This window comes from Rhizobium sp. NZLR8 (assembly GCF_019685025.1).
Taxonomy (GTDB): Bacteria; Pseudomonadota; Alphaproteobacteria; order Rhizobiales; family Rhizobiaceae; genus Rhizobium.
Genome location: NZ_JABDVY010000016.1, coordinates 1 through 57671 on the forward strand (window position 1 = coordinate 1; position 57671 = coordinate 57671).

Annotated in this window: 50 protein-coding genes and 7 pseudogenes (1 of these 57 running past the window's edge); 26 read left to right on the forward strand and 31 right to left on the reverse strand. The window is 58.5% G+C overall.

Translation table 11 applies throughout. The features are described from left to right. From HJB89_RS33450 to HJB89_RS26965, 3 genes and pseudogenes are all read right to left on the reverse strand, one after another. A pseudogene (locus tag HJB89_RS33450) lies at positions 1-111 on the reverse strand (molybdenum-binding oxidoreductase); the annotation flags it as partial. A gap of 5 nt (positions 112-116) precedes the next feature. Continuing rightward, positions 117-1139, reverse strand: coding sequence for a carbon-nitrogen hydrolase family protein (locus HJB89_RS26960; protein WP_011654702.1), 1023 nt, complete (start codon positions 1137-1139; stop codon positions 117-119). A gap of 63 nt (positions 1140-1202) precedes the next feature. Continuing rightward, positions 1203-1586 carry a RidA family protein gene (locus tag HJB89_RS26965; RefSeq protein WP_011654701.1) on the reverse strand — a complete coding sequence of 128 codons (384 nt, stop codon included), beginning with the start codon at positions 1584-1586 and terminating at the stop codon, positions 1203-1205. A 179-nt stretch (positions 1587-1765) separates the two neighbouring features. Between HJB89_RS26965 and HJB89_RS26970 the strand changes: the two genes are divergently transcribed. From HJB89_RS26970 to HJB89_RS27015, 12 genes and pseudogenes are all read left to right on the forward strand, one after another. Then, a complete protein-coding gene (locus HJB89_RS26970; protein ID WP_011654700.1) occupies positions 1766-2686 on the forward strand; it encodes a LysR family transcriptional regulator in 921 nt (306 codons plus the stop codon). Positions 2687-2848: 162 nt separating this feature from the next. Beyond that, positions 2849-4054 carry an aminotransferase class V-fold PLP-dependent enzyme gene (locus HJB89_RS26975; RefSeq protein ID WP_011654699.1) on the forward strand — a complete coding sequence of 402 codons (1206 nt, stop codon included), beginning with the start codon at positions 2849-2851 and terminating at the stop codon, positions 4052-4054. 1179 nt (positions 4055-5233) lie between these two features. Further along, a complete protein-coding gene (locus HJB89_RS26980; RefSeq protein ID WP_011654697.1) occupies positions 5234-6295 on the forward strand; it encodes a homoserine dehydrogenase in 1062 nt (353 codons plus the stop codon). Continuing rightward, positions 6292-7710, forward strand: a complete 1419-nt coding sequence (locus HJB89_RS26985; RefSeq protein ID WP_032984729.1) for an aldehyde dehydrogenase family protein — start codon at positions 6292-6294, stop codon at positions 7708-7710. The genes HJB89_RS26980 and HJB89_RS26985 overlap by 4 nt, the downstream gene beginning before the upstream one ends. Before the next feature lie 45 nt (positions 7711-7755). Beyond that, positions 7756-7908: pseudogene (locus HJB89_RS33455) on the forward strand (dihydrodipicolinate synthase family protein); the annotation flags it as partial. 6 nt (positions 7909-7914) lie between these two features. Further along, positions 7915-8808 (forward strand): annotated as a pseudogene (locus HJB89_RS26990) (lyase family protein); the annotation flags it as partial. Then, positions 8792-9598: a homoserine kinase gene (locus HJB89_RS26995; protein WP_011654694.1), complete on the forward strand. Its 807-nt coding sequence runs from the start codon at positions 8792-8794 to the stop codon at positions 9596-9598. The pseudogene HJB89_RS26990 and the gene HJB89_RS26995, both read left to right, overlap by 17 nt. Further along, positions 9595-10086, forward strand: coding sequence for an Lrp/AsnC family transcriptional regulator (locus HJB89_RS27000; RefSeq protein WP_011654693.1), 492 nt, complete (start codon positions 9595-9597; stop codon positions 10084-10086). The genes HJB89_RS26995 and HJB89_RS27000 overlap by 4 nt, the downstream gene beginning before the upstream one ends. A 460-nt stretch (positions 10087-10546) precedes the next feature. Beyond that, positions 10547-10836: pseudogene (locus HJB89_RS33460) on the forward strand (IS110 family transposase); the annotation flags it as partial. Between the two features lie 361 nt (positions 10837-11197). Continuing rightward, the gene (locus tag HJB89_RS27005) at positions 11198-12139 is read left to right on the forward strand and encodes an amino acid ABC transporter permease (RefSeq protein ID WP_011654690.1); all 942 of its coding nucleotides are present in this window, start codon (positions 11198-11200) and stop codon (positions 12137-12139) included. Continuing rightward, a complete protein-coding gene (locus HJB89_RS27010) occupies positions 12136-12939 on the forward strand; it encodes an amino acid ABC transporter ATP-binding protein (protein ID WP_011654689.1) in 804 nt (267 codons plus the stop codon). Before HJB89_RS27005 ends, HJB89_RS27010 begins: the two co-directional genes overlap by 4 nt. Positions 12940-13016: 77 nt before the next feature. Continuing rightward, positions 13017-13484, forward strand: a complete 468-nt coding sequence (locus tag HJB89_RS27015) for a RidA family protein (protein WP_026264766.1) — start codon at positions 13017-13019, stop codon at positions 13482-13484. Between the two features lie 64 nt (positions 13485-13548). Here HJB89_RS27015 and HJB89_RS27020 read toward each other — a convergent pair whose 3' ends face one another. Then, positions 13549-14502: a LysR family transcriptional regulator gene (locus tag HJB89_RS27020; protein WP_011654687.1), complete on the reverse strand. Its 954-nt coding sequence runs from the start codon at positions 14500-14502 to the stop codon at positions 13549-13551. A gap of 165 nt (positions 14503-14667) precedes the next feature. Between HJB89_RS27020 and HJB89_RS27025 the strand changes: the two genes are divergently transcribed. Together HJB89_RS27025 and HJB89_RS27030 are read left to right on the forward strand one after the other, a co-directional pair. Next, the gene (locus HJB89_RS27025) at positions 14668-15507 is read left to right on the forward strand and encodes an ABC transporter substrate-binding protein (protein WP_011654686.1); all 840 of its coding nucleotides are present in this window, start codon (positions 14668-14670) and stop codon (positions 15505-15507) included. A 125-nt stretch (positions 15508-15632) separates the two neighbouring features. Further along, positions 15633-16820 carry an aminotransferase class V-fold PLP-dependent enzyme gene (locus HJB89_RS27030; protein WP_011654685.1) on the forward strand — a complete coding sequence of 396 codons (1188 nt, stop codon included), beginning with the start codon at positions 15633-15635 and terminating at the stop codon, positions 16818-16820. A 114-nt stretch (positions 16821-16934) separates the two neighbouring features. On the opposite strand, the pseudogene HJB89_RS27035 reads toward HJB89_RS27030, so the two are convergent. Both HJB89_RS27035 and HJB89_RS27040 read right to left on the reverse strand, forming a co-directional pair. Next, positions 16935-17657 (reverse strand): annotated as a pseudogene (locus tag HJB89_RS27035) (PHP domain-containing protein); the annotation flags it as partial. After that, positions 17654-19132, reverse strand: coding sequence for a DNA polymerase Y family protein (locus HJB89_RS27040; protein WP_049778445.1), 1479 nt, complete (start codon positions 19130-19132; stop codon positions 17654-17656). The gene HJB89_RS27040 and the pseudogene HJB89_RS27035, both read right to left, overlap by 4 nt. A 20-nt stretch (positions 19133-19152) precedes the next feature. Between HJB89_RS27040 and HJB89_RS27045 the strand changes: the two genes are divergently transcribed. Then, entirely contained in the window at positions 19153-19341 is a 189-nt protein-coding gene (locus HJB89_RS27045) for a helix-turn-helix domain-containing protein (protein ID WP_011654683.1), read from the forward strand. A 283-nt stretch (positions 19342-19624) separates the two neighbouring features. Here the strand turns inward: HJB89_RS27045 and HJB89_RS27050 are convergent. Continuing rightward, positions 19625-19990: pseudogene (locus tag HJB89_RS27050) on the reverse strand (integrase core domain-containing protein); the annotation flags it as partial. A gap of 78 nt (positions 19991-20068) precedes the next feature. Between HJB89_RS27050 and tnpA the strand changes: the two are divergent. From tnpA to HJB89_RS27070, 4 genes are all read left to right on the forward strand, one after another. Next, positions 20069-20323 carry an IS66-like element accessory protein TnpA gene (gene tnpA / locus HJB89_RS27055; protein ID WP_041936693.1) on the forward strand — a complete coding sequence of 85 codons (255 nt, stop codon included), beginning with the start codon at positions 20069-20071 and terminating at the stop codon, positions 20321-20323. A gap of 112 nt (positions 20324-20435) precedes the next feature. Further along, a complete protein-coding gene (locus HJB89_RS27060) occupies positions 20436-20936 on the forward strand; it encodes a lipocalin-like domain-containing protein (protein WP_244432394.1) in 501 nt (166 codons plus the stop codon). 248 nt (positions 20937-21184) lie between these two features. Further along, positions 21185-21706, forward strand: coding sequence for a hypothetical protein (locus tag HJB89_RS27065; RefSeq protein ID WP_011654680.1), 522 nt, complete (start codon positions 21185-21187; stop codon positions 21704-21706). 162 nt (positions 21707-21868) lie between these two features. Continuing rightward, positions 21869-22147 (forward strand): putative quinol monooxygenase, encoded by a 279-nt coding sequence (locus tag HJB89_RS27070; protein ID WP_041936714.1) that lies wholly within the window; start codon positions 21869-21871, stop codon positions 22145-22147. A gap of 513 nt (positions 22148-22660) precedes the next feature. On the opposite strand, the gene HJB89_RS27075 is transcribed toward HJB89_RS27070, so the two are convergent. The 5 genes and pseudogenes from HJB89_RS27075 to HJB89_RS27095 all read right to left on the reverse strand — a co-directional run bounded on the left by HJB89_RS27075 (position 22661) and on the right by HJB89_RS27095 (position 27896). Next, positions 22661-22981, reverse strand: coding sequence for a glutathione S-transferase family protein (locus HJB89_RS27075; RefSeq protein WP_129557812.1), 321 nt, complete (start codon positions 22979-22981; stop codon positions 22661-22663). Positions 22982-23147: 166 nt separating this feature from the next. Then, a pseudogene (locus tag HJB89_RS27080) lies at positions 23148-24163 on the reverse strand (alpha/beta hydrolase). A 954-nt stretch (positions 24164-25117) separates the two neighbouring features. Next, entirely contained in the window at positions 25118-25933 is an 816-nt protein-coding gene (locus HJB89_RS27085) for an aldo/keto reductase (RefSeq protein ID WP_130722726.1), read from the reverse strand. Positions 25934-25948: 15 nt separating this feature from the next. Beyond that, on the reverse strand, positions 25949-26680 hold the full coding sequence (locus HJB89_RS27090; protein WP_011654677.1) for a 3-oxoacyl-ACP reductase family protein: 732 nt from the start codon (positions 26678-26680) through the stop codon (positions 25949-25951). 1 nt (position 26681) lies between these two features. Further along, on the reverse strand, positions 26682-27896 hold the full coding sequence (locus HJB89_RS27095; protein ID WP_130699221.1) for an MFS transporter: 1215 nt from the start codon (positions 27894-27896) through the stop codon (positions 26682-26684). A 105-nt stretch (positions 27897-28001) separates the two neighbouring features. Between HJB89_RS27095 and HJB89_RS27100 the strand changes: the two genes are divergently transcribed. Next, positions 28002-28691, forward strand: a complete 690-nt coding sequence (locus HJB89_RS27100; protein ID WP_011654675.1) for a TetR/AcrR family transcriptional regulator — start codon at positions 28002-28004, stop codon at positions 28689-28691. Positions 28692-28763: 72 nt separating this feature from the next. Continuing rightward, positions 28764-29591, forward strand: a complete 828-nt coding sequence (locus HJB89_RS27105; protein ID WP_245483865.1) for a fumarylacetoacetate hydrolase family protein — start codon at positions 28764-28766, stop codon at positions 29589-29591. Between the two features lie 186 nt (positions 29592-29777). Here the strand turns inward: HJB89_RS27105 and acs are convergent, their stop codons facing one another. The 4 genes from acs to hisD form a co-directional block, all read right to left on the reverse strand. Then, positions 29778-31727, reverse strand: coding sequence for an acetate--CoA ligase (acs, locus tag HJB89_RS27110; RefSeq protein WP_130722725.1), 1950 nt, complete (start codon positions 31725-31727; stop codon positions 29778-29780). A 151-nt stretch (positions 31728-31878) separates the two neighbouring features. Further along, positions 31879-33318: an NAD(P)(+) transhydrogenase (Re/Si-specific) subunit beta gene (locus HJB89_RS27115; protein ID WP_011654672.1), complete on the reverse strand. Its 1440-nt coding sequence runs from the start codon at positions 33316-33318 to the stop codon at positions 31879-31881. A 21-nt stretch (positions 33319-33339) separates the two neighbouring features. Next, on the reverse strand, positions 33340-34914 hold the full coding sequence (locus HJB89_RS27120; RefSeq protein WP_011654671.1) for a Re/Si-specific NAD(P)(+) transhydrogenase subunit alpha: 1575 nt from the start codon (positions 34912-34914) through the stop codon (positions 33340-33342). A 163-nt stretch (positions 34915-35077) separates the two neighbouring features. After that, on the reverse strand, positions 35078-36388 hold the full coding sequence (gene hisD, locus HJB89_RS27125; RefSeq protein ID WP_011654670.1) for a histidinol dehydrogenase: 1311 nt from the start codon (positions 36386-36388) through the stop codon (positions 35078-35080). 90 nt (positions 36389-36478) lie between these two features. Between hisD and HJB89_RS27130 the strand changes: the two genes are divergently transcribed. Beyond that, positions 36479-37459: a substrate-binding domain-containing protein gene (locus HJB89_RS27130; protein ID WP_011654669.1), complete on the forward strand. Its 981-nt coding sequence runs from the start codon at positions 36479-36481 to the stop codon at positions 37457-37459. 570 nt (positions 37460-38029) lie between these two features. On the opposite strand, the gene HJB89_RS33865 is transcribed toward HJB89_RS27130, so the two are convergent. The 5 genes from HJB89_RS33865 to HJB89_RS27155 form a co-directional block, all read right to left on the reverse strand. Then, positions 38030-38209 carry a helix-turn-helix domain-containing protein gene (locus HJB89_RS33865; RefSeq protein ID WP_197727557.1) on the reverse strand — a complete coding sequence of 60 codons (180 nt, stop codon included), beginning with the start codon at positions 38207-38209 and terminating at the stop codon, positions 38030-38032. A gap of 99 nt (positions 38210-38308) precedes the next feature. Next, positions 38309-39001, reverse strand: a complete 693-nt coding sequence (locus tag HJB89_RS27140; protein ID WP_049778443.1) for a hypothetical protein — start codon at positions 38999-39001, stop codon at positions 38309-38311. Positions 39002-39422: 421 nt separating this feature from the next. Further along, positions 39423-40421 carry an XdhC family protein gene (locus HJB89_RS27145; protein WP_041936689.1) on the reverse strand — a complete coding sequence of 333 codons (999 nt, stop codon included), beginning with the start codon at positions 40419-40421 and terminating at the stop codon, positions 39423-39425. 270 nt (positions 40422-40691) lie between these two features. Then, positions 40692-41459 carry an SDR family NAD(P)-dependent oxidoreductase gene (locus HJB89_RS27150; protein WP_011654667.1) on the reverse strand — a complete coding sequence of 256 codons (768 nt, stop codon included), beginning with the start codon at positions 41457-41459 and terminating at the stop codon, positions 40692-40694. A 7-nt stretch (positions 41460-41466) separates the two neighbouring features. Then, positions 41467-42417 carry a cyclase family protein gene (locus HJB89_RS27155; RefSeq protein WP_011654666.1) on the reverse strand — a complete coding sequence of 317 codons (951 nt, stop codon included), beginning with the start codon at positions 42415-42417 and terminating at the stop codon, positions 41467-41469. Positions 42418-42535: 118 nt separating this feature from the next. Here HJB89_RS27155 and HJB89_RS27160 point away from each other — a divergent pair, with 118 nt between their 5' ends. The 4 genes from HJB89_RS27160 (at position 42536) to HJB89_RS27175 (ending at position 46986) form a co-directional block, all read left to right on the forward strand. After that, positions 42536-43207 (forward strand): TetR/AcrR family transcriptional regulator, encoded by a 672-nt coding sequence (locus HJB89_RS27160; protein ID WP_041936688.1) that lies wholly within the window; start codon positions 42536-42538, stop codon positions 43205-43207. Positions 43208-44067: 860 nt separating this feature from the next. Continuing rightward, on the forward strand, positions 44068-45099 hold the full coding sequence (gene moaA / locus HJB89_RS27165; protein ID WP_041936687.1) for a GTP 3',8-cyclase MoaA: 1032 nt from the start codon (positions 44068-44070) through the stop codon (positions 45097-45099). Between the two features lie 17 nt (positions 45100-45116). Beyond that, positions 45117-45788, forward strand: a complete 672-nt coding sequence (locus tag HJB89_RS27170) for an NTP transferase domain-containing protein (RefSeq protein ID WP_011654663.1) — start codon at positions 45117-45119, stop codon at positions 45786-45788. Positions 45789-46005: 217 nt separating this feature from the next. Further along, positions 46006-46986 (forward strand): LysR family transcriptional regulator, encoded by a 981-nt coding sequence (locus HJB89_RS27175; protein WP_011654662.1) that lies wholly within the window; start codon positions 46006-46008, stop codon positions 46984-46986. Between the two features lie 3 nt (positions 46987-46989). On the opposite strand, the gene HJB89_RS27180 is transcribed toward HJB89_RS27175, so the two are convergent. The 10 genes from HJB89_RS27180 to HJB89_RS27225 all read right to left on the reverse strand — a co-directional run. Continuing rightward, positions 46990-48813 (reverse strand): methyl-accepting chemotaxis protein, encoded by a 1824-nt coding sequence (locus tag HJB89_RS27180; protein WP_011654661.1) that lies wholly within the window; start codon positions 48811-48813, stop codon positions 46990-46992. 78 nt (positions 48814-48891) lie between these two features. Then, positions 48892-49623 carry an ABC transporter ATP-binding protein gene (locus HJB89_RS27185; RefSeq protein WP_032984735.1) on the reverse strand — a complete coding sequence of 244 codons (732 nt, stop codon included), beginning with the start codon at positions 49621-49623 and terminating at the stop codon, positions 48892-48894. Beyond that, a complete protein-coding gene (locus HJB89_RS27190; protein ID WP_011654659.1) occupies positions 49613-50344 on the reverse strand; it encodes an ABC transporter ATP-binding protein in 732 nt (243 codons plus the stop codon). The genes HJB89_RS27185 and HJB89_RS27190 overlap by 11 nt, the downstream gene beginning before the upstream one ends. Beyond that, the gene (locus tag HJB89_RS27195) at positions 50337-51401 is read right to left on the reverse strand and encodes a branched-chain amino acid ABC transporter permease (RefSeq protein WP_244432393.1); all 1065 of its coding nucleotides are present in this window, start codon (positions 51399-51401) and stop codon (positions 50337-50339) included. Before HJB89_RS27195 ends, HJB89_RS27190 begins: the two co-directional genes overlap by 8 nt. Next, the gene (locus HJB89_RS27200) at positions 51326-52198 is read right to left on the reverse strand and encodes a branched-chain amino acid ABC transporter permease (protein WP_018517376.1); all 873 of its coding nucleotides are present in this window, start codon (positions 52196-52198) and stop codon (positions 51326-51328) included. The genes HJB89_RS27195 and HJB89_RS27200 overlap by 76 nt, the downstream gene beginning before the upstream one ends. A 27-nt stretch (positions 52199-52225) precedes the next feature. After that, the gene (locus HJB89_RS27205; protein ID WP_011654656.1) at positions 52226-53485 is read right to left on the reverse strand and encodes an amino acid ABC transporter substrate-binding protein; all 1260 of its coding nucleotides are present in this window, start codon (positions 53483-53485) and stop codon (positions 52226-52228) included. Between the two features lie 18 nt (positions 53486-53503). Continuing rightward, positions 53504-55882 (reverse strand): xanthine dehydrogenase family protein molybdopterin-binding subunit, encoded by a 2379-nt coding sequence (locus HJB89_RS27210; protein WP_011654655.1) that lies wholly within the window; start codon positions 55880-55882, stop codon positions 53504-53506. Beyond that, positions 55875-56357 (reverse strand): (2Fe-2S)-binding protein, encoded by a 483-nt coding sequence (locus tag HJB89_RS27215; protein ID WP_011654654.1) that lies wholly within the window; start codon positions 56355-56357, stop codon positions 55875-55877. The genes HJB89_RS27210 and HJB89_RS27215 overlap by 8 nt, the downstream gene beginning before the upstream one ends. Before the next feature lie 23 nt (positions 56358-56380). Next, on the reverse strand, positions 56381-57247 hold the full coding sequence (locus tag HJB89_RS33650) for a xanthine dehydrogenase family protein subunit M (protein WP_011654653.1): 867 nt from the start codon (positions 57245-57247) through the stop codon (positions 56381-56383). A 15-nt stretch (positions 57248-57262) separates the two neighbouring features. Next, on the reverse strand, positions 57263-57671 hold the final stretch of the coding sequence (locus HJB89_RS27225) for an alpha/beta hydrolase (protein WP_011654652.1). The gene runs 524 nt beyond the window's last position; 409 of the gene's 933 nt are visible here — the last part of the coding sequence; the start codon falls outside the window, past its right edge — the gene reads right to left on this strand; it ends in the stop codon at positions 57263-57265.

The window sequence follows — 57671 nt, forward strand, 5'->3', positions numbered from 1 at the left end:
CAGAAAAAGATCATCTTCAGGGGTGATCCACGATTTAAGGGCATGAACGCCGTCGGCAGGGCCCTGGAAGGAGAAACCCTTCTTGGTCATGTGCATACCCGTCCGCGCCATCACCTTTACTCCGGCACGGCCACGGCCTCGGGGCTCGTTAGAGCGTCCTCAGCGCGGCCTTCCAAAAATCTGATTGGGTTTCGACGCACCCGGTTCACGGTGACGTCGAAAATATCGAAGCGGTTGTAACCAGCAACGACGTCGTGAAATCGTTTCGGCTCAACACAGTCGTCGAGATCGATTTGGGCATAGCCGATACCTTCATCGATCATTTCGTCACCAGTTGCGGCGCCAGTCGGCCCTAGGAAAAAGCTAGTGGCCCGCGGACTGGCATCTATGATCGCTTCGATCGCAGGATCATCCAAAGCAATGGATTTGCGTGCGACTTCGTCCAGGTGCCCCGCCACGATGATCCCGAAGCACTTGGCCTCGAAGCAGTGCGCTGAGGCACGGATGCGGTTGGCTGCCCGGTTGTCGTAGTTGTCGCTTTCTGTGGGAACGCGAGTGGGCCAGATCGGCGGATAGCTACTTATATGAACTTGCTCGCCCTGCGTCATCAGGCTGTAGCGCGCGAGCGGATTTGTATTTTCCCCGCAAATTAGGCCGCCAATGCGACCGATTCTCGTGTTTGCGACGACCAATCCTGCGCCATCGCCCGGATCCCAAACTAGTTTTTCAAAGAAGGTTGCGACCAGTTTTCGATGGTGGATCAGGATTTGGCCGGTATCGGAAATCAGAACATTGCTATTCCACAAACCTCCGACACTTGCCGGGTTGCGCTCGGAAAAACCGATTGAAACGAAAACACCGTTATCGGAGGCGGCCTTTCGCACACGCTCAATTTCCGGGCCGTCAATGTACACCGAAGCTGTCAAGAAGCGTTTGAAATGCTCGTGCGATTGAATGGGCGGGTAAAGTGCTGCCCAGACAGGGAAACCGGGAAGAAAGCTCTCCGAAAATACCACGAGCGATGCGCCATTTCGGGCCGCCTCTGCTATCACCGAGCAAGCTTTTTCCGCGCTCGCCCCAGGATCGAGATAGACGGGGGCAATATGAGCAGCCGCGGCCCAGAATTTCATGTTTCCCATCTATATTCCCCTACTGATCAAGGCTCGCCATCAGCCATTTCGACAAGCTCGCCAATGACCGGGTCATGATTGCCGTTTTGCCGTTAGACCGATTTCAATGCGTGCACCCAGCGGCAAGCTGGCGCAGCCGATTGTGGTGCGGGCAGGATAGGGCGATGAAAAACGTGTGGCGTAAATCTCATTCATCTGACCAAAGTCGTCCATGTCGGTGAGATAAACGTTGACGGATACGACATCATCCGACCCCAAGCCTGCTGCTTCAAGAACTTCAAACAGATTATCAAAACACTGGCGTGTCTGATCGGCGACGGTTCCGTCGACAAGTTTGCCGGTGCTGGAATCGAGCGGCGTCTGGCCCGAGCAAAATAACAGGTTGCCGGCCCATGTCGCGTGCGAATATGGTCCTACTGCCGCAGCGTTCGAAGCATTCACAGTTCGTCTAGACATGGTTTCTCCCAAGGCAGGTTAAGCAGCGCGACCTGCTGGCGACCAGCATATCCGCAAGTGGTTTGCGTCATGATATGCTGCATGTTCGCCTTTGCAGCCCGCTCGAAACTATCAAAACGAATTTGTGCGCCAACCCGAATTGGATGCACTACTCTGTGCAAAAATAGACGGAGGGTCGCATGGCGACTGCAATCGATCATCTTGACTGGGACGATCTCAAACTTTTCCTCATCGTCGTACGGTGCAAGAGCGTGACCGGAGCCGCCCGGGAACTGAAAGTCAGCCACTCCACTGTTTCCCGTCGGCTTGCTCGCCTGGAATACACGGTTGGCGGCGCACTCGTCGAAAGGACCAGGGATGGACTTCTGCTGACCCCAGCCGGGCTTGTTACGATGCGGCGAGCGGAGGAAATCGAGAATGGGGTGAATGCGCTTCGCAGCGACGTGAGCAATCGAGACGAGGTACGCGGTACGGTCAGATTAGCCACCATGGAGGGCATCGCAACGCTTTATCTCTCCGAGCGCCTCGTTGAACTCAGTAGTCGGTACCCTGATCTTGACATCGAGCTTGTGACATCGCCGCAAACCGTTCGGGTCGCTCGCCGGGAGGCAGATCTTTTCCTAAGCTTCTTCAAGCCACATGGAACTGCTCTCGACAGTCAGCTGATCGGACGCTTCAAGACTGGCCTATTCGCTTCGCAGGCCTATCTGGAACGCAATGGCGTTCCCTCTCAAGCGGCGGATCTTCGCGAGCACCGCTTTGTCGGCTATATCGAAGAGCTAGTTCTGCTCGAAAGCGTTCTATGGCTAGAGGAACTCGTACCCGCCCCAACGATGGCGTTCAGCTCAAACAGCATGATGTCGCAGATGTTCGCGGCGTCTGCGGGCGCAGGAATTGTAGCGCTTCCTGAATTCGCACGCAGTCTGAAACTCGGGCTCATTCCAGTGCTTGAAGAGTTGAGCGGCGAACGTGAGATCTGGATGTCGGCACATCAGGACCTAGCTTATCTGCCGAGAGTGAGAGCCGTAAAGCAGTTCGTGAAAGCGCTGGTTCGTCGGGACGAACAACGCCTTCTGGGAAACGTACCCTGGTCACGGTGAAAGGCGCACGTTGCTGCCCGCCGAGCAGGCTGGCCTGTTAACTGGCGCCGGGTCACGCCACGCCGTTCAAATCTGCACAGTAGGTTGCAAAAGTATCGGCTTCCGCCGCAGTTTTGATTGCGTCAACAAGATGGGTGGCTAGATTAAAGGAAGGAACTCCTCATGTCGCAAATCAACCGCGACGCCCGCAAGGCTTTGGACCTTCCTCGCCTGCGTGCTGATACTCCCGGCACAAGAAACAGAAACCACCTCAACAATGCTGGGGCGGCGCTGATGCCGAGTCCGGTGATTGACGCAGTGATTGGGTACCTGAGCCGGGAGGGCGAAATCGGTGGCTACGAGGCAGCAGCGGAGGCCAACTCGCTGTTGGAGGGAGCCTATGACAGCTTGGCCACTTTCGTAAACTGCGCTCGCGACGAGATAGCGATAGCTGAAAACGCGACGATCGCCTGGCAGCGCGCCTTCTATTCCCTTTCTTTTGGACCTGGAGACAGGATTCTGACGGCAAGTGCCGAATTTGCGGCCAACTACGTGGCCTTTCTGCAGGTTGCCAAGCGCACCGGCGTATCGATCGAAGTCATTCCGAATGACGCCTCTGGCGTCCTTGATCCGGACGCGCTGACGAAAATGATTGATGAGCGCGTTCGATTGATAGCGGTCACCTGGATCCCGACGAACGGCGGGCTTATCAATCCAGCAGCAGCGATCGGTCGAATAGCGCGAGACAACGGCATTCTCTATCTGCTCGACGCCTGCCAAGCTGCGGGTCAAACGCCGATCGATGTGAATGCTCTCGGCTGCGACATCCTCACCGCTACCGGCAGGAAGTTTCTCCGTGCGCCGCGGGGAACGGGTTTCATGTACATGCGAAAATCAGTTCTGGAGAAGATCGAGCCAGCGATGATCGATCTCTACGGCGCGCCCTGGACCGCACCCGATCGATACGAGTTGCGACCTGATGCCAGACGCTTTGAAACGTGGGAAAAGAACTGTTCGGTTCGTCTCGGCTTGCGGGCAGCAGTGGACTACGCGCTCGAAATAGGGCTCGAAAACATCGAAGCGCGCTGCAGTCACCTTTCTTCAAGGCTTCGGGAAGGTCTGAGGGGGATGCGTGCCGTATCCGTACATGACCTTGGGGCGCCGCTCGCGTCCATCATCTCATTCACCGTTAACGGCTGGGATTCGCCAGCCGTCATGGCCTATCTGGCTGGCAAGGGAATCAACGTCTCGGTTTCCCCGCCCTCTAGTACACCCGTGGACGCGTATACGCGACAACTCCCGCCGGTGGTGCGAGCTTCCCCACATTATTACAATTCGGAGGAGGAAATTGAGGCATTCCTAGAGGCAATTGCTGGTATTGCCGCGTAACTGATCGGCGCGACTGGATCAACTGGATACCAATAATGCCATTTTGTTCGGCTATTGGTGAGGCTTCTTCGCGGGAACACGGGCAACGTCCCATCTAGGCGGCGAGCAGACTTCATCGTCGTTTTGTTCATCCTGGCCTTAAAAGAGTGCCTCTGGCGCCACCCACACCGGCTTCGGGGGTACATGTCGGAGAAGTGGCAGTTCTCGACTTCAGGGTTGGTGGTGGCGTCGTAATGTATCGCGCGAGAAAGATAGCAGGCAAGCGAATATCATCACTTCCACCGGTGATATTTAAATTTACGAGTTCAGAAAGGGCCGCAGCGTCGCAGGGTCCACACTCGCCTGATCGCTAGTCAGAGCTCTGTCAACGGCGATTAAATCGCACTCGTCGCGCTCGTTCCGATCAATCTTTCTAGCCCTTGTCTCCGCCCCGCCCCTTGACCTGTAAAGGCGTTCAGGAAGTCTGCGTCGAAGCCGAATAAGACCCCGCCAATGTTGTAGCACGGGTGAGTTCTCGGCCGCGTCCGCCGAGGTTTACGCCTTTCTCGATATCGATCGCAGGAAAGTCCGGTTTCAGAAACGCCGCTGCAGGTGATGTAGGAGATCTACCCAGCGTCCACCAACGGCAGCAACAAATGTGCATCAGCGCTGGTCTCGCATAGCCGTGCCGCGGAATCCTGCTGCTTCCACTGGCTTACGCTAATGATGGTCGGAAAGTCAGGGCCAACCGCCTCATCGATGGCGGCGACGGCCACGCTTGGAAAGCGTGGCCGCTGGGTCGAGGAGATGGCCACGCGCACCGCGGCTTGCCCGGACTCATCAAGTCCGGATGGCTTTCTACCGGCAATTCAAGTTCCCAGTCCGTTTAGCGAACCGAACATACAACGCAAATTTGCGGCCCCATTTGGTCGCCTGCATCGTGTACGGCATTGCCGGCTCCAATTACAGCCGGCGAGATCGTGCCTGCTCGGAACGACGATCCTTGGAGAACAAGCATCACCTATGCGTCTGGCAGACGGCGCTTTGATCGTGTCCGGGATGCCCGTGATGAAACTCTCAAGGACCTGACCAGCGCGGCAGCAAATTGAGCAAAGTGCGCTGCCCTTTGGCTCGTTTGCCACGTTCCGGTGGATCGTTTCGCATCCTATGATTACGCCATAAACTTCACGGAGGATCGTTATGACAATTTACAATATCGCTCTGATCGGATTTGGCGGCGTCAATCGCGCCCTGACTGAACTCATCGCCGCCAAGAACCAGCTCTGGGAACGCGACCTTGGCTTCCGCCTGAATATTGTCGCTGTGAGCGACCTCTATTTGGGTTCGGTAATCTCGCCAAATGGTCTTGATGCAAAAACTCTGGTCGACGCGAAGTTCGAAAAGGGTGGCTTCGGACAACTTTCGGGTGGAAGTGCTGAAGCTGACAACGAGACCATCATCAAGACGGCGCCGGCAGACATCGTAGTCGAGGCAACGTACACCAATCCCAAGGATGGCGAACCCGCCGTCTCGCATTGCAGGTGGGCACTTGAGACCGGCAAACACGTGGTAACCACCAACAAAGGCCCTGTAGCCATCGCTGCCCCAGCGCTCAAGGCGTTCGCAAAAACCAACGGCGTGCGCTTCGAGTACGAAGGCGCCGTGATGAGCGGCACACCTGTTATTCGCATGGCGGAAAGAACCCTTGCCGGCGCCGAATTGAAGGGCTTCGAGGGGATCCTCAACGGCACATCCAACTTCGTCCTCGGTCGCATGGAAAGCGGTCTGGATTTCGCCTCCGCCGTCAAGGAAGCACAGAAACTCGGTTATGCCGAAGCCGACCCGACCGCAGATGTGGAAGGTTTCGACGTTCGTCTGAAGGTTGTCATCCTGGCAAACGAACTGCTTGGCGCGAATCTCAAGCCTGAGGATATAAGCTGCAAGGGCGTCTCCGGTCTTTCACTCTCCGACATCGAGGAAGCCGCCAAGGCAAACAGCCGCTGGAAGCTCATCGGGGCTGCGGTCCGCAATGACGACGGCAGTGTGACCGGCAGTGTTTCCCCCAAACGGCTTGGCCTCGATCATCCGCTGGCAGGCGTCAACGGCGCCACTAATGCAGTCTCACTCGACACCGAACTGCTGGGCGCCGTGACGATCACCGGACCTGGCGCTGGCCGCATCGAAACTGCATATGCTCTTCTTTCCGATATCGTCGCCATTCATTCCGCGGGCGCTTCTTCCACCGCTAAGGAAGCTGCATGATGCACAACCTTGCACTCACCCAAGCGACAGGCCTCGAAGAAATTGCCGTCACCAGCCCCTTCGACGGTACGCTGGTCGGAACAGTTGTGGAAACCTGTGCTGCAAGCGTGGATGCGCTCCTTGAGCGAGCCAGGCGCGGCGCGCAGATTGCCAGAACCCTGCCCCGTCACAAGCGGTCGGCGATCCTTGAAACGGCCGCAGCAGCAATCGAGGCCTCGCGGGAGGAGTTCGCGCTCCTGATCGCCAAAGAGGCGGGCAAGACGATTACGCAGGCCCGCAAAGAGACAATCCGGTGCGTCAATACGCTCAAGCTGTCCGCCGACGAGGCCAAACGCAACGCGGGCGAAGTCATCCCGTTCGATGCTTACGCGGGCTCGGAGTCTCGCCAGGGTTGGTATACGAGAGAACCGCTGGGGATTATTGCTGCCATCACGCCCTACAACGACCCACTCAACCTCGTTGCCCACAAACTCGGTCCCGCGATTGCCGGTGGCAACGCAGTGCTTTTGAAGCCGTCCGAGTTTACCCCACTCTCTGCCGTCAAGCTCGTCGAGGTCATGATCGAAAGCGGTCTACCTGAAGAGATTATAACGGTTGCGATCGGTGGCCCTGAGCTTGGAAAGGCTCTTGTTGCGGCGAGAGACGTTCGCATGATCTCGTTTACTGGCGGCTTTGCCACCGGTGAAGCGATTGCCAAGACCGCGGGCCTCAAAAAACTTGCCATGGATCTCGGCGGCAATGCGCCTGTCATCGTTATGGAAAATTGCAACTTCGATGCGGCCGTCGAGGCCTGCGTATCCGGAGCCTACTGGGCGGCCGGTCAGAACTGCATTGGCACGCAGCGAATTCTGATCCAGCGGCCGATCTATCAGCAATTCAAGGCGAAATTCGTCGCAGATACCAAGAAGCTCAAGACTGGCAATCCCTTGGATGCCGATACCGATGTCGGCCCGTTGATCTCCGAAAAGGCTGTCAGCAGAGCGATCGCAATGGTCGAACGGGCGCTCGCTGCCGGCGCGACATTGCTTTGCGGCCATAGGCCAGCCGGCAATCTCTACCCGCCGACCGTCCTGGAGGATGTTCCGATATCCTGCGACGTGTGGGGCGAAGAAGTATTCGCGCCGATCGTCATTCTTCAGCCCTTCGATGGATTGGCTGATGCAATCGGTCTTGCAAACGGCCCTGACTACAGCCTTCACGCCGCCATTTTTACCAATGACCTCGAAGCGGCGCTCGAAACTGCAAGCAAGATCGAGGCCGGTGGCGTCATGGTCAACGACTCCTCCGACTACCGGTTCGATGCAATGCCGTTTGGCGGCTTCAAATATGGCAGCATGGGCCGCGAGGGTGTGCGGTTTGCCTATGAGGACATGACCCAGCCGAAGGTCGTGTGCATCAACCGGTTGAAGCCTTAACAGCTCTTTCCACGCTCAATGCCATCAGCAATGTCGGGGTAAACAATGTTCAAGGGTTCTATCACTGCGCCTGTCACGCCATTTGCTGATGGCCATGTGGATGAGGGCGCGCTGCGCGATCTCATCGAATGGCAGATCGACGAAGGGTCCTTCGGCCTTGTTCCGTGCGGAACGACGGGGGAAAGTCCGACGCTCAGTCATGCCGCGAGTTCTGTGAAAGTCGGCCGGACACAGTTGCAAGACGCTGCGCCCGTGACCGCGGGGAAGGAATTCGAAGCGTTTGCTGAATTCATTGACGAGGATATCGTTCAAGTCCACTACGCCTCTAAGCTTCTTAAGGAGATAAACCTCTGCGGTTCGGCGAGCGGCACGGCAATCAACGTACCCTCAGGCTTCGCGCAGGCGGTATGCGATCACCTGTCCCAGAAATCCGGCTACCGGTTAATTCCGGCCCGCAACTTCATCGAAGCCACATCGGACACGGGCGGGTTCGTCTCCTTCGTGCTTGAAGGCATTGCCTTCAACCTGACGAAGATTTGCAACGACCTTCGGCTGTTGAGTAGCGGTCCCCGTGGCGGTCTAGGAGAGATCCGCTTGCCGCCGGTCCAAGCCGGCTCGTCGATCATGCCTGGCAAGGGCAATCCCTTCATCCCGGAGATGATGAACCAGATTAGCTTTCAGGTTATCGGCAATGATCTTACGGTGACGCTCGCCGCCAGTGCCGGTCAACTGCAGCTGAACGCGATGGAGCCGGTCATCGTTTTGAATATCCTGCAGTCGATGCGCATGCTAACCAGAGGCATGGTGATCTTAATGGAACGCTGCATCGATGGCATCGAAGTTGACGTCGATCGTTGCCAGGCGTTGCTCGACCAATCTATCGTTCTTGCTAAGCCGCTGGCGAAGTTGATCGGATACAGCAAAGCGGCAGATCTAACCAAAAAGGCGCTGGTCGAAAAGAGAAACTTACGAGATGTTGTCGAAGAAGAAAGAGGTCTGACGGAAAGCCAGGTTCATCAGATTTATGGAGATACCGCGGAGTTTGCGAATTTCTCAAGAAGTGGTTGGACGGAGGGGAAAGATGGCCGTTTTCACTGAAATATCCGACGAAGACCGAAACTCGATAGCCGCAGCCTACGGTATGACATCGTTGTCGTCGGTGATCGGTATTGCCGACGGTGACAGGGAAACGACCTATCTTTTCCGGACAGCGGGCGGTGAATTCATCGTCACGCTTTTCGAAAACGGCGCCGAGCCGCTGGATCTGGAACGCGCGTTCGCAACGATGGAGAAGCTGAACAACAGGGGTATTCCATGTCCTAAACCGACGCGGACGGTTGATGGCGACGCCACCTTCCAGGCTGCCGGTCGCCTTGTTGCCATCGTGAGCTTTGTAGCGGGATCATCGACAAACAATCCAACGCCAGAAAAGAGCGAAAATCTCGGCCGCCTCATGGCGCGGATCCACGTGATCCTGCAAGGGGGCCGAAAACATTCTCTGGATGAGCTGCCAACGGGTGCCCTGCATGGAGCCCTGGTACCTTCCAATGTCTTCTTCCTCGGAGAGAACGTCAGCGGTGTGATTAACTTCCGGCTCCGGCACGATGACGTGCTGATTTCTGAGATTGCGGACGTTCTCATTAGCTGGGCGAGCCAGCCGGCTGGAGAGCTGGACGAACAGAAAGCCCGGGCCATCTTGGCAGGCTATGAGAGTGTAAGACAGCTGACTGAGGCGGAAAAGAAAGCACTTCCCGCGTTCGTCCTCGCATCCGCCGCCAGACACTATGCTAGCAAAAAGGAAAAGATTTATATGCTTGAGGCGGCTGTACGCGCATTTGAATCTTCGGGATTTGGCCAAGTTGCCCGGCAACCGGCCTGTCGGGCATGAGATATCTTCTCGACCGCATCGACGAACAAATCCTAAGCGCGCTGCGGACCAACGCACGGGCCTCTCACGCTGAGCTATCGGGCAAGGTCAATCTGTCCCGTAATGCTGTTCGCGTTCGGATAGAACGGCTAGAACGCGAGGGCTTCATCAAGGGTTACACGATCGTCACTGGGGATGGCGGAAACGATAGCCCGATCACCACCGCATTGATGTTTGTCTACCGCCAGGACCGTATGAGGGGTGGCGAGATCATCCAAGCTCTGCGGACAATTCCCGAGGTCGTCGCTTGCGATGTGATGACGGGCGATTTCGATCTCGTCGTCAGAGTGGAATCTCCGCGAGCCGATCGAATTCGCCAGATCTGGCAGCTGATATCCGAGCTCCCGGGCGTACGGGACACCCTTACGGCATTCGCTCTTTCCTCCGTTGTGCGGAGGGATGAGGTTCGCCGCGGCCAAAATCCGGCAGCTTCCAATGAGCCTTTATGAGCCCTGTTAAGAAACTGCGAAACATGCGTGCACCGACCAATGCAGTCGAACTTCTACCGAACGGCCGAGGCGCATGTGAAAGCGCATTGTACCCGGCATCAGATCGTATGGATGCCGCGACCCCGCCGGTTTTCTGACCCGGCGTTTCCACTCAACGATGTGGGGAAACGCCTCCAGTGGCAATCGCGGAGGACCTTTTTTCCGGCTACGTCAATATGTGAGAGATGGGTTGAGGGCTGACGGGAGCAAGGGTGTTTGCCGCGGGCGGTGGTCTATACGACGCGGCCGCCTGCGAGATCGACGTGTGGAACCGGCAGGCCGCGCCAACAACCAGTCGCAGATCGGTCTACCATCACGACGGGACTCCGAGAAGTCGATAAGAGGAAGCACCAGAAGGCCGCAGCGGAAAATACAAGTCTCCTTCGACAGCGCCTCATGGACGTGAACGAGCCGCCTTGACGATAAGATTGATGGTGAGGCCTGCTCCGAGCACTGCTTGCGTTCAAGCGCGGCGAGCCACGTGTATGCGCAATGGTCAAAACGCCGGGCCCAGACGATGAAGATGGGAGTCGCATTTGCGGGGAAGTGTTGATTGCGGAACGGGTAAGGCATGTCAATCGCGCAAGGGTCTGCTCTTCGCCCCAGGGCGTCACTGGCTATCAGCCGCTTCGCAAGGATTGCGGGTTGCACAAAGTTCGGGACGGCGATTTCACCGAGTCGCGGACAAAAGTCGCGTCGGATTTAGATCGATTTTTCGTGAGCACCGATCTGGCAATTTGTCCTCGTATTTTGAGCGAGGACATGATGCCCAGACGGAATCCCTGAATCGTAACGAACCCGCAAGACGCGGCGTCGCAGCTTTTCGCCCATTTTAAGGGCGAGCCCCCTTGCCTTTGAGGATTGGCCTGCGGGTGGTCCCGCCACGTTTCTAGTCCTCATGCACCGCGTGCATTTTCACGATGCGAATTATTAATTTGATTGAATGCACCGTCGGGCCTCACAACGAAGGGAGGCGAGATCAAAATTTCCGAGACGTGGGTGACCGCGCCAATCGGGGGACAACCCAGATATCGGGAACGGAATGTGCCCATCTAGTCAAGCGGAGGCGAGTATGACTGGTAGTCAATCCACAAGGAGATCGGCCGACAAGATCGACCCGGAACAACTGACCATCGTTCCACTGCGACACCCTTGGAGGTGGGTGGCCGTCGCCTTGGTCTTAGTGTCGGTCGCCGGCATGATCAGGTCAGCAATTTCCAATCCCGAGTTTCAGTGGCCCATCGTCGCGCAATATCTGTTCAACCCACTCATACTCGATGGTCTTTGGCAAACCGTTCTAATCACAGCGGTCGTGATGGCCCTAGCCACTCTCGGGGGAACCATCGCCGCATTGATGATGCTGTCTCCGAGCAAGCTGCTTTCTGTGCCCGCTGCGGCCTTCGTCTGGTTCTTCCGAGGCACTCCAGCTCTCGTCCAGTTGATCATCTGGTACAATCTGTCGATCGTCGTCAAAGATATCACGCTTTGGCTGCCGGGGGTCGGCACAGTGTATTCGGTGTCTACAAATGACATCATGACCCCACTGGTCTCGGCCATCGTCGCACTCTCGCTTCATGAAGCGGGATATATGGCCGAAATCGTCAGGAGCGGATTGAAGTCGGTCAACAAGGGCCAGTACGAGGCGTCGGCATGTCTTGGGATGAATCCTAGCCTGGCGCTGAGGAGGATTGTCCTTCCCCAAGCGATGAGAATAATCATTCCGCCGACCGGAAACGAGACGATCAACCTTCTCAAGACGACCTCTCTGGTCAGTATCATCGCTGTGGGCGATCTGCTGTACTCGGCCCAGTCCATCTATGCCCGGACGTTCGAGACCATCCCTCTGCTCCTTGTTGTGTCTTTCTGGTACCTCGCCGTAGTCTCGATCATGTCTGGCGGTCAGTTCTACCTGGAAAAACATTTCAGCCGCGACGAGCATCGCATCAATCCCGGAATCACGAGGGCAATACTCGGGAACCTGGCCAAGATCGGTCGGAAGGAGGCGCTGGCATGACTGCACCCGGCACACATCACGAGCGCTTCGGGATCGCATCTACGACGATGGTACATGCCAAAGGCATCCGCAAATCCTACGGCCATCTCGAGGTGCTCAAAGGCGTGGACCTCACGGTGCCGTCCGGCTCGGTCGCTTGCATCATCGGCCCTTCAGGATCGGGAAAGAGCACATTCCTGCGCTGCATCAATCACCTCGAGGAAATCAATGGCGGGTTGATGCTCGTCGACGGAGACTTCGTTGGCTATCGCCTAGAAGGCAACAAACTCTACGAACTGCCGCCGAGCGCGATATGCCAGCGCAGGGCCGAGATCGGAATGGTTTTCCAGCAGTTCAACTTGTTTCCTCACATGACCGTGATCGAAAATCTTATGGAGGCTCCTTTACGCGTGAAGCGGGAGCCGGTTGCGCAGGCGACGGCAAAGGCGATTGAACTTCTCAAACGGGTGGGCCTTGCCGAAAAGAGGGACGCTTACCCGAGGCAGTTGTCGGGCGGCCAGCAACAGCGCGTGGCTATCGCACGGGCGCTCGCGATGAACCCAAAGGTCTTGCTTTTTGACGAGCCGACATCCGCACTCGATCCAGAGCTCGTGGGCGAGGTGCTCGAGGTGATGAAGAGTCTGGCGCGCGAGGGAATAACCATGGTAGTCGTGACGCATGAAATCGGGTTCGCCCGCGAGGTTGCCGATCAGCTTATTTTCATGGACGGCGGGCTTGTCGTCGAATCCGGCAACCCGCGAGAGATGATTGCCAACCCGCAGTCTCCCCGAACACGTGAGTTTTTGGCGCGCGTCCTCTGACGCGCGGAAAAACTCCCGGACCGCCCTCCGAAATTCATCTATCCACAGCCACAGAAGCTGAAGGACAGGACTTGCCAATGAACTCTTCTTTCGAGCAGCGCATCATAGAACTGGCCATCGATCTCCCGAAACCGCCCGGATCGGTCGCGAACTACGTCGCGACTCATCAAGTCGGGAACCTCCTGTTCATTTCAGGGCAGCTTTGCGTGTCTCCCGGCGGCACACTCGTGGCGTTGGGATCGCTCGGGGAAAACGTCTCTGTCGAAGACGGAATACGAGCTGCTCGGGCCGCTGCGATCAATGTCATAGCTCAAGCTAGAGCCAGCCTTGGAAGCCTGGACAAGATCAAGAGGGTCGTTCGACTGGGTGGGTTCATCGCTGCGACGTCTGCGTTTTCCGAGCACGCTCGCGTCATGAACGGTGCCTCGGACGTCATCGTTGAGATTTTCGGCGAGCAAGGGCGGCACGCGCGGAGCACCGTCGGGGTTTCTTCCCTGCCATTGCAGGCCGCAGTCGAGGTCGAAGCCCTGTTCGAGCTAGACTGACAAATGCCTGCATGCCCCCTTCGGCGGTTTGTCGCAAACGCGGCTTTTCAGGCCGCAGGCGCGTTCAAAGCTCCAGTCGTTCATAGACGCCTTGTTTGAGCGTCCTCTGCCTGTCAGACACGTCTTTGATCAGGTTCCGGAACCACACATGCCCGGGGTCTAGTTCATTCGATCTATCGAAGATTAACGAAATAGTGACATCGGGAAGTTCGAGCGGCGGAGGAACGATCGCTGTCTCGCTTTCTTCAGAGAGTGCCAGCAACACGCCGTCACCGAACGCCGAAATCAGCTCCGTGCCTTTAATGACCCATGGAGCAACGAGATAGTGCGGTATCGTTGCAACCACTTTTCGATGAAGGCCGAGCTTCTGCAAGGTTATGTCCGCGACGCCGGCTGCGATGCCGTCCGCGGATATCTGAAGGTGCGGCGACGCGAGGTAACGATCCAGCGACATGTCGGCCATCGCCGGATTTCCAGTCCATCCAGCACAAACCATCCGATCCCTCGAAAGCTCCACGACCTCGAAGTGCTCGGCATCGAGCTTGGGGTTGCCAAGCACCGCGCATTCCACTTCGCGGTTCTTCAACGATCCGAGTGCGTCGGGTTCCCTGGCGTGGACCACATTCAACGAAGCATTGGGCGCGAGCATCGAGAAATTCTCGATCAGTTCGGGCAAGTAGGTGACGGCCGTATAGTCCGAAAGGCCAATCCGAAAATTTCTAGAGGTGGTCGTCGGATCGAAATTGAGGTGTCGGTCCACCGCCACCCGAATTTCGTGCAGGGCCTGGGAAATGACCTCCGCCAATTCTTTCGCCCGTGCGGTCGGCTCCATGATCCCCGCTTCTCGGGTGAAGAGGTCGTCTTTAAACACGTCGCGAAGCCTGCCCAGTGAATGGCTTATGGCTGACTGGGTGCGCCCAAGTCTGTCTGCAGCCCTGGTCACACTCCGCTCCCGCATGAGGACGTCGAAGGTCCTTAGGAGGTTGAGATCGATTTGGTTCAAAGAGAACTCGGCCATATCGGGACCCTCGGGTGCTTTTGCTCGCCGTCAAAAGATATCGGCGGTCCGCAGAAGATCATGAACGCAGCTCATATTGTCAATGCATCTTTTCAATTCGATTCACTGTCCAGGATGTGCTTCCTTACCCGTGCTAAACGCCAACGTCCAAAAAAGGGGATCATCATGAAAGCCACGCATCTGGGTATTTTCGTCGCCCTCACGCTTGCGCAGAACGCCATCGGAGCGGAGGTTCCGGTCACGGAATCCGTCAAGTCGTCCGGTACGCTCACAATCGCAAATGGGCTCGATTACGCACCATTTGAGTTCGTCGATGCAAACGGCCAGCCGGCTGGCCTGGACGTGGATTTGGCGCACGAGGCGGCGAAGCTCATCACGGCTAAACTCGACCTTCAGCGCATACCTTTCGCTTCCCAAATTCCTTCGCTCTCGGCCGGAAGGGTCAAGGTAGCGTGGGCGACGTTCACGGTGAAGGAAGATCGCTTGAAGCAGGTCGACTTCGTCACGTTCCTCCAGTCAGGAACCGTGGCGATGGTTCTCCCTGACAAAAAAGACTCCATCTCGGATGCGAAGAGCCTGTGCGGCAAGCGGGTGGCTGTCCAGACCGGATCGGCGGCCGATTTCACCACGGACAAGCTGAGCGAGGACTGCGCGAAATCCAACCTGCCCAAGATCGACAAGGTCATCTATCCCGAGCAGAAAGACACGATCCAGGCGGTGCTGACAGGTCGGGCCGACGCTCGTTTCGACGACTCCACCGCAGCTGGATATTACGAGCAGACCAGCAATGGAAAGCTCGTCGTTGCTCCGGGAGTCTACGATGTCCTACCTTTAGGCGTCGCCGTCCAGAAAGGCGACAAGGCCTCAGCTGAAATGATGCAGGCAATTTTTCAGGAACTCATCGCCAACGGCAAGTACGAGACCGTCCTCGACAAGTATGGCATGTCGCTCGCGGCGGTCAAAAAATCCCGTATCATCACCTCTGTCGATCAGATTGCCGAATAAGCCCCTTACGAGCGGATGAGCGCCATCCGCTCGCTTTCACCCTCGCTTTGGCTTGTTTGCCGTGACCAAATTCACGAGCGACGGGAGCAGACGGAAACTGCGCCATTTTTTCACCGAGATCATGTATGAACGCACACGCTTCAACGAGGCACCAGACCTATCTGAACGCGGCCGAACTCGCAGTCATCCGCAGCCAATACCCGATCGTCAAAGAATGCATCTATTGGAACAACGCCGCTGTTTCCCCTATATCGATCGGCGTGCGGGATGCGATCGCCCGGCAGGCGACACTCCATGCCACGGACACGTCCGGGATCATGGTGGCAAGCGCGCCGACATGCGACAAAGGACGCAGCCTTGCCGCCAAACTTGTTGGCTCGACTGCGGAACGGATTGCCTACATCCAGAACACCTCGCATGGCCTGTCGCTCGTCGCCTTGGGAATCGACTGGAAGCCTGGTGACAACCTGGTGGTTCCTGAGCTCGAATTTCCCTCAAACTTTCTCATCTGGGAGACGCTTTCCCAGCAAGGTGTGGAAATCCGCACGATGAAGGCGCGCAACGGAGCGCTTGCTCCAGATGATCTTCGTTTCCTGGTCGACAGCAGGACGAAACTGGTCGCAGTGAGCCATGTTCAGTTCTACAGCGGTTTCCGGGTTGATCTCGCCGGATTCTCGCAAATCTGCGCCGATCACGACGCATTGTTGGTCGTCGACGGCACGCAGTCGGTCGGGGTGCTGAGCGTGGACATGGAGGGCGAAGGCGTAGATGTCCTCGTTGTGAGCGCGCATAAATGGATGCTCGGACCAGTCGGAATTGGCTTCGCCGCGTTCTCCGAAAGGGCTTTCGAACGCATCAAGCCGCGCATCGTCGGTTGGTTGAGTGTGAACGACGCCTTCTCCTTTCATCGCGTTCTCGATTTTCTTCCAGACGCCAAGCGGTTCGAACCAGGCACCGAGAACGGCGCAGGCATCTTCGGATTGGCCAAGAGGCTTGAAGAGATCGATTCCATCGGCATGGAGAAGATCGAGAGTTATGTTATGGAACTCGGAGCGCGAATTCGGACGCAGGCTAAATCCGCAGGGTACGAAATCATGAGTGATTGGCCGGAAGAATCCCAGTCGGGCATCATCCTGCTGAAGAATCCAAAGATGGCCACCAGCGTCCTGTTTGCAGACTTAGATGCTGCCGACGTGAAATGCAGCGTCAGGAACGACGCCGTCCGTTTTTCGCCCCACTACTACAGCAATGAGGATGAGCTTGCGCTGGTCTCAGATGTATTACGCGGAGCAGCGTCCCGAGCCAATGCGTAACACGCCACTCGCTCGAAGGCGGCACTTTGATAGCGTGCATGCTGCATTTGTCGCATTCCGGCCAAATTCCGGTGATCCTGGACAGCAAGGAACGGTGTCAATACAAAGGCCGCCGATAGTTGGCGCGAGGGCGTGCCGGTACCGCCGAAACAACCGCTCCATTTCTTCCGGCGGATTCAGATAGCGGTCGGCGTGGCGCTCGCGCTCGAAGCCGACATCGTCGATTGTGGTGCGGGTGCGAATGCAGGTGACGATGTCCTGCAACTGCCGGCGACCTGGTTCGTGGAAGAGGATGTCATTGGTGACGACCGTCTTCACCTTGAACCGCGCCGCAAGATTGGAAATCTCATGCAGCCGCAGCTGGTCGTTCTGCCGACGCCGGAGGCAGAGCGACACATAGGCCCGATCACCAAACAGCTCGGCCATCTTGCGCAGCTGGATCGCACAGACGTCATCCGGCAGGTCCGGCACCAGAATGCCGATCATGCCGTCGGTGTATGCGATGACATCATCCCAATGCAGGATGCAGTTGTTCTTGCCGCCGCGCGACTTGCCAAGCGTGATGAGACGAGTCAGCCGGGAATAGGCAGCCCGGTCGCTCGGATAGACCAGCACCGACATGCCGTCTTGCAGATCGAGCCGGCAACCGACAAGGAGGCGTAATCCCGTGGCGCGCGATGCTTCGAGCGCCCGGACAATCCCGGCAAGGGAATTGCGATCGACAACGCCGAGAGCTTCGATGCCGAGAGCCTTGGCGGTCTCGAACAGTTCCTGCGCTGAGCTTGCGCCGCGCAGGAAGGAAAAATGGGTCGTGACCTGCAGCTCGGCATAACTCATGCGAAGATCCCATGGCAGAACCAGCGATGGTTTCCGGTTTCAGGATCGATGCCATCACCGGAACGAAACACCCAGAGACGCTCGCCGGCCTCGTCTTCGATGACGAAATAATCCCGCACCGCCTCCATCTCGGCGTCGCGCCGCCACCACTCGCCAAAAATCCTCTCGGGCCCATCGGCCCGCTTGACCTTCCGGCGCTTGCCGCGCCAGGTGATCGATACCGGCGGACGGTCCGGTAGCAAGGCAATCGCTTCGATCAGCTCGGGACGGGCCAGCAGCCGGACAGGCCGGCGCCAATGGCTGACCCAGGTGACCTCGACCGGATCGGCAGCAGGACTGATGCGCTGGACGGAGCGCTCGGGCACGTCGGAGGCAACCGGCGCCACCCGATACACGCGCTGCCCGCGGTTGCCATAGATATCGATCAATGGCGTCACGTCCTTCACTTCCTCCTCGACCAGCGATGACGACCTCTGGCGCTCCTCCAGCGGCTCGACTATGACCGCAACCAGGGTGAGCTTCTCGATCCCGAAGCCGGGCTCGATCTTCTCCGTTCGATCGCGAAACAGCTTCGTCAGCCAGGCGACGTCGCGCACCGGCTTCACCGCGCCGGCGCGGATTGCCTGCCTGGCACCATCGACCTTCTCGACGATCAGATCCGCCCGGCGAACGCCAAGGCCGCGTTTCTGAAGCTCCTCGATCAATTGCACGACCAGCCGACCGACATATTTGTTGATGGTTTCGGCAGCGCCGATCGGTTCGGCAAAGGCGCGGCTCACTTCAATCAGCTCGGCGGTGCGGATCGGATCGATCGGTTCGGAGACTCGGCCGAACATCTGGTCGAGCCGCCGGCCAATCTCCGGACCGAAACGAAGCGTCAGCGGCGCGCGCGGCGTGTTGGCCAATTCGCCGATCGTCTGGAAACCGAGCGTGCGCAGATCGCTGACGACTTTCCCGGGAAGGCGCAGCAACGATATCGGCAGCTTTTCGACGGCGCGCACCGTCTCGCCGATCGGTACGATGACCGTCTCGCGGCTGATGGCACGGGCGCAGGCGTGGGCCGCACCCCAGGTGTCGGCGATCGCGACCCGCGGAGTGAGCTTCTTTGCCAGGAACTGATTGGCGATCTTCGTCACCATTGGCAGCTCGCCGCCCTGCAGGTGATCGGCACCCTCGGTATCCATGACGATCCCGTCGATGCCATCGACTGCGACGATCGGTGAGTAGAGCGTCAGCGCCCAAAGGGTGATGCGTTCGAGTGCTGCGGCATCCTTTACAGGATCCGCATCGACCAACATCAGGCCACGGAAAAGCGCCTGTGCTTTGGCCGCCGGCATGCCGACATGCACCCCGGCTTTTCGGGCGGCCGCGTCTGCGGCCGAAACCCAGCGTTTAGACCCACTCCTAGCGATCACGGCGATCGCCTGTTCAGGCGGAATAGACGGATCGGCGCGACGAATACGATCCGTCGGCAGATCCGGCCTTCGCTCGAAATTTGAGAGCTCTTCGACAGGCGAGAAAAATGTCGCAGGAGGAGCTCGCCCATCGTGCCAGCGTTGATCGGACCTACATCAGCTCTCTAGAACGATGCGTCTACAGCCCAAGTATTGAGGTGCTAGACCGATTCGCTGCCGTGCTGGGTGTTGAACCTGCTGACCTACTTAGAAAGCCAAATAAGGAATAGCGAGCAACCGTGCGGCGACCTCGGTATTCTTAACGCGATCGCCGCCCTAACCTGTTGCGAAAGTTGGCTTTCGCGGCGTAAGCATATGTATGGAACTGCGCGGCAGCACATTCGGCGCCGAGGAAGCCGGATGGCGGCCGCCCCTTGGCTAATTGCGCTCCCCCCGCAATTACATAGCCGGTGACCTGCCACTGAAGTTTCATCCGGCTGCGATTAGAGCCTCGGCGGTTTTGAACCGCTCCCAAACGTTGGACCAGCGGACGCTAGAGTTTTCCGGCTTCATTCAGGGAGGCGAGCTGGTTGCGCCTCCCGAATTCATCAGCGAGATCGGCGGCTTATTGCCGATTGCACCATGAGGCCGTTCTTCGTTGTAGTATCTACGCCAATCCTCCATCTTTTCGCGGGCATCCGCAAGGGTTAGGAACCAATGCAGGTTCAAACATTCGGCACGAAAGCGGCCATTGAATGCTTCAATGAATGCATTATCGGTCGGCTTGCCTGGGCGTGAGAAGTCCAAGGTCGCCCCCTTGGCATAAGCCCAAAGATCAAGATCGCGGGATACGAACTCCGTCCCTTGATCGACCCTGATGGTCTTTGGATAGCCGACATTCCGGCACACCCGTTCCAACGTCTGCACGACATCTTCACCGTAAGCCCACGGTGAAGGCCGTCTTGCAGTGACGGGCTGCTGACTGCGAGTCCTAGTGGTAACACTAGGAGTAGCCATATGACGAAGCATTCAATTGAGGTGATCACGTCCGTAGAGCGCCGTCGGCGCTGGTCACGCGAAGATAAAGAGCGCCTCGTCGCTGCATGTTTTGAGCCGGACGCGGTGATCTCCGAGATTGCCCGCGCGGCCGGCATCCATGTCAGTCAACTTTTCCGCTGGCGTAAGGAGCTTTGCCAAATTGAGCAGCTGAGCTCTGATACGTCGACTTTTGTGCCGGTGATCGTGTCAGATGTCGCATTAATCAGAGCTTAATTGTTCTGGGTAGGATCAGCAGATGCACCATCGGTCGTCGTCGGGGGGCATATTCGTTTGGCATGGCGGCAGATGAATTTGATATTGGGTAACGCAAGAAATGCGATCTAGCATGACCGAGCAAGGCCACGGAGTGCAATTACAGCGCCAGATCCAAGGGAGCTTGACAATGGTCGCACATTCTATCGTTCACCCGGCTTTCGCCGACACCAAAACGCTCACCGGCACATGGAAGCTTAAACGTTGGGTGTTGGAAGACGTAGACACAAAGGAACAAAAGCCCTCTCCGTTTGGCGAGCGCCCCGCGGGCTGTGTCTTCTTCTCATCGGGTCGCATATTGGTTCTGATCACGGCTGAAGATCGCAAGCCGGCCGAAGGTGCCGATGGGCAGAGTGCCGCCTTCCGCAGCTTGTATACGTACTCCGGTAAATATCGGCTGGAGAACGATCGTTTCATAACGAAAATTGACATTGCGGGTGATCAGAATTGGGTGGGCTCCGAACAACAACGGACCTATCGCGTGGACGGTGACACCCTGATCATCGAAAGCGTTCCGGCTACCCAAGCCGGAAAGACGTTGCGCGGTATCTTGGAGTGGGAAAGAGAGCCTTAAGTCAAGAGCAGGCTTGGCTCCTGAACTTTTAGTGGGCCTGAGGTCGGGCCGCCAGGAATTAGTGGCCACCGAGCGCACCCTGTTCCCCGGATATTCGAATTGCGTCACGCCACCGAGTGCTGATTGATTGACGTAAAATGAGACCAATGACGAGCGCGTGAGTCTTGGGACGATTATGGGCTTGCTGTTGAGGACGTCAGGAGCGTGACCTTGCCTACTGGTTCCCGGTCAAACCGGAGCAAGACGAAATGTGGCCTGTCGGCCCGATCGATATATTGGAGATCTGTTCTGATTGTCCGATAGTGATGAGCCGGCAAAGGTTAGACCTATTGTCCGGCACATCGCCTTTCAGCCGGTTTTACAAGATAGGTCGCGCATCGACGCTGCTATTCCTGAAGTGTTGCGATGAGTTTTGGTGGTCTCCGCAGCTCCGCCGCAGCGGCAGACGCGGCTGCATCGACCGTCCCGCCGGACACGTGAACCGTCGGAGTTGCGAACTGGATGCCTTTTTCCGCGAACGTCTTCTTGAGACATCACTTGCCTGGTTTGATACTCTTGGCTCCATCGAAGTGATCCAGACGATCGGAGCTTCGCCTATCCTGGGCGACCTCTTTATCGCAGCATGGCTGGGGTCCGTTTTGATTGCGCTGATCTTCGTGATTTGGCTGCGAACACGCGTCAAGGATCGCCCGTTGGCAGATGCGAAACTTGGCGATAATGATATCAAAGATGTCATTATCGCCACTCGCGCTGCGAGTTCGCTGGCGTAGACTGAGGCTCTCTTCAACGCATCCTCAAGGATCAAAATGATGGTCTCTCTGAAGTACTCCGCAACCGCGATGGTGGTCGCCCTCAACATCAGCGCTGCACTCATTCTCGGTGCACCGGCGCATGCCGCCGAGCCAACTTCAACCGCGCAGGCGAACGTCGGCTTGTGGGTCGTGCTAGATGCCAAGGCTGGAAAGGAAGAGGACGTCGCGCAATTCCTGCGCGGCGGCCGCGCTATCGTGCAGGACGAGCCGGCAACGATCGCTTGGTATGCGGTTCGTTTAAGTAAGACCCAATTTGCAATCTTTGACACGTTCCCCGACGAGGCAGGTCGGTCGGCGCACCTGGCTGGCAAGGTCGCAGCCGCATTGATGGCCAAGGCCCCCGAATTGCTGGATCATGCGCCCACCATTTCAAAGATCGACATCATGGCGACGAAATAGCCCGCAGCGAACCAACCGGTCGTTTGTGGCGGGCCAACTCCATCATACTTCGGCGTTGGCCTGCACGGACGACATTGAACTCGCTCCATCGGCTTTGGCGTTCGAGATGAGCGTCAATGCGGCCGTAGAGTTGGTTTCCCGCTAATGAACGCTACCAGACTTTTTAGCACGACCGCGTATGTGATCTTGTTATTCTTGGATTCGGCAACGCGACCGCTACCCCACTGGGATATTCCCTCTTGCGTTAGGGCTCGTCGCACAGCCGCCCGCTCCTCCAGCCGACGTGCATGAGAGGTCCAAGCGGGGTAGAGATTTCGCATCGCAACGGCCATACGACTTCCCCAGCGGTGGACTACGAGAAAGTACGGATCAACGATTGAATAGGACTCTCCCAATCTCGGTCCGTCAACTTGGATTCTATAAGCGCAAACGCGGAAGCCAAATGCTCCTTTCCTTTATGAACTAAGGGCGCGTACATCGATTGATCCGGTAAGAAAAAGTCGGCGCGCCAGATCATGCGTAGCGCCGGATCATTCGGACGGCGACCGCGTGAACCGCGCTCGACAGCCAGTTGAACCATTCGATGGAACGGACGATGTTTTCTGCACCCGCTCCCAGGAGCCCTGCACCCGGATTCGTCAGGCCCAGGTGAAATAAGATTGCCGGCGCCTCAGTGAGAGTAAAATTCTCGGCAATGAGAACAGGGATTCGCCCTTTCGGGTTTAAGCGGTGAAATCCGTCGGCCTTGGCTTCGGGATGGTCTGGTGACATCAACGCCAGCGAATAGGGCTGACGCCCTGCTTGCCCACCAACCACGTGCTGCTGTCGATGCACGAGAGGTGCCTAGTAGGCGCGGACAAACTCCAACGGTGCGCATAACTGCCAATCTATACCGGAGACACCGGGCGACGAGAGATGGACGGACTCGTCGCCCGGGATTCCTCCCCGTGCCCGCGTCAGGCTTCGGGAAGGGCTGACTTCCAGGACTTGCCGGCCGACCTCAGCGCAGGCGAGCCTTGAGTTCCTCGCTTGCCTGATGCATCGCGGCACGCGAGGCGGGCAAATCGGACAACGGGTTGATCGCCCCGAAATCGTGGATCATGCCGTTGTAGCGGGTAACGACCACGTCGACGCCGGCAGCGTCGAGCTTGCGGGCATAGGCTTCGGCTTCGTCGCGCAGACGTCCATTTCCGCCGTCTGCATAAGTGTCGGCGGCAAGCCTTTCCATTGCTCAGGCGTCGCCTGGAGCGGCGGGGCGTAGATTTCCTGGCGCTGCTCAGCGTGCGGGACATAGGCGCTCCAAAACCACTTCATCATGTCCTTGGTAAGGAAGTGACCGGTGGCAAACGCGTCGTAGGAGGCGTCCTCGAAGTTCGCGTTTGTAGCTGGCCAGAACAGGACCTGGGCACGCAGAGCCGGACCGCCCTTGTCCTTAGCCATCAGCGCGACCACCGCCGCCATATTGCCGCCGACGCTGTTACCGACAACAGCTAGCCGCTTGCCATCGACGCTGATCTGTTCGCCATTCTCGGCGACCCACTTTGTGGCTGCATAAGCCTCGTTGATCGCCACCGGATAGCGCACCTCCGGCGACAGCGTGTAGTTGACGAATATTGCCGCTGCGCCGGAGTCTGCGACCAGGTCGCGGACGAACCGCTCGTTCGTCGGGAAGTCGCCGAGGATCCAGCCTCCACCGTGGAAGAACATGAAACCCGGCAGCACGCCATCGGTGCCAGCCGGACGTACGATGGTGAGCTTCAGAGGTTTGCCGTCGACGCTTATCGTCTTCTCGCTGATGTCGGCCGGCGCCAGCTTGGCGCCGGCTTGCGCAGCCGCCACGGCCGCCCGTGCATCGGCGGGGGAGAGAGACTCCAGGGGCGGAGCGCCAGCCTTGGCCATCGCTTCCAGGAAGCCCTCCGTATTGCGTTCGACGCCAGGGCTACGAGCGGCCAGCGCCACGTTCGCTACAGCGGCGGCAACGGCGCCGGCGATGACGGTTTGGACGATTTTCATGATATGGCCTTTATAAAAATGATGCAAAAAGATTTAAGCTAGAGCCGGTCGCCCGTTGAGGGATCGCGTTCGCTTTTGATTACCGGCGAACGGGTAGCATCGAAGCCAGGTTGCACGCGCTGGTCGCCGATGGCCACCAACCTAGGATCTTATCCAACCGCAGGAAATGACAGCTCATGCCAAGATCGATATCATTCGCGCCACGAAGCTATTGCAGGTGGCACCTGATAGGGGCGGGGTCCTCAATCTGGAAGTTCTCGTCGAGTCTGCCAGCGGGAGTGATGTCAGCTTTTCATCTCCCACATGTTGAGAGTGCAACACGAGGCCAGTCGCTAGGCCCGTGTGCTCCAGTGCAGCGATTGTCGAGGGTAAGGCAACTTACTGGATCCACGTCCGACGCTTGGAACCACGATGGCCCGCCGCTTGCTTGACGTCGGGCGGCAGGAGGTGCTGGCCGCAGCAGAGTCCAGCTGGAGGTCGACCACCACGTGATACCTCGAGGCTCGCTTGGCGCGGCGATCACGTCGTCGCTGATCGCTGAATTGTTGGTTTCGCCGTAAGTTGGGCGCTGGAATTCTTAGGCCAGCCAAATAAAGGCTCTCGCTGATCCCTCAGTTGCCGGAACGAAAGACGCTGTCGTCACGCGCAAGTCACCCAGCACGATATGGATCTAACACCTGCCTAATGGTGCTTTTACAGAGCGCGCGGAGGTTTTTGATAACCGGGTCGCAGATTTCGACGCGCGGATATCCGCCTCATCGTCGCTCCCCTGCGAGTGAGCAACAACGAGCCGATAAATCGTCTCTTCTCACTGAACAAGCTCTGTCTCAGGGCGCTGAGGCCGGACTTGATTGCGTTTTGGACGTGGACCGCAGGTGCCTCAGATTGGAGCAGGAGCGGCGCCGCGCTTATCGGCGCCGCCCCCAATCGCTCGTGTCAGATGTTTAGCCGAGGTCATTAGACGGTCTCGATCAGTTCAGCACGCTGTTTCGGGGTCAGCACAGACCCGCTCGCTGCCTTTGTGTTATCGATCATGGAAGCTGGATTCCCGGTTCCCGGAATCGCGCAGGTGATTGCTCGGTGGCCAAGCACGAATTTGAGCGCAAGCTGCGCCCACGAAGTCGCACCTACCTCCGCTGCCCAGTCAGGCAGCGGCTTCGCCTTAAGGCGGCGCAACAGATCACCGCCTCCAAAGGGCCGGTTACACAAGACCGCAACGCCCTTGTCCTCAGCCAGTGGGAGTAGTCTCTTCTCCGCTTCGCGTTCTTCCACTGAATAGTTGATCTGAAGGAAGTCGACCGGCGTTGTGTTCAGAACCCGCTCCACCTCGGCATAACCCGAGCGAGTGTAATGGGTTATGCCAATATAGCGGATACGTCCGGCTTCTTTGAGACCGCGCAGGGTCTGCAGATGCGTTTGCCAGTCCTGAAGATTGTGAACCTGTATGAGGTCGATAACGTCACTGCGAAGCAGACGGAACGACTGCTCGATCTGCCGGACGCCAGCCTCTCGCCCTGATGTCCAAACCTTGGTCGCAAGAAAAGGCGAGTCAGCGCGGGGCTGACGAGTGAGCAGCGCGCCGACGACTTCTTCGGCACGCCCATACATAGGCGAGCTGTCAAGGAGCGTTCCGCCCGCCGCAAAAAGCGTGTCGAGCACATTGGAGAGCCGTTCTTCGCCCGGCGCATTGAGCGTAACGTCGAAGCCCCGATAGGTGCCGAGCCCTATCACGGGCAGGGCTTCCTTCGTGGCGGGGATGATGCGTGTTAACATCGCTTTATCCTCTACTCAGCTCATATACCAGCCACCGTTAACGCTGATCGTCTGACCGGTGATATAGCCATTCCCGGCCAGCAGCACGACCACTGACGACACCTCGTGGGTCTGGCCGAATCGCCCTACCGGGATGAGCGTAGGCTGGATCGCCGAATTGCTCTTGAGCATTTCCGTCTCGATCAGCGCGGGGGCAATGGCATTGGAGGTGATGCCCTCCTTGGCCAGCGCAGCCGCGTAGTAATGGGCAAGCCCGATCAAACCAGCCTTACTGGCTGCATAATGCGGACCGATGACGCCGCCGAGCTGTGCGGCCACCGACGATATGGTGATGATCCTGCCCCACTTGCGTTCCCGCAGGCCAGGTACAGCGGCCTGAGTGACATGGAAGGCGGAAGTGAGATTGACTCGAATGGTCTCGTCCCAGTCAGCCGCCGTGATCTGGTCGAGTGGGCGTGATGGATTGATACCGGCATTGTTCACGACAATGCCCAACGGCCCCAATTGCGCCTCTGTCTCGCGGACGAGATCCACTGCGATCTGCGGGTCGGACACATCGCCGCCGACCGCGACCGCCCTCCCGCCTTCCTGGCGGATCGTCTCGGCGACTGCCTCTGCCCCCGTTCGATCGCTGTGGTAGCCCACCGCGACGCTGGCGCCGGCAGAGGACAGAGCGTAGGCTATGTCACGGCCGATACCGCGCGAGGCGCCGGTAACAAGTGCTACTCGTCCGGTAAGATCGCTCATTTCATTCTCCTTTCATGTGAGAGGATCGGTATTCGTTCTTCCAGTTCAGGACGAGCGTGCTAGCCGCCGCAGCTATAAGCGCTAGCGATAGGCCGCAGGCGCTGGTCCAGCCGCCGAAGCTCCATGCCAGCATCCCCGCAAAAGAACCGGCCGCTCCGCCGCCGAAGGTGGCGGCCATGTAAAGCGTATTGAGACGAGCGCGGATGTCATCGCCAAGCCCCAAAATACGCGTCTGGTTCGCGATCTGACCGCTTTGCAGGCCGAAGTCGAGCAGGTTCACGGCCACCACCAAGATGAGCAGCGAGCCGCCGCCGAGCCAGCCTGCCAGTGCTAAGGCTATGCCGCTGGCAGCCAGCGACACCAGGTTGATCTTGGACGAACCAACGCGATCGGACAGTCGACCGGCCATCGGCGCCAGGATCGCGCCTGGCGCGCCGTAGAGCCCGAACAGACCTGCCGTTGCTGGCCCGAACCCAAAGTCTGGGCCGGCGAGGTAGAAGGCCAGCGTCGCCCATAGAGCCGAGAAGGCACCGAAGACCAGGAAGCCCAGCGTCATGGACAGGCGTAGCGGGCGGTGCTGCAGCAGTGGCGGTAGCGAACGCAGCAGGCCGAGATAGCCGGTATGCCGGGGCTTGGTTTCGCGCTCAGGGATCAGGCGCGGCACGATTAGCACCAACAGGCCGGTCAAGACGGCAGCCAGCAAGTAGGGAGAACGCCAGGTACCGGTCACCTGTGCGAGGGATCCCGATGCTGTGCGCGACAACAGGATGCCAAGGATCAGTCCGGTTTGCAGCGCACCGATGGTCCGTCCGCGATGCTCAGGCGCCGTCATGCCCGAGACGATCGGGATCAAGATTTGCGGGACAACGGTCGATGCCGTTAGCGCGACGCTGGCCGCGGCCAGCAGCGAAGTCCTTGACGAGAACGCTGCGGCCAACAGAAAGAGCGAAGTCAACACCAGCAGCGTGCGCACCAATCGACGCGATGCAATCACGTCGGCAAGAGGCAGCACGAACAGGATGCCGAGCGCATAGCCGACCTGGGCGCCGACGGCGACCAAGCCGGCTGTTTGCTCGGGCACCCTCAGGCTCACCGCCATCTGGTCGAGTAGCGGTTGGCATAGGTAAACATTGCCGACGGTGATCCCACAGGCGGCCGCCAGCATTGGCAGCGTGCCGCGCGTCAACTGTGAGTGAGGAGTGCTCTCGCCTGCCATGGAAGATCCGTTGTCCCTGGGCCGTGGGGGTTGCGCCCAATCATGGTGCACTATATAGTGTAATTCTGCACTCACCAGTGCAATTCAGTCAAGAGGAAAACTGAAATGCCGTCCCGTCCGCCCGCCGCCTTGTCTCCCAAGGGCGTGGTTTCGATCTTCGAGGCTGTGGCGACACCCACGGCCGCTCTCTCCAAGCGAGATGCGATTCTGGCGGCTGCAACCCGTGTTTTCTTGCGGCAAGGTTACGAGGGCACCAGCATGGACCTGGTGGCGCAGGAATCTGGTGCAGCCCGGCGCACTCTCTACAACCAGTTTCCCGACGGTAAGGAAGAACTGTTTCGCGCCGTCGTCGAGCGCGTCTGGAGCGCCTTCCCCGTCTTGGATATCGTCGCCGAAGCCGAGACGCAGGCAGATCCAAACGTCGGCTTGCGTCGGATTGCAGCAGCCGTGGCGGCATTTTGGGAACCGCCGCTAGCGATTGCCTTTCTGCGCATGATCATTGCCGAGGGCACCCGTTTTCCTGACTTGACGGAGAGCTTTTTCAAGCATGGCAAGACGCCAGCGATGGGCGCTGTTCGGGCCTATATCGAAATGCAAGCCGAACGGGGGCTCCTAACGATCAAGGACGGCGAGCGTGCCGCCCGTCAGTTCCTCGGACTGATCGATGAGCCGCTGCTTTGGATACGTGTGCTGGGCCGCGATGAGAAGTTCAGCCAATCTGAACGTCAGGCTGTGATCGATGAGGCCGTGGACATCTTTCTTGGCCACTACCGGACCCGGCGTGCGGGGCGCTGACGATGCTCTCCGGGTAACACGCTCAAGACACCGCTTTTTAGCGTGAAACATTTGTTTAGATTGGTTCATAAGATGAAACTCGCAACGATAATTGTCGACGGTCAGCGCAAAGTGGTCGTCATAGATCCTTCCGGCGAACGCTACACGCCGGCAGCGGAAGCCTTTCCGGACCTGGCGCCGTCCACCCATGAAGACATGGTCAGTCTGATCGCTGAGATAGGCCGGCAGAAACGATCGGCGCCGTTGGAGGGGAGCACGGCCATTGCGATCGACGATCTCCTGCCGCCAATCACCAATCCGCCGCATAATGTGTTCTGCGTTGGCAAGAACTATCACGCTCACGCCCATGAGTTCACGAAAAGCGGGTTCGACGCCGGAGCGACCGCGGCCGAAGCCATCCCGGAACATCCCATCATATTCACAAAACCTTCTTCCTCCCTTGCGCGACCCTTCGGAGATATTCCTCTCTGGCCGGGCCTTGACGAGGCCGTCGATTACGAAGCGGAGTTGGCTGTCGTGATCGGTAAGGCTGGTCGCTTCATCACGGCCGAGCGCGCGTTGGATCACGTCTTCGGATATACCGTGTTCAACGACGTTACAGCACGCGACCTGCAGAAGAAGCACAAGCAGTGGTTCCTCGGCAAAGGAATCGACGGGTTCGGACCGATCGGCCCCTGGATCGTGACGAAAGACGAACTTGATATAGCGAACGTGGAAATCACCTGTACGGTCAACGGCGAAGAGCGCCAGAAAACTTCGACAAAGGATCTCATCTTCGACATCCCCACCCTGATCGAGGTCATCTCCCGCAGCGTCACGCTGTTGCCCGGAGACATCATCGCCACTGGCACACCTGCCGGTGTCGGGTCGGGATCGGCTTTGAGCCACCCCGGTTCTTGAAGGATGGCGACAAGGTCGTGGTTTCGATTGAGGGTATTGGCCAGATCGCCAATACGGCAAGGCTACAACCGCTTCCGCCACAATCCCCTCGGGTAACGGGGTACGTCACCTCGCCCGTAAGCGGGCGCGGACTTCGCTCAGATATGCAGGATTAGCAGCACTCGGCAACGCCTGCAGTCGTCACGGTCACCTGTTCTGCCGGTTGGCGATCAGATCGTCGACGACGGCCGGATCGGCGAGCGTCGAGGTATCGCCAAGCGCGCCGAAATCGTCTTCGGCGATCTTGCGCAGGATCCGGCGCATGATCTTGCCGGAACGGGTCTTCGGCAGGCCGGGCGCAAACTGGATCTTGTCGGGTGCGGCGATCGGGCCGATTTCGGCACGCACATGTTTCACCAGTTCCTGGCGGAGCGTGTCCGTTCCTTCGTGACCGGCCATCAGCGTCACATAGCAATAGATGCCCTGGCCCTTGATCGGATGCGGATAACCGACAACCGCGGCTTCCGAGACCAGATTGTGCGAGACGAGTGCGGATTCCACCTCCGCGGTGCCGAGCCGGTGGCCGGAGACGTTGAGCACGTCGTCGACACGGCCGGTGATCCAGTAATAGCCGTCCGCATCGCGCCGGCAGCCGTCGCCGGTGAAATACTTGCCCTTGTAGGTGGAGAAATACGTCTGGATGAAACGGTCGTGATCGCCATAGACCGTGCGCATCTGGCCCGGCCAGCTGTCGGTGATGCAGAGATTGCCGTCGGCGGCCCCTTCCAGCACCTTGCCTTCATTGTCGACCAGCTGCGGCTTGATGCCAAAGAACGGCACTGTCGCAGAACCGGGTTTCAGATCGATGGCGCCGGGCAGCGGCGTGATCATATGGCCGCCGGTTTCCGTCTGCCACCACGTATCGATGACAGGGCAGCGCTTGTCGCCGACGACATTGTAATACCATTCCCAGGCCTCGGGATTGATCGGCTCGCCCACCGTGCCGAGCAGGCGCACCGACGAGCGCGACGAGCGCGTCACGAAGTCGTCACCGGCGCCCATCAGCGAGCGGATCGCCGTTGGCGCCGTATAGAAGATGTTGACCTTATGTTTGTCGATGACTTCCCAGAAGCGGCCCTGATCGGGGAAATTCGGAACACCCTCGAACATCAGCGTCGTTGCGCAGTTGGCGAGCGGCCCGTAGACGATATAGGAGTGGCCGGTGACCCAGCCGACATCGGCGGTGCACCAATAGACGTCGCCGTCATGATAGTCGAAGACATATTCATGCGTCATCGCCGCATAGACGAGATAACCGCCCGTCGTGTGCAGCACGCCCTTCGGTTTGCCGGTCGAGCCTGACGTATAAAGAATGAAGAGCGGGTCTTCCGCCTTCATCTTCACCGGCGGGCATTCCGGCTTCACCGTGGCGATTTCCTGGTGATGCCAGAGATCGCGGCCCGGCGCCCAGCCGGTCTTGCCGCCGGTGCGGCGAACGACCAGCACCTTGCTGACCCTGACATGCTGTCGAGCGGCGATATCGATCGCCGTATCGGTATTGTCCTTCAGCGGCACCGGCTTGCCGCCGCGCACGCCTTCGTCGCAGGTGATGACGAAGGTGGATTCGCAGTCGACAATGCGCCCCGCCAGCGCCTCGGGCGAGAAACCGCCGAAGACGACCGAATGCACCGCGCCGATGCGGGCGCAGGCGAGCATCGCATAGGCGGCTTCCGGGATCATCGGCATGTAGATGGTGACGCGATCACCCTTCTTGACGCCGTGCTTCTTCAACACGTTCGCCATCCGGCAGACATGCTCGTAGAGTTCGTTATAGGTGACCTTCTTGTCGATATAGGGGTTGTCGCCCTCCCAGATGATCGCCACCTGGTCGCCATTCGTTTTCAGATGACGGTCGATGCAATTGTAGGAGACGTTTGTCTGACCGTCCTCGAACCACTTGATCGAAACCTTGCCGGTAAAGGAAGTGTTCTTAACCTTGGTATAGGGCTTGAACCAGTCGATCCGCCTACCGTGCTTGCCCCAGAATTTGTCCGGGTTCTCGACGCTTTCCTCGTACCATTTGAGGTACTTCTCCTTATCGATCAGGGCGCGCGCAACGGTTGATTTCGCTGGTGGATAACGGACGATGTCAGACATTCGGCACCATTTTGATTGAGAAACACGCCCGGTCAGGTCGGTTATTGACTTTCAACGAAGACCGGTCATTGCCGCTAAATCCGGACCCACGCCCCGGTCGGTACGTGGAGGCGAGCGGCCGGCGTGGGAAGCAAATCACCCGGCCGCCTGATCAGACTGAAACGACCTTCGGCATCAGTTCTTCGAGGCTTCTGCGGGCATCGCCATAGAACATTCTGGTGTTCTCCCTGAAGAACAGCGGGTTTTCGATGCCGGAATAGCCTGTCCCCTGCCCTCGCTTGGAGACGAAGACCTGCTTGGCCTTCCAGACTTCGAGCACCGGCATCCCTGCTATGGGAGAGTTCGCGTCTTCCTGCGCGGCTGGATTGACGATGTCATTCGAACCAATGACGATAACGACGTCGGTCGAGGCGAAGTCTTCGTTGATCTCATCCATCTCGAGCACGATGTCATAAGGCACCTTGGCTTCAGCGAGCAGGACGTTCATATGGCCTGGCAGGCGTCCGGCGACAGGATGGATGGCGAACCGGACCGTCTTGCCGGTGGCGCGCAGTCTGCGGGTCAGGTCCGACACGGCTTGTTGCGCCTGGGCCACAGCCATTCCATAGCCCGGCACGATAATGATGCTCTGGGCGTCGTTCAGCGCCGCGGCAACACCGGCGGAATCGATGGCGACCTGTTCACCAGTGATCTCGAGGAGCGGTCCGGCCTTGGTGCCAAACCCGCCCAGGATCACCGAAATGAACGAGCGGTTCATCGCCTTGCACATGATATAGGAGAGGATCGCTCCTGAGGAGCCGACGAGCGCGCCGGTGACGATCAGGAGATCATTGCCGAGCGTGAAGCCGATCGCGGCCGCGGCCCATCCGGAATAGCTGTTGAGCATCGAAACAACGACCGGCATGTCGGCGCCGCCGATTCCCATGATCAGGTGGAAGCCAATGAACAGAGCGAGCGCCGTCATGACAGCAAGGGGCAAGAGACCGCCGCTTTGATAATAGATGATGAGGAGTGCGACGGACAAAAGTGCTGCAGCAGCGTTCAGCCCGTGCCCGCCCGCGAGCTTCCTCGCCTTGCCATCCACCTTGCCGGCAAGCTTGCCGAATGCGATGACCGAGCCCGTGAAGGTCACAGCTCCGATGAAGACGCCAATGAAGATTTCAGCCTTCATGATCAGAAGCTCGACAGCGTCCTTCTGCGCCAGGATCGCGGGATAACCAGCAAGACCAGTGCGGCTCGTCTCGTCGAGCGCGGCAACGCGCGCCGCCTCCAGATGGGTGTTAAAGCTGATGAAGACCGCTGCCAGCCCGACAAATGAGTGCAACGCCGCCACAAGTTGCGGCATCTCCGTCATCTGGACGCGGCGTGCGAGAGCATAACCGATGAGGGCGCCGCCACCGATCATGAGGATAAGATTTAGCCAGCTGCCGCCAGCCGCGCCGAAGATGGCGGCGACAAGGGCAAGGCCCATGCCCGCCATACCATACCAGACCGCGCGCTTGGCGCTCTCCTGACCCGACAACCCGCCAAGGGAGAGGATGAACAGAATTGCCGCCGCGATATTGGCTGCTGAAATGATACCGATTGTCAAAACGATTCCTCCTCCAGTTTTTCAGGACTTCTGGAACATTGCCAGCATGCGCCGCGTGACGAAGAAGCCGCCGACGATGTTGATCGTCGATATGAGGACGGCGATCGACGCAAGGATCGTTACCGGGATCGATGCCGAGCCGATCTGCAGCAGCGCGCCGAGGATCACAATGCCGGAGACGGCGTTGGTGACAGCCATGAGCGGAGTGTGAAGAGCGTGCGAGACGTTCCAGATCACCTGGAACCCGATAAAGCAGGACAGCGCGAAGACGATCAGATGGTTCATGAAGCTTGCCGGGGCGTAAGCGCCGGCAACCAGCAAGAGTAAGGTTGCGAAGGCGAGCAAGGCGACTTGGCTGCGGGTCTGTGCTCGAAAGGCCGCAGCTTCCCGCTGGCGCCGCTCTTCGCGGCTCGGTTCCTTTGGCTTCTGCTTGACCTTCTGCACCGCAATTGCCTGCACCTTCGGCGGTGGCGGCGGGAATGTCACGGCGCTTTCAAAGGCGACGGTTGCTCCGCGTATGACGTCGTCTTCCATGTTGTGGACGAGAATTCCGTCCCTTGCAGGGGTCAGATCCGCCAGCATGTGGCGGATGTTGGTGGCGTAAAGGGTGGAAGATTGTGTCGCCATGCGGCTCGGAAAATCCGTATAGCCAATGACTATGACACCATTGCCCGATACAATCCGTGTGCCTTCGACCGTGAGCTCGCAGTTTCCGCCCCGTTCGGCGGCAAGGTCAACGACCACGGAACCAGGCTTCATCATCGCCACCATATCGGCCAGCCAAAGCTTTGGCGCATCGCGACCGGAGATCAGGGCGGTGGTAATGACGATGTCGATTTCGGGTGTGAGCGAGCGGAACGTATCGAGCTGCTTCTGACGAAACTCTGGCGACGACGGCGTCGCATATCCCCCGGACGCCGCTCCATCCTGTTGCTGATCGCCAAAGTCGAGGAAGACGAACTCGGCACCCATGCTTTCGATCTGTTCGGCAACCTCTGGGCGCACGTCGAAGGCATAGGTGATGGCGCCCAAGGATGTCGCCGTGCCGATGGCGGCCAGGCCGGCGACGCCAGCCCCGATGACCAGCACCTTGGCCGGCGGCACCTTGCCGGCAGCCGTCACCTGGCCGGTGAAGAAGCGGCCGAAATTGCTGCCCGCCTCGATCACGGCGCGGTAGCCGGCGATGTTGGCCATTGAGGACAAAGCATCCATCTTCTGAGCGCGCGAGATGCGCGGCACCATATCCATCGCTATGACGTTGACGCCCCTGTCGATCGCCCGCGCAAGCAGCACGTCATTCTGGGCTGGATAGAAAAACGAGATCATCGTCTTTCCAGCGTCGATACTGTCGATTTCGATGAGTTCCGGCGGGCGCACCTTTGCGATAACGTCCGCTGACCGGAAGAGCTCCGTCGCGCTTTCGACAATCTCGACACCCGCATCGCGGTAGGCCTCGTCAGTAAATCCCGCCAGAAGACCGGCGCCTGACTCAATCAAGCAGGTGTGGCCGAGCTTCTGCAAATGGGCCGCGCTGTCGGGCGTCATAGCAACGCGCGCTTCATCGGCACATATTTCACGTGGAGTTCCGATCCTCATTGCCCCTCCTCTCCTCCTCGCGTTCTCACAGACTCGTGAGCGCGCAGTCATGGACGGTGGCGACAGCCGCCGGCCAAAACTTATTGTTGGCGATGTCATGAGATGCCTTTGCGGTCCGAGGGACCAAGGCAAAAGCGTCTGAACGCTAGCCTAATTCAGGCAATCATTCGGCCGCCGTTCCGTAGCCGACGTTGCGCCCGCCATAACGCCTCACGCGCACATTGGCTTGTTCCGCGTGACCGATGAAACCTTCGAGCATGCAAAGCCGCGAACAATATTCGCCGATCATTGCGGCCGCCTCATCCGTCAGAACCTTCTGGTAGGAATGTGTCTTGATGAATTTCCCCACCCAAAGACCGCCGGTGTAGCGGCCGGCCTTCTTCGTCGGCAGCGTGTGATTGGTGCCAATGACCTTGTCGCCATTGGCGACATTGGTGCGGGGGCCAAGGAACAGGGCGCCATACGAATGCATGTTGGCAAGGAACCAGTCGTCCCGGTCGGTCATGACCTGGACATGCTCCGAGGCGATGTCATTGGCAACGTCGAGCATCTCCTCATAGGTGTCACAAACGATAATCTCACCATAGTCCGCCCAGCTCTTTGACGCGGTGTCGGCAGTGGGCAAGATTTTCAGGATGCGGTCGATTTCCGTCAGCGTTGCCTGCGCAAGCTTGTGCGAATTGGTGACCAGGACTGCCGGCGAGTTATAGCCATGTTCAGCCTGTCCAAGCAGGTCTGTCGCGCAGATCTCCGCATCGACGGTTTCATCGGCAATGACCATCGTTTCTGTCGGGCCGGCAAAAAGGTCGATCCCCACACGGCCGTACAACTGACGCTTCGCCTCGGCAACGAAGGCATTTCCGGGGCCGACGAGCATATGCACCGGCTCAATCGTCTCGGTGCCGATTGCAAGTGCTCCGATGGCCTGGATGCCGCCCAGCACGTAGATTTCGTGGGCGCCGCCAAGATACATCGCCGCGATGACGGCCGGGTTCGGTTCACCCTTGAATGCCGGTGTTGCGGCAGCAATCCGCGGCACGCCGGCCACAGAGGCGGTCGCAACCGACATGTGAGCCGAAGCCACCATCGGAAACTTCCCTCCGGGAATGTAGCAGCCGACCGACTGAACGGGGATGTTCTTGTGCCCAAGAATAACGCCCGGCAATGTCTCGACCTCGATATCGAGCATGGAGTCGCGCTGAGCCTGTGCGAAATTGCGAACCTGCGCCTGGGCGAATTTGATGTCTTCCATGTCACGAGCCGAAACCCGGTTCATCAGCGCCTCGATCTCGCTCGCAGAGAGCTTGAAGGACGCCGGCGAGTATTTGTCGAATTTTTCTGAAAGTTCGCGGACCGCGGCGTCGCCTCGAGCCTCGATATCCTTCAGGATATTTTCAACGGTAAAACGGACCTTCTGATCGTCTTCGGAGCGCTCGTTTTCCGGCTTTCCGCGTTTGATATAGGTAGTAGCCATCGTCTTCTCCCTTTCTGAAGACAGCATAAGCTGCTACATCTGCGTTGCAAGATTTCATGCATGTAGTGAAAAATTTTCAAGACGCCATCGATGAAGCCCACGGCAAAACAAGTTGCTCATGTAGCCGGCGTCTCGATCGCGGCTGTTTCCCGAGCCTTCACACCAGGGGCACCGATCAACCCCGAAAAGAAGAAGAAGATCTTCGCGGTCGCGGAGGAGATCGGTTACATCAGCCCGGCCCGACGGACCGCCAAAGCCGTGGCGGCAAGCACGATAACGCTGGTTGCGGGAGACCTTCACAACCCCTTTTACCCGCTCGTGCTCGATACGCTCGCAAGACACCTGCAAGAGAGCGGGCGCCAGTTGCTGGTTTACGCCCTGCCGAGTGACTGCAACATCGACGCGGTCACGGACCAGGTACTGGCGGCACGTCCGTCGGGCATCATCGTCACTTCCGCATCTCTGACATCGAACATGGCGCGTGCGTGCCGGCAAAACCAGATCAAGGCCGTTCTGCTCAACCGGATACAGCGCGACATGCGCATCAACGCGGTCTCCTGCGACAATTACCAGGGTGGCCGCGATATCGGTCGGCTGTTGCTCGACCGTGGTTGCCAGAGGATCAGCTTGATCGGTGGCGTCGCCAATACATCGACCCATGCCGAGCGCGTTCGAGGGTTTCGTGATGTGCTTGCCGAGGCGGGGCGAACCATTCACGCGCAAGCAAGCGGAAACTACCAGTATGAGATCGGAAAGCAGGCAGCTGTCCACCTTCTTTCGGCCGTCCAGCCGCCGGACGCGATCTTCTGCTGCAACGACATCATGGCTTTGGCGGTCATCGATGCGGCAAAAGAGCGGGGATTGCGCATCCCGCAGGATCTCGCCGTCGCCGGTTTCGACGATATCCCGATGGCGAGCTGGAGTTCCTACCAACTCACGACGATCCGCCAACCGGTCGAGCGGATGGTGCAGGAGGCAGTAAGTCTGATCGACGATCCCAACATCAAGGCGTCCGATAATGGATTCACGCGCATACTGTCGGGAATGCTGGTCCTACGTTCAAGCGCTTAATTGGTCAATCGTTCTCGCGACGGCATCGCACGTGTACGCATCCAGGCATCGACGCGATCGATGCCAGCAACAACACGGGTGCAGAGCGGTCGAGGGTAATTATACAACCTGTCTTTCGCTTAAGGCGATGCCGATGCAATGGACCGGTTGGGCGCGTGAGGGTTTCATTGATCTGGTGAACGATCAACGGAAGAGCTGTAGCTGCTGTCGGATTTAGCGGCACCATCAAAGCTAATACCTATCGGGTCGTTCTCGAGCTGATCGGTCAGTCGGGAATGGTCCCTGTCTCAATCCCGGATCATCCTATTGCGATGTTACGGCGGCCGTTGCCCTTTGCCGACGCGCAGGACGAAACCCAGCTCGTCGTCTTCGACGCTTCAAGCTCACGACCAGATTTTCCTGGTCGCGAGAACATCCGTCTACATTGAGAAACTCCCGTTCCAATCAAAAGGCGGGCGGCCAGGACAACGTGGGAGTGGAAGACCGCTTGCGTTAGAGGAACAAGGCGGCCGGAACGTCGGTTCTCATCAGCTAGCGCGCTCGCCATTGGCCGCATGCGGCCTGTTTTGGCTATGCCAGATTGTCCTCCGTCCTACGAAGGGTTTGCGATGGCAGTTCGCCGAAGCGCCTACGATATTGGCCGGAGAACCGGCCGACATGCGTAAAGCCCCATTTCTGCGCAACGCCTCTTACCGATTGATCAGATTCGCCAGATGAAAGCTCCCGGCGAACAGCATTCGAGACGAAGATGCTCTAGGTACGCAATGGGCGTCGTCATACGAAATTTTCGGAAACCACTTTGCAGGGTACGGATACTGACACCGCATGCCTCGGCGATCTCGTTCAGCGTCACCCCCCGGGAGACGTTGGTATGCATATAGTGGATCGCACGCTTGACGTGCCGCGGAATGGGAGACCCGCGAGAAAATTCGCGGGCGTAGTGTGCCCAACCGCATCGATGAGAAACTCTAGGCAAGCCTCCAGGAGATGTCCGAGCGCCACCGGTGTTTTATGCAGGGTCTCGCCCGTAAGGCCATCATGCATGGTCATTGCGAGTCGCGCCAAATCCAAACCCGGTCCCTGAGAAAGATCGATCTCATTGGCGAATTGCAGGCGGCCCCGCACTGAAATATTCAACCGAACTTCGATCCGCCGCACCAGCTCGTCGTGAGGCACCCTGAAGCAAAGATGCCTTCGAGGGCCGGCAACGTGAAGCTCATAATTCTGCAGCCGATCGACAAAAACGCCAAGGTTTTGGATGGACGGTATTTTGCGGTCGGTGACCGCGACTATGGCGTTGCCTGTAAGCGGGATCAGAATCGTGGCCGTGTCGATCGACGCGGGGAAATGAATTGTGAAAGCTCCGTCATAGCTGCTCGCTATGATCGAGATCCCCTGCGTGCCGACCAAGTCGATCCGGTATTTCGTAGTCCCCCTGCTTTCCCTTCTCACTTCTCCATTGTGCAGGTAGGAAAGCGACGCCGAGAGCTCCTGCAGATCCGTTCCGGCGAAGGACAGGTGGTCGACGCTGTTCCAGTTCACATCAGGCACTCCCGTAGCCTCTGGACAATGGTGATGTCTGCGTTTGCCATGCGTGGCTCGCGATCGTCCACCATCGACGCGGCATGATCGGCGCTCGCTTGCCGCGGCCCTTAAGTCGTTCAGCGATCGCCTGGACGCAGAGCTCAATATCGCGATCAGTTCCATCTTACCGTGGAAAGTTGTCGCTAACGTCTTGCATGCCTTCCGGGGTTATTCTTTGTCGGCTCGTCCCGTGTGCTTTCGATGTCCGGTCGAACCCCGGTCCATACCAGCCCAGAGCTCGTCGCAATCATAAACACAATATGCCGCGCCAAGCCGCGCCGCCTCGTGGCGCAACCATGACAACCACTTATGAAGATGGGCGGTCCACCAGGCTGCCGTCATGGCTCACCTCGCGCTGATCTGGAAACAATGCAGTCCGTCACAGGCAGCACTCCTTCTTCAGGTTAGGCTGCTCGGAGGCTTTGGAGACTTGCGAACCGGCTGCCATGATTTCGGCCAGCACCGACACCGCCAGCGACTTCGGATCACGCGATGACGGGATCACACCGATCGGCCCGCGAACTCGGCTCGACCGGTTAAGGGAGACTCCAATCTCTTCCAGCCGCTGCAATCTTGAGCGTTGGGTGGCGCGACTGCCCTGGGCGCCAATATAGAAGGCCGGGGTCGACAGCAGATGCTTGATGATTTCCGGCTCGTAATCGTGATCGTGATAAAAGAGCACGGCTGCTGTGCGCGCATCGATCTGCAATGCGAAAAGCTCTGAAAGGTTCGTCAGCTCGCGGCACTTGTTACCGGACGCGCGCGTCGATGCAAGTGTCATGGCGTCATGAGAGACCAGCTGCTGTTCGTAACCGAGCCCCTCTACTAAGGCGGCAAAGACCGACGCCTCCGGTCCAGCTCCGAACGTCAAGAACTGCAGCGGAGGCTCGAACCCAAGTGCGAAACCATGCGCATCGTTCTTTGTTTCAGTGATTGGGCCCAGGGTGAGCCGGCCGGATTTCGAAATCTGCAGGCTGACCGGCCGTCGGAGCTTCCTGGCCTTTGCAAGTTTCCCCAGCACCTCGACATCGAGCAGCGGAAACAACATGACTTCGATGCCACCGCCGCAGGGTAGACGGATGTCGATGAAAGTCGATCCCTCGCCATAGCGAAGCACCCGCACGTCACCGGTGTTGCGAACATCACTTGCATTCAAGATGAGGTCTGCTTCGACGCAGCCGGATGTGATCGCCCCGGAAAAACTTCCGTCTGGAAGGATTGCCATGGCTGCCCCCGGCAAGCGATAAGCGGGGCCGCGGGTCTCAGTCAGGACGGCCATCACCACATCCCCGCTGGCATTGATGGCAAGTTCCCATGGATCGGCCAGCGCCGGATGCGCTGCTGACAGCAAGGGCGCGGCTTGCAACTCACATTGCATCGACAATCCTCCCCAATCCCCTCGTCGCGAAGCACTCTCTAGGCGACTTACGTAGGCGGCCATGGCGCGGGTGCTGGCCCGAAACTCTTTCGGCTCCGCGGCCCTCATCCCAAAGAACCTTATTTATCAGTCGAACATTAAACACCTTCTATGTCAAGTATCAACATCCGCAACAATCAAAGTACGCGTGGCGAAACAGGTGGTTATGCTTGGATAATCCGGCGTGATTTCCAGGCGGCGCTATCGCGTGCGGTCAGTCGCCCGTCACGATCAATCCGCCGTCCACCCGCCATCAACCAGGAGAGCGCTTCCCGTCACAAGCGCCGAAGCATCCGACGCCAGGAACAGCACCGCTCCGACCACATCCTCGGGCGTACCGAGGCGGCCAAGCTTGATTTTAGAGACGATGGCGTTACGGGCCGCGGGATCCTCCAGAAACGGTGTCGTCATTGGCGTTTCGATGAATGTGGGCGCAACCGTATTAACGCGGATCCCGACGGGGCCAAGCTCAACGGCAAGCGCTTTTGTAAATCCCTCCAGAGCCCACTTGGAGGCACAGTAGATCGTCCGATTGGCAGCGCCGACATGCCCCATTTGCGACGACATGTTGATGACTGAACCTTGTATGCCGAGATTTGCCATACGGGCCGTGACGGCCTGAGCCGCGAAGACAGCAGCCCGCAGGTTCAATCCGATCACCGCATCGAAGTCCTCAATGGTGACGTCTGAGAGTGGCTTCGGCCTGTTCGTGCCGGCATTGTTGACGAAAATGTCGTGGGCGTGCATCGCGTCGACGGTTGCGCGAAAGCCGGCGATATCGCTGACATCTGCAACAAGCGCCTCAGCCTTGAAACCATGGTCGCGGATGCACCGGGCGCCCTCTTCGACCTCGCTTTCGGTCCGGGCGCAGAGGGTGACCTCTGCGCCGGCGCTTGCCAGTCCTTCGGCGATCGAGCGACCAAGCCCCCGGCCAGCGCCGGTGACGAGTGCGCGGCGACCGGAGAGCGAAAACCGCTCAAGGATGTTGAAACCGGACATGTCTCGTTCACTTGATCGCTTGCGGATTGATCGGAGAGCCAGCGCCGCCTGGCAGATGCAAGGGCGGGGCCAGGAAGAAGAACTCATAGACCTTATCCCCGGCGCAATCCTCGGCCAACTCCTTGAGGTAGAAGATTTCTCCCATCGCGATCCCCATCGCCGGAATGACGACCCAGTGCCAGGGCTGGTTGGCTTCCTTGGTTTGATTTGGACGCACTTCGCATCCCCACGTGTCGGTGCAGATGCCGGCAACGTCCTTGTCGCGAAGCCAGAAGCAGGTATCAAAACCCATGCCAGGCGCATCGCCTCCGGCATAGCCTTCCCAACTTCCCTTCGCCAGGCAACGCTCCTGATGGCCGGTGCGAACGATCACGAAATCGCCCTTGCGGATCTCCACGCCCTGCGAGGCCGCGCAGCCATCAAGGTCGGCAGGCGTGATCGCGTAACCGTCGTCCAGAGATGCGACGCTTTTCCAGCGAGCGATGTCGAGAAGCACGCCGCGCCCGACCATCTTGTCGCGATAATGCTCGATGCCGAGCTTCTTGGCGCCTTTGACGTCGACCAGCCTTGCGTCGTAGCCGTTATACATCTTGTCATCGAGGAAGATGTGGCAGAGCGCATCCCATTGCGTCGAAGCCTGGCAAGGCATGTTGATCGCGTCATCGGCGTAGCGCAGATAGGGTGCCGGTTCGTCCTGATTGCCCGCGGCCGCATCCGTGCCCGTTGCTAGCATCGTGTGGATCGGGTTCCAGCGACCTCCAAACAGGCCTGACTGGATCGGCTCCTTCAACGACAGCCCCAGGGAAAAGGTCTTGCCTTTCCTGACCAGTGAAGCAGCCGCCACGATGTCGGTAGGCTCGATATTGTTGAGGGTGCCGATCTGGTCGTCGTCGCCCCAGCGCCCCCAGTTGGAAACCTTCTTGGCGGCGTCATAAATCGCCTGACGGGTGAACGTCATGATGAAATCTCCTCCTAAGTTATCGATAGATAAATAAACCCTGCCCGGCGTGGTAGTCAAGAGGTCTTTTTCCGTGATAGAAGGGTCGCATCAGCCACACCCTGACTTCCGAAGGACAATGGTTCCAAAGCACCCCACCAAGAGACGCCGCCTACCGCCGACCGAAAGGCGCGAAGAGATCCTCCAGAAGGCCATCAACCTTTTTTCGGAACATGGTTTCGAGAGTAGTACCCGCGAGATTGCCCGGCAGCTGGGCATTACGCAGCCCCTGCTCTATCGTTACTTCCCAAGCAAGGAAGACCTCATCCGCGAAGCCTACCGATCGGTTTACCTGGAGCGCTGGGACGTGGAGTGGGACCGGCTGCTGTGCGACCGGACCAAGCCCTTGGATTGGCGGCTGAAGGCCTTCTACGACAGTTACACGCACGCGATTTTCACTCGCGATTGGATGCGCATCTATCTGTTTTCAGGCTTAAAAGGCGCTGACATCAATCGCTGGTATATTGGCCTCCTTGAGGAGCGGATCCTCCAACGTATCATCAAGGAATACCGGCATTTGGCGGGTCTTGACGGCGAAAGACAGCCGGAGGCCGAGGAACTCGAACTGGCCTGGGCATTGCACAGCGGCATCTTCTATCTCGGCGTTCGCGAGCACATCTTCAGCCTGCCGCCGCCGAAAGACCGCCAGAAGATCATCGGAAACGTCGTGGATGTCTTCCATCACGGAATCCAGGCGTATTTTTCGAAACTTTCGGCGATGAAGCCGGCAAAGCTTGCGGCGCAATCCTAGCAAACGTAAACCTCGGCGATCGATCATTAAGAGGGCTCCCATGGCGGCGTTCCGCTGTCAGGCTAGCCTTCCTGGCTTCGAAAATTCGGCTGATGCCGAAAACAATAAGCAGCTGTTGACAAAATAAATTATCGTCCGATAATTATTGCGTCGGTACCGCCATCCTCCCCCGTGCCGCCTCCCGGGCAAAGAGTCCATCCAGCCGGAGCCCGGGAGGTGGCAGGAGCGTGGAATATGAGCTCCGACAAATTGAAGCATCCGCCTGCATTTTTTTGGAAAAGGACAGAAAGTTCGGCGGAGCACAACGTCGGTCGGGAGGAGCAAGCCGACGCCCCGGGGAGTTGACTTGGGGCAATCGCTGGCGAGAGCCGACGGAGGGAGAAAGATGTTCACAATGCTGGATGTCAGCAACCGCTGACCGGTAATCAAACCGGTAATCAAAAGAGCATGATCGCGGCCGGGGCCTTCGAGCGTTGTGGAATTTCTTGACTATTTCTTGATCGGTTTCTGACCTTCGTCTCGAAACCCTGGGGACTGAACTTCGGTCAATCCCCGGTCATTGCTGTCCTCTGGGGTCGGAGCGGTGATCGGCGCTGCTTGGTTTGGTCGCATGGCTGACCATTTTGGGCGCCGGCAAAGCCCCACAAGAGATAGACGAGCCAAACACGCGGGCGACCACAGAAGCTATCGACGCGAAGGCTTACCGCGATGAGTTGAGGCAATTTGGCTCGAAAGTCGAACTGCCTCTTCAAGCAATTGCCGAGATGACAGCCTGCCGCTACCATCAAGGACGTTAGGTTTATCGGCTCGATGTTATTCCATACCAGCAGAGTTCCTGCGTGACTTTCGGAGAGCGCCATATGCTCGCATTTAGCGGCAGCCGGTCGGTGTTGAGGACGCCACCTATGATCGACCCCTTCGGCCGGGCGGTCACCTATCTGCGCGTTTCCGTGACCGACCGCTGCGACTTCCGCTGCACCTATTGCATGGCGGAAAACATGACCTTCCTGCCGAAGAAGGATCTGCTGACACTGGAAGAGCTGAACCGGCTCTGTTCCGCCTTCATCGCCAAGGGCGCGCGCAAGATCAGGCTGACGGGCGGCGAGCCCCTGGTGCGCAAGAACATCATGTTTCTGGTGCGCGAACTCGGCGAAAAGATCGGCTCCGGTCTCGACGAATTGACGCTGACCACTAACGGGTCGCAGCTCGCCCGCCATGCCGACGAACTTTACGATTGCGGCGTGCGCCGCATCAATGTCTCGCTCGACACGCTCGACCCCGACAAGTTTCGCGCCATTACCCGCTGGGGCGATTTCGCCAAGGTGACGGAGGGCATCGACGCTGCGCAGAAGGCCGGTTTGAAAATCAAGCTTAATGCCGTGGCGCTGAAAGACTTCAACGAAGCCGAGATGCCCGACCTCCTGCGCTTCGCCCATGGTCGAGGCATGGATCTGACTGTCATCGAGACGATGCCGATGGGCGAGATCGAGGAAGACCGCACCGACCGGTATCTGCCGCTCTCCAAGTTGCGCGCTGACCTCGAGCAACAATTCACATTCGCCGATATCCTTTACAAGACCGGCGGCCCGGCCCGCTATGTCGACGTCGCCGAAACCGGCGGCCGGCTCGGCTTCATCACGCCCATGACCCATAATTTTTGCGAGAGCTGCAACCGTGTCCGCCTGACCTGCACCGGCACGCTCTACATGTGCCTCGGCCAGAACGACGCCGCCGATCTGCGCGTCGCACTGCGCGCCACCGAAGACGACGGCCTGCTCTACGCGGCGATCGACGAAGCCATCACCCGCAAGCCAAAAGGCCACGATTTCATCATTGACCGCACGTACAAGCGGCCGGCGGTGGCGCGGCATATGAGTGTCACCGGCGGCTGACGGGAGGATCGACTGGAATGTCCAACACCCCTCGGGCCGATCATCCGGCTGGCAAGCGCCGAACAGCAGACCAAAGCGCCATTCCCCGCGTCGCCATCTTATTGCTTGCGGCCGGTCAGGCGGCCAGAATGGGTCCAACTGGTGGGCACAAATTGCTTGCGGAGTTCGACGGGATTCCACTGGTGCGCCGCATGGCGGCGGTTGCACTCGGCTCGAATGCGGCGGCCGTCATCCTTGTGACCGGCCACCGGCGAACGGAGATCGAGACGGCAGTTACGGGCCTGAACTTAGAGATGGTCGAAAATCCGCATTATCTCACTGGAATGGCGAGCTCCTTGGTTGCAGGGGTGTCATACCTCGAAGATCGGCAGATCGATGGCGCTTTGGTTATGCTCGCCGATATGCCAGGCTTGCTCAGTTCGCACCTTAATCAGCTGATCGCCACCTTCCAATTGTCCGGGCAAGATTGCATCGTGCGCGCGGCGTGTCAGGGAAGGCCCGGAAATCCGGTCATTCTTCCGACCTCGCTCAATCAGCAAATCTTGCAGCTTAAAGGCGATATAGGAGCACGCCAGATCATTGAAAATGCCTCGTTGCCTGTTTTTCAGGTAGAGATCGGCGAGGCCGCGCTGCTGGATCTCGACACGCCAGAGGCGGTGAAGGGTGCCGGCGGCATCATCAAATACTAAATGTTCAAGCAGGCGTGCAGGCATCATGGCCAGAGAACTCTGCGGTCCACGTTAGCTTTCAAAGCGATCGGACATGATCCAAGTGGCCGGCTGACGCCAACCGCGTCCAGCCCGCGGCTCGATCGGGCTCATCATGAGTTCCCCGCCGCGACAGTTGACGCCTCTTTCAACTTGACGGCATGATGTAAGCAAAATTGAACAGGGCGGGAACACGAGCATGAATCTGCGGCAAATCCGATATTTTCTCGAGATTGCCGAGCACGGCAATTTTACGCGTGCCTCTGAAGTTCTCAATATCGCTCAGCCCGCTCTTTCGAGACAGATCCGACTTCTCGAGGAAGATCTAGGTGAAACCCTTTTCATTCGATCCGGCCATGGTGTTGCGCTGACCGCTGCGGGCAAGGCTCTGCGTGAAAGAGCAACAGTGCTCGTCTACGAATTTGACAAGCTTCGTGATGTCGTTTCAGATCAATCTGAACCGCGAGGCCATCTCACGGTCGGATTGCCCCCCGCTATCTCCCACATGGTGAGCATCGAGCTGATCGACGCTTATTGCCGGCAATATGCCGATGTTCATCTTCATATTCGCGAAGGGATCAGTTTGGATCTCATTGCCGGTATCCAGCAGAGCAAAATCGACTGCGCAATCGTCGTCTCCGACGAGAACCAGGGCTTGCGCTCCGAGTTTCTGTTTAGGGAAACCCTTTTCCTCGTCGCGCCAGCCTCTGAGAAGTACGACTTAAATCAGCTGCTTACCCTGGATAGCGCTGCTGGCAAGCCGCTCATCCTGACCAACAGAATGAACAATTTCCGGGTGGCGATCGAAGACGCTTTTGGGCGCAACCAGCTGCCGATGCGCGTCTTGGCTGACAGCAATTCGACGAGTATGATTGCAGCACTCGTCGCGAAAGGCACGGCCTACAGTATCCTGCCCTATTGCGCGATCGACGCCGCCCTCAGCCACGGGCTAATTTCAGCAAGCCCGATTGAGGGCCTCTCTGTCGACTGGGCATTTGTAAGCCCTCCGCAGACGGAACTGACAATTCCTGCGAAGCTCTTTCACCAAATGCTTCTCGATCAGATCCATCGAAAGGTTGAAGGAAATAACTGGCTGGGCGCCGTGCTGACAACCACGCCTGCGCCGATCAGTGCAGATAATCAGCAAGCTTCTATCGACATGCTTGGCAACGGCCCCTGAGCATTAGCCGGCGACCGCCATCTTGGGCGTAACGTGAGATGTCGCGCCGCCACCAACGTTGAACTGGGCCAGCAACCGGAGCAGTGCAGCGGCTTCGGCCGCAAGACTGTGGGCGGCTGCAGCGGATTCCTCGACCATCGCCGCATTTTGCTGGGTGCCGCGGTCAACGACGTTGATTGCCTGGTTGATCTCGGCGATTCCGAGAGACTGCTCCTTGGCAGCTTCAACGATCCCCTCGACATTGTCGCTCACCTGCTTGACCTGCGACACGATGGTACTGAGCGCACTGCCTGTTTCACCAACCAAAGCCACTCCGGTCTGGACGTGGACGTTCGAAACTGCAATCAGCTGATTGATCTGTTGCGCGGCCTTGGCAGAGCGCTGCGCAAGTTCACGCACCTCCTGGGCAACGACCGCAAAGCCTTTCCCGGCATCACCCGCCCGCGCTGCCTCGACGCCGGCGTTGAGAGCCAGCAAATTGGTCTGAAAAGCGATCTCATCGATGACGCCGATAATGCCGGAAATTTCTGCTGAAGAGGCTTCGATTTTGCTCATTGCCTCGATGGCACGGCCAACGACCGTGCCGGAAACCTCGGCGTTCTCCCGTGTCCGGCGCACAAGACGTCCTGCCTCTTCAGCGCGCCGGCTCGCCTGTGCCACCGTCGTCGTGATTTCCTCCAAGGCCGCAGCCGTCTCCTCGACGGAGGCTGCTTGCTGTTCCGTGCGCTTCGACAGTTCGTCCGATGCACTGCGGATCTGCTCCGAGCCCGCCGTGATGGCACCGGCATTGCGTGCGACCGCCTGCATCGCCTGAAGGAGCCTGCTTATGGCAGAGTTGAAATTGGCGCGCAGGACATCATAACGGCTTCCGAGATCCGAGCAGCGCACCGTCAGATCGCCTTCAGAAAGTGCCGCGAGTGCTTGGCTCAGTTGTTTGACGACATGTGCCTGTCCCGCGGCTTCCTCTTCTTGGATCCGGGAGGCCTCGGAACGCTCCTGTTCGATCAATCTCTGCTGGTCTGCTTCACGCTGTTCCATGGTCAGACGATCCCGAACTTTGTCCTGCAGGATCTTTGTGGCCCTTGCCATCATGCCGATTTCATTCGTCAGGTTCGTGTGCGGAATCGCAATCGAGACGTCGTCGTTTGAGACCGCTGATAAAGATGAATGTATGCGAGTGAGCGGTCGCGTAATGCCACGCACCACCGCAAGTGCTCCGATCAAGCTGATAACAAGGACGGCAGCCACGATCCCTAACGCCTGAACGTAAACCTGATTAATCTTTTCGTCGATGTCATCCAGATAGGCGCCCGTGCCGAGCACCAACTGCCAGGGGTCAAACGCTTTTGAGTACGAAACTTTTACGGACGTCGCATCATCGCCCGCGCCGGGCTTCGGCCATAAATATTCGCTGAAACCACCGCCGGCTCTGCCGGCATCGATGATGTTCTTGATGAGTGGCGTTCCGTTCTTGTCTGTCAGGGCCATGAAATTCTTGCCGACCCCGGCATTGCCGGGGTTGATGACGCGCACGCCCGAATAGTCGTATCCGAAAATGACCCCATTGGGCTCATAGTGGATCTGCGAAACAAGCGCCGTTGCCTGCGCGATCGCCTCTTCGCGGCTGATCTTCCCGGCAGTTTCGTCACTATGAAGCGTCGTCACGATCGAATAGGCGATGTCGACCTGCGTCTTCAGCGCGTCCTTGCGCTCGCTGTAGATTGTTTCCGTCGCCGCCTCGATCAGGAATACGGCAGCCAAGGCGAAGACGATGACAAGACCCGTCGTCAGCAGGATCAGTTTGCTGGAAATGCGGAAATTTGACATAGAAACCTCTGCGGAGGAAGGAGCTGATCCAGTTGACGGGTTTTTGAAATGACTCAGGAGTTAAGACCGCTTTTAGCCTCAACCTCCCAGATAGAGTTGGCTGATAAGCTCGCTGTCGCGAAGCTCAGCTGCGGTCTCTGCGGAAAAGGCGACCTCACCGTGCACGAGAACATAGCCCCGGTCAGCAATCCGCATCGCTTCCTGAAAATTCTGTTCGGCCATGACAACCGTTAGCCCGAACTGCTCCTTCAATTCACCGATCTTCGCGATCGCCTGGGACACCATGATCGGCGCCAGACCGACGGAAGGCTCGTCCACGAGGAGGATGCGGGGCGAAGACATGATCGCCCGGCCAAGCGCCAGCATCTGCTGCTGTCCGCCCGACATTGATCCCGACAGTTGCCGTCGTCTTTCCTTCAGGATTGGGAAGGCGCCGTAGCAAAATTCGAGATTGGCGGCGATCTTGCTTCTCGCCGCCTTGCGATAGGCGCCGAGGAGCAAATTCTCCTCGACGGTCAGCTGCGGAAATAGCCGCCGCCCTTCCGGAACGATGCTGATGCCATATTCGACGATTTGATCGGTGCCGAGATGGGTCAGGTCGATCGCCTGACCGTCAAGCTCGAGCGTGATCGAGCCTTGCGTTGGACGCACGTCGCCGATCAGGCATTTCATCAATGTGCTCTTGCCATTCCCGTTGGTACCGAGGAGGACAACGGTCTCGCCTTCCCGAGCCTCGATTGACAGACCATGTAGGACCTGCACCGTGCCGTATCCGGCATGCAGGTCGCGCACCACTATCTTAACTGCCAAGATATGCCCTCCGCACTTCTGGATTGGCCATGACATCGGCGGGTGCGCCATCGCATATGATCCGTCCCGCAGTCAGGCAAACGATGCGTTGCGAGAACCGCATGACCGCTTGCAGAATGTGCTCCACCATGACGATGGTGATGCCGGAAGAATTGAGGTCCATTAGAATATCGAGGATCTCGTGGACCTCCTTAGTGGCAAGGCCGGCCATGGCCTCGTCGCAGATCAGCAATTTGGGACGAGCGGCAACAGCCCGCGCCAGCTCAAGTTTGCGCAGCTCCACCTGCGACAACTGTCCTGCTGGCGCGCTCATGCGATCGGCGAGCCGCACACGGCGTAGCAAATCGCTCGCTTCGGAATGAGCCGCGTTTTGGTTTTTTGCATCGACCAGACGGTGAACGATGTACTCGAGTGGCACCATCAGGTTCTCGATGACCGTCATCGAGTGGAACGGCTTCGGGATCTGAAAAGTCCGCGCCAGACCTGCCTTGGCTCGGCGATAGGTCGCAAGCTTCGAAATGTCTGCGCCATCAAATGCGATTGCTCCCGCTTCGATCGGCAATACCCCGGAAATGCAGTTGATAAGGGTTGTTTTGCCCGAGCCGTTCGGGCCGATCAGGCCGAGGCGTTCGCCCTTGGCAATGTCGAGATTGACGTCGGTAAGGGCCGTGAAGCCGCCGAACCGTTTCGTGACATTGTCCACCTTCAAAAGGCTAGTCATGCGCTTTTGCTCCTTCGACGAGGCGGATTGACTTGGCGCCTGGTTGCAGGCTTTTGCGGGCGAGTTTTGCCAATCCGACCAGCCCCTCGGGCGCCATGATCACGAAGATGACCATCAGCAGTCCAACGACCAGCAGGTGAAGCTCCGGGCTTGCTGAGGCAGCGAGTTGCTGGCTGCTGGCGATCAGGATTGCGCCGAGCACGGGTCCCCACCAGCGCGACATTCCGCCGACCACAGCCATCGAAAGGGCCATGACCGAGTAATTCAGGCTGAAGGTCGAACTCGGCTCGACAAAGCTCGTATATAGCGGGAACGGAGCCCCGGCTGCAGCCATGAGGGCACCCGATATCGCGCAGGCGATCAGCCTGAGCCGCAATGTCGGAACGCCCGAGCATTCAGCTGCCGCCTCCGCATCGCGCACGGCATGCAGGCCTCTGCCGAGCCAGGACCGCTCGATGTAGCGAGCAACGATGATTGCAATAACCGTCAGCACCGTCATCACGAACAGCAACAGCCGTGTATAGGTATCAAATCCAAGGGGCACCTCCGGGCGGATGATCTGCATACCGGTTGCGCCGCCGACGAAGCGCCAGTTGAGAATAAAGGTTTCGATCACGATCGCAGCTGCAATCGTCGCGATCGAAAAGAAGATGCCCTTGAGGCGCAACGTCAGTAACCCGGCTCCGATGCCAAGCAGCGCGCCAACGATGGCGGCGCCCGCGATCTGAATCGGAAGTGGTGCACCAAAGGCCTTCATCAGCACCAGAGCCGTGTAGGCGCCAAGTCCGAAAAAGGCGCCCGTGCCAAAATTGACATAGCCTGCGTAACCGCCAAGAATGTTCCAGGCCGTAGCGAGCACAACGTACTGAAGAATGACGTACCCGACATAGAGGTAATATTCATTGAGCCCGAGCTTCGGCAATATGAAGGCCAGGACCGGGAGCGCCAGTGCGAGTAACCAGAATGGGATCGAGTTGTTTCTCATCGTCCAAAAAGCCCCTGTGGCCGCAAGCCCAATACGAGCAGGAGAAGTCCGAAGGCGACCGCGGGCGCCCATGAGGCTCCGAACGCTGTTAGTACGAGCGACTCCATCACCCCCAGCAAAATGCCCGCGATCAATGTCCCGTTCATGCTTCCCAGGCCTGCCAGGACCACGACGCAGAAAGTTCTGCCGATATAGACCCTGTCGAGACTGGGCTCGACAGGGCTAACGATGATCAGGAGCGCCCCGCCGACCGCTGTAGCGGCAGTGGCAAGGCCGAAAGCCCACTGTTTGGTCAGAACCGGGTTCGCCCCAATCACCTTTAACGCCCAGGGGTCTTGAGCAACCGCACGGATCGCGCGGCCGCGGAAGGTTCTGGACAGGTAAAGGTTTAGGCTAAGAACCAGTCCGACAGCCACCACAAGCGCGACAATCAGGCGCCAGGGTATTCGCATTTCCCCAAGCGCGAGACTGCTGCCGATATAGGGTGCGCTGACACTTTGCTGGTCGAGACCGAAGACGAGTGAAAGCACGACCTGAACAATGAAGGCAATGCCGAAGAAGAAGGCGATGCCCCGTACCCCGGCATCGGTGCCCCGTTTCTCGAACGCCTCATAGTAGAAGCGGTAGACAGCGGCGCCCAGGAAGAAGAACGGGATCAGGATAAGGGCTCCGGCCAGAAGCGGATCTATCCCGAAAGATCCGAGCAGGAAGGTCATGTAAGCTGCCAGCACAAGGAAGGAAGCGTGGGCGATATGGGGCACGTCAAGCAGCCCGAATGCAATTGAAAGCCCGATGCTGACGGCTGCATAAAAGCAGCCGACAAGAACACCGAAGACAAGCCCTTCAATCAAAAGATCGATCGAAACCATGGTCAATTCCCCCTCGGCAGCGCAGGTTTACCTGCCCTGCGCCCCGCTTAAGGGCGAAACCAGATCCCCGGTTTTATATTTGTCGGGGTAGACGATGACCTGCTTGCCCTCTTGGCGAAATTGCTCGGCATCGCCGTCCTTGACGTCGCGGAACTGGACCATCACGACCCGGGGCTGCGACCATTCTCCGTCAGTGCCCCAACGGATTGGGCCGACGATCGTCTGGACCTCATTGGTGCGCAGATATTTTGCGAGTTCGGCATTATCCAGGCTTCCGGTTGCCTTGACGGCCTGTTCCAGGATCTGTCCCGACGCATAGGAGAATGGAGCGACATAGTAGCCGAGGGTTTCGACTTTGGCTGCCTTGGCCTTTTCAGCATACCGGTCCAGGAATTCCTTCACGCCAGGAAACGCCATGGTCTTTTCGGGGACATAGGTGTGATAGTTGACGACCCCGTTCAGCTGGGACCCCAGAGCCTGCATCACCGAGGCATATTGAAGTCCGACCATCCCGCCACCAAACAGCTTGACGGAAGATCCAACGCCGATCTCATTGACAGCGCGAATGATCGCCGTTGAGTCTGCGGGATAGGAAGCAACGAACACCATGTCGGGAGAGGCCGCGCGAATGGCGCGGATCATCGCCGAGAAGTCCACGGTCGTGGGCGGATAGGTTTGCTCATAGACCGTCTCGAAACCGGCTTTGCCCGCGAGCGCCTTGGCGCCTGCGAGGATGTTCTGGGAAAACTCCTGGTCTGCCGCCAGGAACGCCACTTTCTTGACGCCGACCGTTTCGCCGAGCTTGAAGAAGCCGCCGACCCAGCTTTCCGCGTCGTTCCAAGGTGAATTGTTGAACCACATGTCGTGGTGGACCTTGGAATTGATCTGATACCCGATCTGCCCGATCAGAAGCCGGCCGCGTTCCTTGACCAGCGGCATAACTGCAGCCGCCGGCACGGTCCCGTAGGGCGCAATCAGAAGGTCGGCGTTGTCGAGGTCGATCAGCTTGGAAAAAATACCGGGGCTCTGTGCTGGGCTTCCCTGGTCATCATAGGTGACTAGCTCCACCTTTCGGCCAAGAAGCCCGCCGCGCGAATTGACGTCCTCCACCCACATCTGCAATGCAAGCTGCGATTGCCGGCCGCCTCCAGCAAGCGGCCCGGACAAGGCCATGCTCGAGCCGATCTTGATCGGCTGATCCTCGGACCAGGCAGGCTGCGTCAAGGCCAGGGCTCCCATAGTAAGAGCCATGACGCGGAGCAATTCGCGTTTCGTAAAATCTGACATGGTTTCCTCCCTGAAGTGTCAGTCTCTATCTGCAGAAGTCAGGCGATCGAGCCCCTCGAGGACGCGCTCCGGCGTCATCGGCATGTGTCGGAGACGAAGGCCGACGGCGTCGAAGATCGCGTTCGCGATGGCGGGCGCCGTCGGCGACGTCGTTGCTTCCGAGAAGCCCTTTGCCTTGTAAGGTCCGTCGAACTGGGGGATCTCCACGATGTGGGTCGAAACGTGATCGTTCGACGGCGCATCTTTTGCCGTCAGAAAGCGATAGGACGAGAAGTCGCCGTTGGCGACACTTCCCTCGCTGATCTGCAGCTCCTCCGAGATCGCCTGGCCTAGCCCCATTGAGATTGCGGCATGCATCTGACCTTCGCACGACATCGGGTTGATCGCCTTGCCGAGATCGTTTGCGATCGCGATCTTCTCCAGCTTGACCTGGCCAGTTTCGATATTGACCGCCACCTCCACGGCCTGGGCCGCGCGGGTGCAGAAGGAGAAGATCTTGCGCATACCGTCGTTGGCGGCATGCCCGGTCTCCGGGTCGATCTTGCTGGAGGGCACTGTGAAGGTCGCCTTGCCCAGCAACTCGCCGCCAGTCGGCAGGAAGGAACCGGTAAAGAACACCGTGCGGAAGAGGTCCTTGACCCGCATGGAGCGACCCGGGTTCTCCTTCACGAAGACGACCATATCGGCGAGATCGAGCTCTTCTGGGGTTGCCTGCATCATTTGGGCCGCCATCGTCAGGATCTGGTTCTTCACATCCTCGCAAGCCATCAGGACGGCGTTGCCGGCCGCGAATGTAAGGCGGCTCGACCCCGTCAGCTGGTCGTAAGGAGTGACCCAAGTGTCGACTTCGGCCGTCCTGACCCGCTCAGGCCCGACCTTGAAGAACTCCGCGGTGATCTGGATAAGCGTTGTCGAGCTGCCCTGGCCGATATTACCGGCGCTGTGGCGGATTTCGACTGTTTCGTCGTTATGGATCTTAACGATGGCAGAGGATGCCGACGGGGCAACGCTGTCCTTGTTGGCAAAGGCGATGCCCCTGCCGCGGCGCCAGGGTCCGTCTTCCCGTTGCAAGGGGCCGTGACGCTCCAGACCAGCCTTTATCTCGTCAAGCAGCTCGGCGCCCGCGACCGAATGCTGGATTTCGCCGGCTGCGTTGATCTCATTTTCCTTGAGGACATTCTTGCGGCGAATCTCGTAAGGATCCATTCCGATTGCGTGCGCGAGCTCATCGATGTGAGACTCCAGTCCGAAGTGGATCTGGGTGTTGCCGAAACCGCGATAGGCGACGCCCGGAGGGTTGTTGGTATAGACAACGTAGTTGTCGAGCTTGAAATGAGGGAAGCGGTAAGAGCCAAGTGGACCGTAACTCGCCTGGCGGGTGACGAGGAAGCCGTGCTGAGCGTAGGCGCCGCCATTGACGAGCACGAACATCTCGCACGCCGTGATAACGCCATCTTTGCGCACACCCGATTTGATACGCATCTCGAAAGGATGCTGCACCCCTGCCCAGCAGAGTGATTCCTCCCGGGTGTAGATGATCTTGATGTGTCTGTGGCCGGCGGCGCGGGAAAGCACGGCGCATAAGCCTTCTGCCTTCATTTCGATCTTTCCGCCAAAACCGCCCCCGACATATTTCGGGATGATGACCCGGACGCGCGAATGCGGGATGTCCAGCGCCTCGCTGATCTGGTTCAGCAGCGGATAGGCGGCCTGAGCGGACGACCAGGCCGTTACCTTGCCGTCGGCGTCCCACAGCGAGATCGAATTGTGCCGCTCCATGGTGGCGTGCGCCATCATGGCGTTGGAATAGGTCTTCTCCAGGACGACATCCGCTTCCGCAAAGCCTTGCGACACCTCGCCGGTGCGGATCCTGTAGTAACCGAACGCGTTGGGGTGCTTCGGATCGTATTGCGCGGGTCCGATAGGCACGCGGCGGTAGTTGGCCTGGTCTTCGTGGATGATCACCTTGGGATCGGCTTCGAAGGCTTCCCACGGGTCGAAGATTGCCGGCAGGTCCTCATAGTCGATCTCGATCAGATCACAGGCTTGCTCGGCAATCGCCTCACTCTCGGCTGCGACCGCTGCCACCGGCTCGCCGATATAGCGGACCTTTCCACGGGCGAGCAGCGGCTCGTCATAGCAGCCAAACCCGAACAACGTCTGAGGGCAGTCCTTGTCGACGATGACGGCATGAACACCCGGCAAGGCTTGCGCGCGGCTGATATCGATGTTGATGATCTTGGCATGAGGGCGCGTACTGCGCTTGATCTTTGCCCAAAGCATCCGTGGAAATTCGAGGTCGATGGCGTATTTGCCAAGGCCGGTGACTTTTCCCGGACCTTCCTCGCGGATGACGTTCTTGCCGATGACGTTGAATTCTTGATCGGGATTATTCATGTGCGTGGCTCCGCATTTCGCTTGCAGCTGCCAAAACGGCATCGATGATCTTCACGTAGCCGGTGCAGCGGCAAAGATTGCCCCTGAGTGCATCGCGCACTTCGGCTTCCGTCGGGTCTGGATTGCTTTTCAAGAGTGCGTCGGCAGTGACGATCAAGCCTGGCGAACAGAAACCGCACTGGACAGCGCCGAGCTCCAGGAACTTCCGCTGGAGCGGATGAAGCGTATCACCATCGGCCATGCCTTCGATCGTCGTGATCGACTTGCCGTCCACCTGGACCGCTAGCGTCAAGCAGGATCTGACGAGGTCGCCGTTGACGTTGACGGTGCAGGAGCCGCAAACGCCCTCACCGCATCCTTCCTTGGTGCCTGTCAGGCCGACTTCCCATCTCAGGAGGTCGAGCAAGAGTGTGTTCGCTGGCACATCCAGCGAATGTGATGCCCCGTTGATCACAAGCGTGATGTTTTTGCGCATGATGTGGTTCCTCCTCCTAAAGCCTACGCCACGCGGCTTGCTGCCGCCCGCAAGGCGTCGCGCACATAAACTCCCACAAGCCTGCGTCGGTACTCTCCGGACGCGTAGACGTCAGTGTCTGGCGAACAGTCCTCCGCCGCGATGGCCGCCGCTTTAAGGATCGCCACATCGTCGAGCTTGCACCCGATGAGAGCCTCCTCCGCTCGCGAAATACGGACAGGCGTCTCATCGGCTCCGGCGAGTGCGATGGTTGCACTACTGCAGATGCCGTTCCTGGTTGAAACGATTGCTCCTGCCGCAACAAGCGGGGTTTCCATGGCAGCTCTTCCGGCATGCGCCAGATAGGCCATTCCCGGCTTGTCATTGCGTCTGCGTATGCGCACTTCGCGAACCAGCTCAGCGGCATCGAGGGAAGTTGACATATGACCCACGAAGAACTCGCTGATTGGAAGGATGCGTTCCCCCTCAAGGCTCACGACGACAAGTTCGGCGTCGAGGGCGAGCAAGGCCGCAGACGGGTCGCTCGCAGTATGTCCGACGCAGATATTGCCGACGATCGTCGCGGTGTTGCGGACCGCCGTCGTTGCGATCCTGGCAATGGCCTCGGCCAGCAACGGGAATTCCTTCCGGACGACGTCGTTGCGCAACACGTCGCTCTGTGTTGAGGTGGCGCCGATACGCAGCGTATCGGCGTCACCTTCGATGTAGCGCAGGCCGGGTATGGCCTTTACATCCACCAGAAGCTCGGGCGCCATGATGCGGAATTTCATGACACGCAGTATCGACTGCCCCCCGGCGAGCAATTTTGCCCCATCCGGATTGGATGCCAGTGCTGCGCAAGCCTCTTCGATACTTTTGGGTGCGAAGTAGTCAAAAACCGGTAGCGCCACGTTGGTTTGCCTCCCTTAAGCGATCTCTGCGATGCGCTCTTGCGGCGCATCCGCCTTGAGATAGCGATCATACCACTTGATCGATTCCGCGATCACCTTCTCGAACACGTCCGGATTGACGAATTGATAGACGTCGTAATGGTCGGCGTTCGGAATAGTGACGAGCTTCTTCGGCTCTTTGGCCTTTGAATGAAGTGCGTAGCACTCGTCGATCGGCACCAAGCCGTCGCATTCGGTGTGCATGAAGAGGATGGGACGGGGCGCAATGGCGTGCGCGAAATCCTCCGGTTTCCACCGCAGAGTCGCTTCGGCGTTTTCCAGAGGGTAGCCTTGCGTATAGGTTTCTGCCGCCTTCACCTTCTCCTGGATGACCTGCCGTGAGTGGGGGTCGCCAGGCATCAGCTCCGTGACGTCAACGCGGCGG

What these genes read in the sequence shown, in the direction of transcription:
- HJB89_RS26960 (WP_011654702.1), bottom strand. Translation starts at nt 1,139, where the DNA reads ATGGGAAACATGAAATTCTGGGCCGCGGCTGCTCATATTGCCCCCGTC.
- HJB89_RS26965 (WP_011654701.1), bottom strand. Translation starts at nt 1,586, where the DNA reads ATGTCTAGACGAACTGTGAATGCTTCGAACGCTGCGGCAGTAGGACCA.
- HJB89_RS26970 (WP_011654700.1), top strand. Translation starts at nt 1,766, where the DNA reads ATGGCGACTGCAATCGATCATCTTGACTGGGACGATCTCAAACTTTTC.
- HJB89_RS26975 (WP_011654699.1), top strand. Translation starts at nt 2,849, where the DNA reads ATGTCGCAAATCAACCGCGACGCCCGCAAGGCTTTGGACCTTCCTCGC.
- HJB89_RS26980 (WP_011654697.1), top strand. Translation starts at nt 5,234, where the DNA reads ATGACAATTTACAATATCGCTCTGATCGGATTTGGCGGCGTCAATCGC.
- HJB89_RS26985 (WP_032984729.1), top strand. Translation starts at nt 6,292, where the DNA reads ATGATGCACAACCTTGCACTCACCCAAGCGACAGGCCTCGAAGAAATT.
- HJB89_RS26995 (WP_011654694.1), top strand. Translation starts at nt 8,792, where the DNA reads ATGGCCGTTTTCACTGAAATATCCGACGAAGACCGAAACTCGATAGCC.
- HJB89_RS27000 (WP_011654693.1), top strand. Translation starts at nt 9,595, where the DNA reads ATGAGATATCTTCTCGACCGCATCGACGAACAAATCCTAAGCGCGCTG.
- HJB89_RS27005 (WP_011654690.1), top strand. Translation starts at nt 11,198, where the DNA reads ATGACTGGTAGTCAATCCACAAGGAGATCGGCCGACAAGATCGACCCG.
- HJB89_RS27010 (WP_011654689.1), top strand. Translation starts at nt 12,136, where the DNA reads ATGACTGCACCCGGCACACATCACGAGCGCTTCGGGATCGCATCTACG.
- HJB89_RS27015 (WP_026264766.1), top strand. Translation starts at nt 13,017, where the DNA reads ATGAACTCTTCTTTCGAGCAGCGCATCATAGAACTGGCCATCGATCTC.
- HJB89_RS27020 (WP_011654687.1), bottom strand. Translation starts at nt 14,502, where the DNA reads ATGGCCGAGTTCTCTTTGAACCAAATCGATCTCAACCTCCTAAGGACC.
- HJB89_RS27025 (WP_011654686.1), top strand. Translation starts at nt 14,668, where the DNA reads ATGAAAGCCACGCATCTGGGTATTTTCGTCGCCCTCACGCTTGCGCAG.
- HJB89_RS27030 (WP_011654685.1), top strand. Translation starts at nt 15,633, where the DNA reads ATGAACGCACACGCTTCAACGAGGCACCAGACCTATCTGAACGCGGCC.
- tnpA (WP_041936693.1), top strand. Translation starts at nt 20,069, where the DNA reads ATGACGAAGCATTCAATTGAGGTGATCACGTCCGTAGAGCGCCGTCGG.
- HJB89_RS27060 (WP_244432394.1), top strand. Translation starts at nt 20,436, where the DNA reads ATGACCGAGCAAGGCCACGGAGTGCAATTACAGCGCCAGATCCAAGGG.
- HJB89_RS27065 (WP_011654680.1), top strand. Translation starts at nt 21,185, where the DNA reads ATGTGGCCTGTCGGCCCGATCGATATATTGGAGATCTGTTCTGATTGT.
- HJB89_RS27085 (WP_130722726.1), bottom strand. Translation starts at nt 25,933, where the DNA reads ATGTTAACACGCATCATCCCCGCCACGAAGGAAGCCCTGCCCGTGATA.
- HJB89_RS27090 (WP_011654677.1), bottom strand. Translation starts at nt 26,680, where the DNA reads ATGAGCGATCTTACCGGACGAGTAGCACTTGTTACCGGCGCCTCGCGC.
- HJB89_RS27095 (WP_130699221.1), bottom strand. Translation starts at nt 27,896, where the DNA reads ATGGCAGGCGAGAGCACTCCTCACTCACAGTTGACGCGCGGCACGCTG.
- HJB89_RS27100 (WP_011654675.1), top strand. Translation starts at nt 28,002, where the DNA reads ATGCCGTCCCGTCCGCCCGCCGCCTTGTCTCCCAAGGGCGTGGTTTCG.
- HJB89_RS27105 (WP_245483865.1), top strand. Translation starts at nt 28,764, where the DNA reads ATGAAACTCGCAACGATAATTGTCGACGGTCAGCGCAAAGTGGTCGTC.
- acs (WP_130722725.1), bottom strand. Translation starts at nt 31,727, where the DNA reads ATGTCTGACATCGTCCGTTATCCACCAGCGAAATCAACCGTTGCGCGC.
- HJB89_RS27120 (WP_011654671.1), bottom strand. Translation starts at nt 34,914, where the DNA reads ATGAGGATCGGAACTCCACGTGAAATATGTGCCGATGAAGCGCGCGTT.
- hisD (WP_011654670.1), bottom strand. Translation starts at nt 36,388, where the DNA reads ATGGCTACTACCTATATCAAACGCGGAAAGCCGGAAAACGAGCGCTCC.
- HJB89_RS27130 (WP_011654669.1), top strand. Translation starts at nt 36,479, where the DNA reads ATGAAGCCCACGGCAAAACAAGTTGCTCATGTAGCCGGCGTCTCGATC.
- HJB89_RS27145 (WP_041936689.1), bottom strand. Translation starts at nt 40,421, where the DNA reads ATGCAATGTGAGTTGCAAGCCGCGCCCTTGCTGTCAGCAGCGCATCCG.
- HJB89_RS27150 (WP_011654667.1), bottom strand. Translation starts at nt 41,459, where the DNA reads ATGTCCGGTTTCAACATCCTTGAGCGGTTTTCGCTCTCCGGTCGCCGC.
- HJB89_RS27155 (WP_011654666.1), bottom strand. Translation starts at nt 42,417, where the DNA reads ATGACGTTCACCCGTCAGGCGATTTATGACGCCGCCAAGAAGGTTTCC.
- HJB89_RS27160 (WP_041936688.1), top strand. Translation starts at nt 42,536, where the DNA reads ATGGTTCCAAAGCACCCCACCAAGAGACGCCGCCTACCGCCGACCGAA.
- moaA (WP_041936687.1), top strand. Translation starts at nt 44,068, where the DNA reads ATGCTCGCATTTAGCGGCAGCCGGTCGGTGTTGAGGACGCCACCTATG.
- HJB89_RS27170 (WP_011654663.1), top strand. Translation starts at nt 45,117, where the DNA reads ATGTCCAACACCCCTCGGGCCGATCATCCGGCTGGCAAGCGCCGAACA.
- HJB89_RS27175 (WP_011654662.1), top strand. Translation starts at nt 46,006, where the DNA reads ATGAATCTGCGGCAAATCCGATATTTTCTCGAGATTGCCGAGCACGGC.
- HJB89_RS27180 (WP_011654661.1), bottom strand. Translation starts at nt 48,813, where the DNA reads ATGTCAAATTTCCGCATTTCCAGCAAACTGATCCTGCTGACGACGGGT.
- HJB89_RS27190 (WP_011654659.1), bottom strand. Translation starts at nt 50,344, where the DNA reads ATGACTAGCCTTTTGAAGGTGGACAATGTCACGAAACGGTTCGGCGGC.
- HJB89_RS27195 (WP_244432393.1), bottom strand. Translation starts at nt 51,401, where the DNA reads ATGGGCGCCCGCGGTCGCCTTCGGACTTCTCCTGCTCGTATTGGGCTT.
- HJB89_RS27200 (WP_018517376.1), bottom strand. Translation starts at nt 52,198, where the DNA reads ATGGTTTCGATCGATCTTTTGATTGAAGGGCTTGTCTTCGGTGTTCTT.
- HJB89_RS27205 (WP_011654656.1), bottom strand. Translation starts at nt 53,485, where the DNA reads ATGTCAGATTTTACGAAACGCGAATTGCTCCGCGTCATGGCTCTTACT.
- HJB89_RS27210 (WP_011654655.1), bottom strand. Translation starts at nt 55,882, where the DNA reads ATGAATAATCCCGATCAAGAATTCAACGTCATCGGCAAGAACGTCATC.
- HJB89_RS27215 (WP_011654654.1), bottom strand. Translation starts at nt 56,357, where the DNA reads ATGCGCAAAAACATCACGCTTGTGATCAACGGGGCATCACATTCGCTG.